Here is a 45000-nt window from a genome sequence, read left to right as displayed (position 1 = left end):
GCCTTAGTGCTCTTGCACCCGCCCACCTGTGTCGGTTTGCGGTACGGGTTCCCGTGGGTTGTGCTTAGAGGCTTTTCTCGGCTCCCTGGCTTCGGGGGGTTGTCACCCTCACGGGCTTCCCCACCACGCAGAGCACACGGGAGGCGGATTTGCCTACCTCCCACCCTGCGCTTCTGGCCGGGCTCGTCCATGGCTCCGGTCCCCCTAGCCTAGAGCGTCCCCCCATCGCACCCACGGGAAGGGCCGGAATATTAACCGGCTGCCCTTCGGCTACGCCTTTCGGCCTCACCTTAGGTCCCGCCTAACCCTACGCTGACGACCATTGCGTAGGAACCCTTGGGCTTACGGCGACAGGGATTCTCACCCTGTTTATCGTTACTCATGCCGGCATTCGCACTTCCCTTACCTCCAGCCGCCCTCGCGGGTCGGCCTTCATCGGCATCGGGAACGCTCCCCTACCGCCTAGGGCATGGGCCCTAGACCCGCAGCTTCGGCGCTGGGCTTAAGCCCCGATCATTTTCGGCGCAGCGTCGCTCGACCAGTGAGCTATTACGCACTCTTTAAAGGATGGCTGCTTCTAAGCCAACCTCCTGGCTGTCTTCGCGACGCCACATCCTTTCCCACTTAGCCCAGACTTCGGGACCTTAGCTGGCGGTCTCGGTTGTTCCCGCGCTCGGACGCGGACGTTATCGCTCGCGCCCTCACTCCCAGGCTCCACCTGGGACCCTTCGGAGTTTGACAGGGTTTGGTAGGCTGGTAGGCCCCCTAGCCCTATCAGTGCTCTACAGGCCCCAGTCAGCACCTGAGGCTGACCCTAAAGTCATTTCGGGGAGAACCAGCTATCTCCGGGTTCGGTTAGCTTTTCACTCCTAACCCCAGCTCATCCGAGGGGTTTGCATCCCCCACCGGTTCGGGCCTCCACTGGGTTTCACCCCAGCTTCACCCTGGCCAGGGCTAGCTCACCCGGTTTCGGGTCCACGGCCGCGGACTAAACGCCCTGTTCGGACTCGGTTTCCCTACGCCTCCGCCTCAACGGCTTAAGCTCGCCCACGACCGTGAGTCGCCGGCTCATGCTTCAATAGGCACGCCGCAACCCTCAACGGGCCGCGACTGCTTGTAAGCCCACGGTTTCAGGCTCTATTTCACTCCCCTCCCGGGGTTCTTTTCACCTTTCCCTCACGGTACTGGTGCACTATCGGTCACCCGGAGTACTTAGCCTTAGGCGGTGGTCCGCCCAGATTCCCCCATGGCTCCACGAACCACGGGGTACTCGGGTACCCTCACCTATCCCCTCGCCTTTCGCCTACAGGGCTTTCACCTTCTCTGGCGCTGCTTCCCAACAGCTTCGGCTAGGCTAGGGATTCGGTATCCGAGGGCCCCACTACCCCGCCCGGACAAGCCGGACGGTTTAGGCTAGTCCCCTTTCGCTCGCCGCTACTCAGGGAGTCGCTTTCGCTTTCCTCTCCTCTGGGTACTGAGATGTTTCAGTTCCCCAGGTTCCCCCCGCCAAAAAGGCGGTGACCCGTGTTCCCACGGGCCGGGTTCCCCCATTCGGAGATCCAGGGATCCACGCCCGCTACCGGCTCCCCCTGGCTTATCGCAGGTAGCCACGTCCTTCATCGGCTCGGGTGCCAAGGCATCCACCGTGGGCCCTTAGCATCTTGACCCTCAAAGGCCACGCTACCGCATGGCCTCCATTCCACATTCCAGCCACCCTAGCTTTCAAGATCCCCCGCCGCCTACCAGGCAGCGCAAAGAAAAGACTACCAGGACCCCCAGAACGTGTCAAGTACCCCCTAGCTCCTGGAGGAGAGTGGGCTCAAGGCCTGGGGTAGCAGGATACGGCCCCAAACCGGTAGCCTTGAGGCATGGTGCCCCGGTACCAGACCCCGGAGATGGCGGCGCTTTGGTCCGAGGAAAGCCGTTACCGCATGTGGGCCTTGGTGGAAGCCTACGCCCTCGAGGCCTGGGAGGCCCTGGGCCAGGTGCCTAGGGGCCTTGCGGCAAGGCTTCTCCGGACCCTGGAGGAAAAACCCCTCACCGAAGCCTTCGCCCGGCGGGTGGCGGAGATAGAGGAAACCACCCGCCACGACCTGGTGGCCTTCACCCGGGCCCTGGTGGAGTGGACCGGGGACGAGGAGGTGGGGCGCTACCTCCACCTGGGCCTCACCAGCTCGGACATCGTGGACACGGCGCAAAACGCCCTCCTGGTGCGGGCTTTGGACCTCATCCTGGAGGAGCTTAAAGGGGTAGAGGAGGCCCTCAAGGCCCTCGCCCTCCGCTACAAGCACACCCCCGCCATCGCCCGCACCCACGGGGTCCACGCCGAGCCCACGAGCTTCGGCCTCCGCTTCCTCTCCTTCTACGCCGCCTTCCTCCGGGACGAGGCAAGGGTAAAAAGGGCTAGGGAAACCATAGGCGTGGCCATGCTCTCGGGTTCCGTGGGCAACTACGCCCACGTCCCCCCCGAGGTGGAGGCCCACGTGGCGAGGCGGCTTGGCCTTCAAGCGGAGCCCATCTCCACCCAGGTGGTCCCCCGGGACCGGCATGCGGAGGTCCTCGCCGCTTTGGCTATCCTCGGGGGCAACCTGGAAAGGGTGGCGGTGGAGCTCAGGCACCTCCAGCGCACGGAGGTCCTCGAGGCCCAAGAACCCTTCCGCGAGGGCCAGACGGGAAGCTCCTCCATGCCCCACAAGAAAAACCCCGTGGGCCTGGAAAACCTCACGGGGATGGCCCGGCTCCTCCGGGGCTACCTCGGACCCGCCCTGGAGAACATCGCCCTCTGGCACGAGCGGGACATCTCCCACTCCTCCGTGGAAAGGGTCATCCTCCCCGACGCCACCACCGCCCTCCACTACGCCTTAAGGCGGCTTAAGGGCATCCTGGAAGGGCTTAGGGTCTTTGAGGAGAACCTCAAGCGGAACCTGGACCTCACCCGGGGCCTCGTCTACTCGCAGCAGGTCCTAAACGCCCTCATCGCCGAAGGCCTCCCCCGGGAAAAGGCCTACGCCCTGGTCCAGCGAAACGCCCTCAAGAGTTGGGAAGAAGGACAAAGCTTCCTAAAGCTTCTGGAAGCCGACCCGGAAAACCCCATCAAGGGGGAGAGGCTAAGGGCGCTTTTTGACCCTCAGGCCTTCCTCCGCCACGTGGACGCCATCTACGCCCGTTTTGGGCTTTAAAATGAGGAAAAGGGCCTTTCGGCCATAAGGAGGGGCATGGAGAAGCTTTACGAGGGCAAGGCCAAGGTCCTCTACCCGGAAGGGGAGGACACCCTAAGGGTCTACTTCAAGGACGAGGCCACCGCCTTTAATGCGCAGAAGCGGGGGGTCATCCCCGGCAAGGGGGTGGTGAACAACAAGGTTTCCGCCGCCCTCTTCCGCCTCTTGGAGGAAAAGGGCGTCAAGACCCACTTCGTGGAGGAGCTCTCGGAGCGGGAGATGCGGGTGAAGCGGGTGAGGATCCTCCCCTTGGAGGTGATCCTCCGCTACAAGGCGGCGGGGAGCTTCGCCAAGCGCTACGGGCTAAAGGAGGGCACGCCCCTTAAGGCCCCCTTGGTGGAGTTCTCCCTCAAGAACGATGCCCTGGGGGACCCCTTGATCTGCGAGGACGCCGTCCTCGCCCTAGACCTCGCCTCCCCCGAGGCCCTAAAGGAGGTGAAGGCCACCACCTTGCGGGTGGGGGAGATCCTGAAGGCGTTCTTCGCGGAAAGGGGCCTGGAACTGGTGGACTTCAAGCTGGAGTTTGGGGAAAGGGAGGGGGAAATCCTCCTCGCCGACGAGATTAGCCCCGACACCATGCGCCTTTGGGACATGGCCACGGGAAAGCCCATGGACAAGGACCGCTTCCGCAAGGACCTGGGGGGCGTGGAAGAGGCGTACCAGGAGGTCCTAAGGCGGGTTTTGGGAGGGTAGATGCCAAGGTACCAGGCCACGCTCCTCATAGAGCTCAAGGACGGCATCCTGGACCCGCAGGGCCGGGCGGTGGAAGGGGTCTTGCGGGACCTCGGCCACCCGGTGGAGTCCGTGCGGGTGGGGAAGGTTTTGGAGATCGTCTTCTCGGCGGAAAACTTCCTCCAGGCGGAGGAAAAGGCCAAGCTCCTGGGAAGCCTCCTCGCCAACCCGGTGATGGAGGTCTACACCCTCGAGGCCCTCAAGGAACTATGAGGTGGGCCATCGTCCGCTTTCCCGGTTCTAACTGCGACGAGGACGCCCGCTTCGCCCTGGAGAAGGCGGGCATGCGGGCGGAGTTCGTCTGGCACACGGAAAGGGACCTGAGGGGCTATGACGGGGTCTTCCTCCCCGGGGGCTTTAGCTACGGGGACTACCTGAGGGCGGGGGCCCTGGCCGCCAAAAGCCCGGTGATGGAGGCGGTGCGCCGCTTCGCCGAGGAGGGGCGGTATGTGATGGGCGTCTGCAACGGCTTCCAGATCCTCACCGAGGCGGGCATCCTCCCCGGGGCCCTCCTCGCCAACCTCAACCTCCACTTCACCTGCAAGGAGGTGGGGGTGCGGGTGGAAAGGACCGACCTCCCCTTCACCCGCCGCTACGCCCAAGGCCAAGTCCTCCGCCTGCCCATCGCCCACGCCGAGGGGCGCTACTACGCCGACCCCGAAACCCTAAGGCGGCTGGAGGGCGAGGGCCGGGTGGTCTTCCGCTACGCCCCCCTGGCCGGGGAGAGGGACTATAACCCCAACGGGAGCCTGAACGACATCGCCGGCATCGTGAACGAGCGGGGCAACGTCCTCGGCATGATGCCCCACCCCGAGCGGGCCGTGGACCCCATTCTGGGAGGGGAGGACGGGCTTCCCCTCTTCCTGGGGCTTTTGGAAAAGGAGGTTCAGCGATGAAACCCAAGGCCATCACCTTTGACTTCTGGGGCACCCTCTTCACCGAGGGGGAGGCGTTTTTGGAAAAGGTCATGCCCGCCCGGTACGAGATCCTCCTGGACGCCCTTTCCGAGGCAGGGCACCCGGCGGAGGAAAGCGAGGTGCGGGAGGCCTACCGGCAGGCGGCCCTGGCCTTTGAGGAGGCCTGGAAGGCGGGGGAACACATGTCCGTGTACGACCGGGTGGCCCGGATCTTCGCCCTCCTCGGGGCACCCCACGACCCCGGGCTCATCGCCCTCACCGCAAGGAGGCTGGAGGAAACCTCCTTGCTCGCCGACCTCAAGCCCCTGCCCGGGGTGGAGGTCCTCAAGGCCCTGGCGGGGAAGTACCCCCTGGCCATCGTTTCCGATACGGGCATGACCCCGGGCCGCCTCCTGAGGGAGCACCTCAAGCGGCAGGGCCTGGACGTCTTCCAGGCCTATAGCTTCTCCGACGAAACGGGGTTCGTGAAGCCCAAGCCCGAGGCGTTTCAGGTGGCCCTCGAGGCCCTGGGGGTGGCCCCCGAGGAGGCCCTCCACGTGGGGGACCTGCCCCACACGGACATCAAGGGGGCCTTCGGCGCCGGCTACCCCTGGGCGGTGCAGTACGTGGGCCTGAGGGAGATGAACGGGGAGGTGAAGCCCACGGCCAAGGTGAAGGACCACCGCGAGCTCCTCCCCCTCCTAGAGTGATGGAAGCCTTGGCCAAGGAAATCGGCATCCCGGAAGGGGAATACCGGGAGATCCTGAGGCGGCTTGGGCGGGAGCCCAACCGGGTGGAGCTCCTCCTTTTCAAGGTGATGTGGAGCGAGCACTGCGCCTACAAGAACTCCCGCCCCCTCCTGAAGGAACTGCCTAAGGAAGGGGAAGCGGTCCTGCAGGGCCCCGGGGAAAACGCCGGCGTGGTGCGCCTGGGGGAAGGGTGGGCGGTGGCCTTCAAGATAGAAAGCCACAACCACCCCTCCGCCGTGGAACCCTTCCAAGGGGCGGCCACCGGGGTGGGGGGGATCCTCCGGGACATCATGAGCATGGGGGCCCGGCCCATCGCCCTCCTGGACTCCCTGCGCTTTGGCCCCCCCGAGGGCCGTAGCCGCTACCTCTTCAAGGGGGTGGTTTCCGGCATCGCCTTCTACGGGAACGCCATCGGGGTCCCCACCGTGGGCGGGGACCTCTACTTCCACGAGGGCTACCGGGAAAACCCCCTGGTGAACGCCATGTGCCTGGGGCTTCTCAGGGAGGAGAACCTCAAGCGAAGCCGGGCCTCCCTGGGCCGGCCCCTCTACTACGCCGGGGCCAAGACGGGGCGGGACGGCATCGGGGGGGCGGCCTTCGCCAGCCGGGAGCTAAAGGAGGAGAAGGAGGAGGACCGCCCGGCGGTGCAGGTGGGGGACCCCTTCTTGGGGAAACTCCTCATGGAGGCCACCCTCGAGGCCATAGAGAAGGACCTGGTGGAAGGCGTCCAGGACATGGGGGCAGCGGGGCTCACCTCTAGCCTCGCCGAGCTCGCCCACAAGTCCGGCCTCGGGGTGGAGCTAGACCTAGACCTCGTCCCCACCCGGGAGGCGGGCATGGCCCCCGAGGAGCTCCTCCTTTCCGAAAGCCAAGAGCGCATGGTCCTGGTGCCCAAGGAGGGAAAAGAAAAGGAACTGGAGGAGGTCTTCCGCAGGTGGGGCCTGGACTGCGTGGCCGTGGCCCGGACCATCCCGGAAAGGGTCTTCCGGGTCCTCCATAGGGGAAAGGTGGTGGCGGAGGTGCCCACGGAGGCCCTGGCGGAAGCCCCCACCTACGTGCGCCTAGCCCAGGAAGACCCCGAGGTGCGGCGCCTCAGGGAAACCCCCATCCCCCCCCTCGAGGCGGACCCCAAGGAGGTCCTGGAAAGGCTCCTCGCCTCCCCCAACCTGGCGAGCCGGGAAGCGGTCTACGAGCGCTACGACCACCAGGTGGGCACCCGCACCGCCTTGGTGCCGGGCAAGGGGGACGCCGCCCTCCTCTGGATCAAGGGCACGCACCTGGGCATCGCCGCCAAGGTGGACCAAAACCCCCGGTATAGCCGCCTCCACCCCCGCCTCGGGGCCATGCACGCCCTGGCGGAGGCCTGCCGCAACGTTTCCGTGGTGGGGGCGAAGCCCCTCGCCTACACGGACGGCCTCAACCTGGGAAGCCCGGAAACCCCCGAGGGCTACTACGAGCTCAAGGAAACCATTGAAGGCCTAAAGGAGGCGAGCGCCGCCCTGGGTGTGCCCGTGGTGAGCGGCAACGTTTCCCTTTACAACGAGGCGGGCGGCAAACGCATCCCCCCCACGGCCATGGTGGGGGTGGTGGGGGTCTTGGACCTACGTCGCCGGGCGGAGATGGGCTTTAGGCGGCCCGGAGAGGTGGTGGTCCTCTTAGGGGAGGAAAGGGGGACGCTTGGGGCGAGCGAGGTCCTCTACCTCCTCACGGGCCTCGAGGCGGGCCACCCCCCCCTCCTGGACCTCGGGCGGGAGAAGGCCGTGCAGGAAGCCATCCGGGAGCTCATCGCCCTGGGCCTCACGGACACCGCCCACGACCTGGCGGAAGGGGGGCTCTTGGTGGCCCTGGCGGAGATGGCCTTCCCCTACGGCTTAGGGGCCACGGTGGAGGTGCGGGAAGCGGGCCTGGAGGCCCTCTTCGGCGAGGCGCCAAGCCGCATCCTCTTCACCGTGGCCAAGGACCGCCTTAAGGAGGCCACGGCCCGCCTGGAGGCCCAGGGCCTTCCCTACCGCATCCTGGGGGAAACCGGGGGGAAGACCCTCACGGTCCTCACCCCCAAGGGAGTGCTAGAGTGGGAGGTGGCCGAGCTTAAGGCCATCTGGCAACGCCCCTTGCGGGAGGTCCTGGATGGATAAGCCACGGGAGGAGTGCGGCGTCCTGGGCCTTTGGAGCGAAACCCCCCTGGACGTGGCGGGGCTTTTGCACCTGGGGCTCCTCGCCCTGCAGCATCGGGGCCAGGAGGCCGCCGGCATCGCCGTCACGGACGGGAAGGAGTTCTTGGTGGAAAAGGACCTGGGCCTCGTGAACCAGGTCTTCACCGAGGAGCGCCTGGGAAAGCTCCGCCTGCCCGGGGCCCGGCTCGGCCTCGCCCACACCCGCTACTCCACCACGGGCTCCAACCTCCGCTTCAACGCCCAACCCCTCACCGCCCGCACCGCCCACGGGGTCTTGGCCATCGCCCACAACGGCAACTTTGTAAACGCCAAGCCCCTCCGCGACCGCCTCCTCCAGGAGGGGGCCACCTTCCAGAGCACCTCGGACACCGAGGTCATGCTCCTCCTCCTGGCTAGGCTTTCCCACCTCTCCCTCCCCGAGGCGGCCCTCGAGGCCATGCGGCGCCTGGAAGGGGGGTACTCCATCCTCCTCATGGACCGCAAGACCCTCCTCGCCCTCAGGGACCCCCACGGGGTGCGGCCCCTCGCCATCGGCAAGGCCCCCTGGGGCTACGCCTTCGCCTCCGAGCCCCCGGCCCTCGCCCTCCTCGGGGCGGAGTACCTGCGGGACGTGCGGCCCGGGGAGGTGGTCTGGGTGGAGGAGGGGGAGCTAAGAAGCCTCCAAGGCCTTCCCCCAAACCCCACCCCTTGCGCCTTTGAATGGATCTACTTCGCCCGGCCCGATAGCCTCCTGGACGGCACCGAGGCCTACGCCGCCCGGGTGCGGATGGGCGAGGAGCTCTTCCGGGAAGCCCCGGCGGAGGCGGACATGGTGGTGCCCGTCCCCGACTCGGGGATTGGCGCCGCCATCGGCTACGCCCGGGCAAGCGGCCTCCCCCTGGAGTACGGGCTCTACAAGAACCCCTACGCCGGGCGCACCTTCATCCAGCCCACCCAGGAGCTTCGGGACCTAAAAACCCGGCTCAAGCTCTCCCCCACCTCGGCGGTGAAGGGCAAGCGGGTGGTGCTCATTGACGACTCCATCGTGCGGGGCACCACCAGCCGCCACATCGTGGCCCTCCTCAAGGAGGCGGGGGCCAAGGAGGTCCACTTCCGCGTCTCCAGCCCCCCCATCCGCTTCCCCTGCTACTACGGCATAGACACGGCGGCCCGCAAGGAGCTCATCGCCGCCCAGAAGAGCGTGGAGGAGATACGGGCCTACATCGGGGCCGACTCCCTGGCCTTCCTATCCGAGGAGGGGGTCAAGCGGGCCATCGGGGGGCCCGTCTGCCTCGCCTGCTTCAACGGCCGCTACCCGGCGGGCGTCCCCGAGGAGGGGGAAAAGCTCGCCTTGGAACTCCTCTAGCGCCGCCTCAGAAAGAAGCCCAGGAGGAAGCCCGAAACCAAGCCCACCAGCAAAAAGGCGAAGGCGAAGGCCCCGGTGGAGGCCAGGTGCCAGCCAAAAAACCAGTAACTGCACACGGCGTACCGCTCCACCTGGACCCGCACCAGCTCGGGCAGGTCGCGGCTCGTGGTGAAGTTGATGAGGAGGATGGTGAGGAGCAAGACGGCAAGGGCCAGGAGGGCCCCCCACTTCACGATGGTGAAGGCGTTCCCTTTCATGGCCTTAGCTTAGCAGGGAGGGAGGGCCTATAATCGCCCTATGGTGGGCACCAGCGTCCGCGACGAGACCCTCTTCCAGCTCATCGCCCTGGAGGAAAAAAGGCAGCGGGAGGGCCTAGAGCTCATCGCCAGCGAGAACTTCGTCTCCAAGCAGGTGCGGGAGGCGGTGGGAAGCGTCCTCACCAACAAGTACGCCGAGGGCTACCCCGGGGCCCGGTACTACGGGGGGTGCGAGGTCATTGACCAGGTGGAGTCCCTGGCCATAGAGCGGGCCAAGGCCCTCTTCGGGGCCCAATGGGCCAACGTCCAGCCCCACTCCGGCTCCCAGGCCAACATGGCGGTCTACATGGCCCTAATGGAGCCCGGGGACACCCTCTTGGGCATGGACCTGGCGGCCGGGGGGCACCTGACCCACGGGGCCAAGGTCAACTTCTCCGGAAGGCTCTACAAGGTGGTTTCCTACGGGGTGCGGCCCGACACCGAGCGCATAGACCTGGACGAGGTGCGCCGCCTGGCCCGGGAACACCGCCCCAAGGTGATCGTGGCTGGGGCCAGCGCCTACCCCCGCCTCTGGGACTTCCAGGCCTTCCGGGAAATCGCCGAGGAGGTGGGGGCCTACTTGGTGGTGGACATGGCCCACTTCGCCGGGCTGGTGGCGGCGGGGCTCCACCCCAACCCCGTCCCCTACGCCCACGTGGTGACCAGCACCACCCACAAGACCCTCCGGGGCCCTCGAGGGGGCCTGATCCTCTCCCAAGACCCCGAGTTGGGCAAAAAGATTGACAAGCTCATCTTCCCTGGGATCCAAGGAGGCCCCCTGGAGCACGTCATCGCCGGGAAGGCGGTGGCCTTCTTTGAGGCCATGCAGCCCGAGTTCAAGGAGTATAGCCGCCTCGTGGTGGAAAACGCCCAGCGCCTGGCGGCGGAGCTTGCCAAGAGGGGCTACCGCATCGTCACCGGGGGCACGGACAACCACCTCTTCCTGGTGGACCTCCGCCCCAAGGGCCTCACGGGCAAGGAGGCGGAGGAGCGCCTGGACGCCGTGGGCATCACCGTGAACAAGAACGCCATCCCCTTTGACCCCAAACCTCCCCGCATCACCTCGGGGATCCGCGTGGGCACCCCCGCCATCACCACCCGGGGCTTCACCCCGGAGGAGATGCCCCTGGTGGCAGAGCTCATGGACCGGGCCCTCACGGAAGGCCCCTCCGAAGCCCTTAGGGAGGCGGTGCGGGCCCTGGCCCTCGCCCACCCCATGCCCTGATGCTGGACCTCCTGGTGGTGGTCCCCCACCCCGACGACGAGAGCTTCGGGGCCGGGGGGGCGCTCCTTTTGGCCAAGGCGGCGGGGCTTCGGACGGGCATCCTCACCCTCACCCGGGGGGAGGCGGGGAGGACCTTAGGCCTCTGCCCCCCAGAGGCCCTTCCCCAGGTGCGCACGGAGGAGCTCTCCCGGGCGGCAAAGCTCCTCCGGGTGGACTTCCTCGAGGTCCTCTCCTTCCCCAACGGCCTGCCCCGGGAGGTGGGGGCGGGGGAGCGGGGGAAGGCCCAAGGGGAAGGCCTTTTGGACCACCCCGAGGCGGAGGAGGCCATCCGGAGCCGCCTCCAAACCCTAAGGCCCCGCTTCGTGGTCACCTTCCCCCCCGACGGCATCAACGGCCACCCCGACCACGTGGCGGCGAGCCGCTACGCCCAAGGGGCGGCCCAGGGCCTCGCCCGGGTGGTCTACATGGTGCGCCCGGAAGGGCCCTACCCCCCAACCCACCGCCTGCGCCTCCCCGAGTGGGCCCTAAAGGAAAAGCTCAGGGCCATCGCCCAGCACAGGACCCAGGCCCTATCCGTCCTCGCCTTCCTGGAGCGGCACCCGGAGAGGCTCTGGACGGAAACCTTCCACGTGGTGGGGGAAAAGGGCCTGGTGGAGGGGCCATGGTGGTGAGGCTTTTGGACCACACCGCCGACATCGGCTTTGAGGTGGAGGCGGAAAGCCTCGAGGGCCTCTTCCAAGCCGCCCTAAAAGGGCTTTTGGCGGTGATGTTCCAAAACCCGCCGGAAGGGGGCAAAAGGAGGCGGCGCCTTTCCCTTTGGGCGGAGGACCTGGACACCCTCCTGGTGCGCTACCTGAACGAGCTCATCTACCTCATCCAGACCAAGGGCTTCGTGCCCGGAAGGGCCCGGGTGCGGGTTCTCCCGGAGGAAGGGGGGTTTCGCCTCCTGGCAAGCCTCCAGGGCGAGCCCTTCCAGGAAGCCTTCGGCTTCCAAGGGGAGGTGAAGAGCGCCACCTTCCACGGCCTCCACGTGGGCCAGGAAGGGGGAAGGTGGCGGGCCCGGGTGATCCTAGACGTGTAGGGCGGCCAAAGCCTCCCGCACCCGCGCAAGAAGCCCCGCCTCCACCAGGGCCTTGGCCCTCAGGAGGGCGTTTTTCACCGCCAGGGCGTCCGCCGAGCCGTGGCCGATGAAGACCGCCCCCTCCACCCCGAGAAGGGGCATGGCCCCGTACTGGGAGGGGTCCACCCGCTCCTTCACCCGGCGCAAAGCGCCCCGGGCCAGGAGGGCCCCCAGCCTCGCCCAGGGGCTCGAGGCGAAGGCCTCCTTAATCCAGGTGAAGAGGACCTTGGCCTCCCCTTCCGCCAGCTTCAGGGCCACGTTGCCCGTGAAGCCGTCCGTGACCACCACCTCCGCCGTGCCCAAGAAGATGTCCCGCCCTTCCACGTTGCCGAAAAAGCGGGGACCCAGGGCTTCCTTGAGGAGGGGATAGGCCTCCTGGACCAAGGCGTTTCCCTTTCCCTCCTCTTCCCCGATGGAAAGGAGGCCCACCCGGGGGCTTGGCACGCCGCTCGCCTCGGCGTAGGCCAGGCCCATGGCGGCGAACTGCACCAGGAAGGGGGGGCGGCAGTCGGCGTTGGCCCCCCCGTCCAGGAGGAAGGTGCGCCCCTTTAGGCTCGGGAACTCCACGAGAAGGGCGGGCCGCTCCACTCCCTTCACCCGCCCCAGGACGAAGAGGGCCGCCGCCATGGTAGCCCCGGTGTGGCCCATGGAGACCACGGCCTCCACCTCGCCCCGCTTGAGGAGCTCCAGGGCCACCCAGATGGAGCTTTGCCGGCGCTTCCGCACCTCGGTGGCGTGCTCCTCCATGGGGATCCAGTCCGGGGCGTGGTATACGGGGAGGCGGCCCCCCAAGCGGGCAAGCTCGGCGTTAAGGCGCCCTTCCTCCCCCACCAAAAGGACCTCCACCCCCTCCTGGGCCGCCAAGAGGGCCCCTTGGACCGTGACCTCCGGGGCCCGGTCCCCCCCCATGGCGTCCAGGGCGATCCTCATGCCTGGGGCAGGTGCTTCTCTATCTTGGCCTGGAAGTTGCGCTTGGGCTGGGCCCCCACCAGGACCTCCACGGGCTGGCCGTTCTTGAAGAGGATCACCGTGGGGATGCTCATCACCCGAAAGCGCATGGCCGTCTTGGGGTTCTCGTCCACGTCCAGCTTGGCCACCACCAGCTTGCCCTCGTACTCCTGGGCCAGCTCTTCCAGGATGGGGGCGATCATGCGGCAAGGGGCGCACCACTCCGCCCAGAAGTCCACGAGGACCAAGGGGTGACCGCCTAAGAGCTCGTCAAAGTTCTGGTCGGTGACCTCGAGGGGCTTCGCCATACCCCCCTACTCTACGGCAAAGCCCCGGAGGGATAAACCCCCCGGGGCCCCGTTTGGGCGCTAACGCTTCTTGCGGCCGCCCTTCTTGCCCTTCCCGCCGCCGAACCCCCCGGTACCCCGGAGGAAGCTCTTGAGCTTGTTCTCAAACTCCGGGGACTGCTTTGGGAGCCGCCTGGGCCGGGGCGGGGGCGCCCCCTCGGGGGCCGGGGTCAGGTCCTTGATGGAAAGGTCCAGCCGCCCCTTGGCGTCCCGGCCCTTCACCATCACCTGCACGATGTCCCCCTCGTTGAGGAAATCCCGGACGTTCTTCACGAACTCGTGGGCGATCTGGGAGATGTGCACGAGCCCCTGCTCCCCGCCCGGCAGCTCCACAAAGGCGCCAAAATCCGTCACCCGCACCACGCGGCCTTCCACGATGCTTCCCGCTTCTATCTCCACTTTCCTTCTCCTCGCGCGGTCCTGCCCGCGATGCCCCCACTATAGCACAAGGGGCGAAACCCCGGAGGCGTCAAGGGCCGCCAAGAGCTCGGCGAAGCGTACCCCCAGCACCGGGTGCCGCCCCTCGGGGAGGAGGTCCAGAAGGGGCACCAAGACGAAGGCCCGCTCGTGGAGCCTCGGGTGAGGCACCTGAAGCCCTTCCTCCTCCAGGACCAGATCCCCGTAGAGGAGGAGGTCCAGGTCAATGGTCCTCGGGCCCCAGCGCTCCTTGCGCTCCCGGCCCAGGGCCCTTTCCACCTCCAGGAGGGCCTGGAGGAGCTCCCTGGGGTCCAAACCCGTGTCCAACTCCGCCACCAGGTTCAAATAGGGGGGTTGCGGGGGGCCCACGGGCGCCGTCTCGTACACGGGAGAAAGGCGGAGAAGACGGGTCTTGGGCAGGCGGGAGAGGAGGGACACGGCGGCCAAGAGGTAGCCCGCCCGGTCCCCCAGGTTGGAACCCAGCCCCACGTAGGCCAGCACGCCCCCAAGTCTATCCCGTTGACACCGGGGGGCAAGCCCCCTACCCTGGAAGAGAGATGGCCGCCCGGGGCAAAACCTAACGGGGCCTGGGAAGCCTGGCTTCCCGGGCCCGCCCCGGGAGCTTTTCTTTGCGGGGGGCACGTATGGTGAAAGAGGACTGGCAGGCGCTTCTGGAAGCCGAGCTCACCCTGGACACCGGGGTCTACACCAAGCACCGCCTCCTCCTGGTCCGGGGCCAGGGAGCCAAGGTGTGGGACGCCGAGGGCAACGCCTACATAGACTGCGTGGGCGGCTACGGGGTGGCCAACCTAGGCCACAGCAACCCCGAGGTGGTGGAGGCGGTGAAGCGGCAGGCGGAAACCCTCATGAGCATGCCCCAGACCCTCCCCACCCCCATGCGGGGGGAGTTCTACCGCACCCTGGTCGCCCTCCTCCCCCCTGAGCTCAACCGGGTCTTCCCGGTGAACTCCGGCACCGAGGCCAACGAGGCGGCCCTCAAGTTTGCCCGGGCCCACACGGGGCGGAAGAAGTTCGTGGCCGCCATGCGGGGCTTCTCCGGAAGGACCATGGGAAGCCTCTCCGTCACCTGGGAGCCCAAGTACCGGGAGCCCTTCCTGCCCCTGGTGGAGCCCGTGGCCTTCGTCCCCTACAACGACGTGGAGGCGCTTAGGCAGGCGGTGGACGAGGAAACGGCGGCGGTCATCCTCGAGCCCGTGCAAGGGGAAGGGGGAGTGCGCCCGGCCACGAGGGAGTTCCTCCAAGCGGCGCGGGAGATTACCCAGGAAAAGGGCGCCCTCCTCATCCTGGACGAGATCCAGACCGGCATGGGCCGCACGGGCAAGCGCTTCGCCTTTGAGCACTACGGGATCGTGCCCGACATCCTCACCCTGGCCAAGGCCATCGGGGGCGGGGTGCCCTTGGGCGTGGCGGTGATGCGGGAGGAGGTGGCGAAGAGCATGCCCAAGGGCGGCCACGGCACCACCTTTGGCGGCAACCCCCTGGCCATGGCCGCCGGGGTAGCGGCCCTGCGCTACCTGGAGCGCACGCGGCTTTGGGAGCGGGCGGCGGAGCTTGGCCCCTGGTTCATGGAAAAGCTTAGGGAGATCCCCTCCCCCAAGATCCGGGAGGTGCGGGGCCTGGGCCTCATGGTGGGCCTGGAGCTTAAGGAGAAGGCGGCCCCCTACATTGAGCGCCTGGAGAAGGAGCACCGCATCCTCACCCTCCAGGCAGGGCCCACGGTGATCCGCTTCCTGCCGCCCCTCGTCATTGAGAAGGAGGACCTGGAAAGGGTGGTGGAGGCGGTGCGCGAAGTCCTGGCATGATGGCCTTAGACCCCGTGGAGTTCCTCAAGGGGGCCCTGGAGATCCCCTCCCCCTCCGGCCAGGAGCGGTTGGTGGCGGAATACCTGGCGGAGGGGATGGAAAGGCTCGGGCTCAAGGGGTTCGTGGACGAGGCGGACAACGCCCGGGGCCAGATAGGGGAAGGCCCCGTCCAGGTGGTCCTCCTGGGGCACATTGACACCGTGCCCGGGGTGGTGCCCGTGCGGCTAGAGGGGGACAAGCTCTTCGGCCGCGGGGCGGTGGACGCCAAGGGCCCCTTCGTGGCCATGATCTTCGCCGCTGCGGGGCTTTCCGAGGAGGCGAGAAGGCGCCTCACCGTCCACCTGGTGGGGGCCACGGAGGAGGAGGCGCCGAGCTCCAAGGGTGCCCGCTTCGTGGCCCCGCGCCTCAAGCCGGACTACGTGGTTATCGGGGAGCCCTCGGGGTGGGAGGGCATCACCCTGGGGTACAAGGGAAGGCTCTTGGTGAAGGCGAGGCGGGAAAAGGACAACTTCCACTCCGCCCACCACGAGCCCAACGCCGCCGAGGAGCTCATCAGCTACTTCGTGGCCATCAAGGCCTGGGCCGAGGCCATGAACGTGGGCCAGCGCCCCTTTGACCAGGTGCAGTACACCCTCCGGGACTTCCGGATCCAGCCCGCCGAGCTCAAGCAGGTGGCGGAGATGTTCTTTGACCTACGCCTCCCCCCGAGGCTTCCCCCGGAGGAGGCCATCCGCCACCTCACGGCCTACGCCCCCCCCACCATTGAGCTAGAGTTCTTCGGGCGGGAGGTGCCCTACCTGGGCCCCAAGGACACCCCCCTGACCCGGGCCTTGCGCCAGGGCATCCGCAAGGCCGGGGGCAAGCCCGTCTTCAAGCTAAAGACGGGGACCAGCGACATGAACGTCCTGGCGCCCCACTGGAAGGTGCCCATGGTGGCCTACGGCCCCGGGGACTCCACCCTGGACCACACCCCTTACGAGCACGTGGAGGTCCCGGAGTTCTTGAAGGGCATTGAGGCCTTGCGTGAAGCGCTAGAGCATCTAGCGCTAACCCCGGGGGGTTAAACAACTGCCTCCTGCCGCCTCGAGGCGCAAAAGACCCCGGGCCAGGTTTAGCTGAGTCTTTCCCACGCCTCCAATACAAGCCTACGGGTGCGGTACTCCCCGTAGCGCTTTATCTCCTTTTCCCTGAGCACCCGGAAGGTTTCCCCGGGAAAACGGCTCCTTTCCCGCCGCTTGCGGTAAGCCGCTTCGTCCAGGGGGTCTTCCACTTCCTCGTAATCGGAAAGGATGTCCTTAAGCTCCCCTTCCGTGAGGTCCTGAGGGTCCAGGATGTAGCGGAGTTGCTTGCGGTTTAGGCCGTAAAGCCTGGCGTAGTAGGCGTCCAGTTCGGCCCGGAGCCTAGCCCGCCTCTCTTCGTCCCATTGGAAGGGCGGGAAGGGGTAGGGGCCCTCGAGCCACGCGGGGGGCTTGTCCAGGTGCGCCGGGGCTTCCTCTCGCCAGCGCCTGATGGCTTCCCGGAGGTCTTCGTCCGCCTCTTCCCAAACGTCCTGGGCTAAGGGGGCTAAGTCCCAGGCGGTGTAGACGAGCTCCAGGACCCGGGGGACGAGGAAGCGGAGGTCCTCTTCCGTGTAGCGGTCGGGGGGGAGGACGGGGAACTGCTTGAGGTAGTGGAAGCTCAAGTCCGTGGCGCCCACTTTTTGGCGGGCGGCATAGTCCAACACCAAACCATTCAGGTTTGCCAGGAGGGTGAGGATGCGGAAGCTTGGCTCGGAGGAAAGGAGCAAGGGGGCCTTTCCCCCCACCCCTAGGCGGGGAAGAACGGTGAAAATCACCGTGCGCTCATCGGTGGCGCGAGCCACGTTGCGAAAGGCGAGGAGCCACCGCCGCCTGGGAAAGCGAGCACCTTCCAGATGGGAAAGGCGCTCCTCCACAAAGCCTTCCGGGAGGTAGTAGGCCGGCGTGACCGAGTACGTAGGGTCAGAAAGGGCCGTAGGCGATAGGGGTTGGATCTCCCCCGAGGCGTAGTCCGCATAGCGATGGTTGTACTGGTGAAACATCTTCGCTTCCCAAAAGGGCACATAGGGTTCCCCTTCCAGGTCCAAGCGGTGACCAAACCGCTTTGCCCCCTTCAGGCTTTGCGGGGAGCGCAGGAAGGGAGAATTGTGTTCTAGAGGCATAAGCAACCCCAAACGAATCTTCCAGGGGTCTTCTTTAGGCGCCTCCTTATAGAAAACGCCAGCCACCCGGTAAAGGTGGCGGGCGAGTTCCGCATCCTGGGGGGTGCGGAAGAGGGGAAGCGTGCATGTGTTCGGGTTGAAAAGGGCAATATCCTCTGCGGATAGCGTCAAAGAACGCTTTTCATCCCGAGCTTCTTCGGGCTCCTTCAGGAAAAAGGCCATCCTGGCCCCTTTGCTTCTGGCGTTAGAGCTTTGCCCTCCCCCCTCAAAGGCCACCAGGGCAAACCGAAAACGGCTATCCACCTCCGGGAAAAACCCTTTTCGGTTTTCAAAGTCATAAACGGTTCGGAGCGTTCCCTTTAGCACCAGATCCCGAAAGAGGCTCAGGCTACCCGAGTCCGTGGCCAAACCGGTGGGCACCAAAAGCCCACAGAAGCCACCAGGACGGCATAAGGAACGAGCGAGCTCGGTAAAAAATTGGTAGGTGTTCGCCCCTTTACCCGTTAAGGGAAAACGGCCCGAAGCCCTGAGAAAGCGGGTCATGCCCTCCTCTTCTCGCAAGCGAGTCCAAGGCGGGTTCCCCAACACCACGTCAAACCCCCCTTGGGCGAAGACCTCGGGGAACTCCAGCCACCAGTGGAAGAAGCGGTGGCGCCTTGCAAGTTCCTCGGCGAGCTCGCTTAGGGCGGGGTCCACCCCATCCTCCAGGGCCCGCCACACCGCTTCCGTGGTGATGAAGGGGCCCTTGCCCTCAAGCCGTTGGAAGAAGGCCGCCGTCCAGAGGTCCGAGGCGAGCTTGAGCCTTCGCCAGGCATCCTTCTCCCTGAGCGCCTCGTAAAAACGAGCCTTGGCCACCACCTCCTGCGGGCAGTTCTCGGGGAGCTGGGCGAACTCTTGAAGGAGTTTGACAAGGTTTTCTCGCTCCTCTTTTAGAACGCTTTCCCTAGGGGGAGTAAAGAGGGTCTGCTCCCCCTCCCGCTGGCAGCGGTTCTCCTTCTTGAGGGAGGCCGCTACCTCCTTGGCGTCCCCTTTCTTGGGGGTAAAGGCTTCCTCGGGTATCCCCTCCGCCAGCACCTCGGGATCCAGAACGCCCACCAGGGAGTTGCCGCACTTCACGCGGTGGACCAGGAAGGTGAGGGGCTTACCTGGCACGTGGCTTTCCATCCAGAGGGCTACCCGGCAAAGCTCCACCGCCAGGGGGTTCAGGTCCACAGCGTAGAGGCAGTTCGCCACCACGTCCCGCACCGCCTGGCGGTACGCCTCGGGAGAGGGCTCCTCCTCCCCGGTGCGCACCTGGGCCAGGCGGCGGGCGAGCCTCCGGGCTACCCCCAGGAGGAAGTGCCCGCTCCCCGAAGCGGGGTCCAGGATCTTGAGGGAGAGGAGGGCTTCCTCACGGGCTTTGGGATCGTCCCCCGCCGCCTTCAGGCGCTCCTCCACCACGGGGTCCAAAGTCTCCCGGAGGACCAGGTCCACCAAGGCTTCCGGGGTGTAGTAGCTCCCCGTGCGCTTTCTCAGCGTACCCGACTGGAAGGCGAAGCGGCGCTCTTCCCCTCGTCCTTCCACCACCGGGGTGTGGTCCAGAAGGCTTTCGTACACCGAGCCCAGTTCCTCCACGTCCAAAGCGGCGTAGTTGATGCGCTTGAGCCCTTCCTTCCCATCCCGGAAGAAGACCAGATGGTGGAACGCCTGGAGGAGGTGGCGGTTGTCCACGGCATACGGGCCCTCCTCGAGGGGGATGGGCTCAAAAAGGTGGCCGTTCAGGACGTCCAAGCCCAGGATCTTGGCGGCGGGCTCGGTCCCCACGAGGAGTCCCGGCTCCCTCAGGAGCCGGAACAGGGTCTTGAGACCAAGCCAGAGGTCGTAATCCTCCGTGTAGGCCTCCTTGTCGGTGGAAAGGTCCAGGAGGCGGTGGGGGGAGAAGGATCGGCGGTAGAGTTCATTCCCTCCCAGGACCCCTCGTGCCTCCGCCACTAGGAGGAAAAGAATGCGGTAGGCGATGCGCAGGAGGTCGCGGTAAAGCGCCTCCGGGTCTTGGGCCAAAACCCTTCCGTCAGGACCCCGGAGGAAGCCCGTGCCGAGGTCTCCAACAAAGCCCTTTACAGCCGCAATCAGGTTTTCCTCACCCTGTTCAACGCAAAGGTCTCCCCCCACGGGTTTAGGCGGGGCCTTCGGGAACCCCAAGGGTACGAGCGCTTCGTGAGGAAGAACCTTCTGAACGGCTTCCACCAGGCCAAGATGAACCCATACCCCAGCATCCCTGCGGGACATCAGAGGACGCAAGTCAAGAATGTCCCCTTGACGGGCTACCAAAACCCAGTCCCGCCCCCTATAGCGGACGAAGGAACCCAGAGAAAGAACACTCACCTCGCCTCTCCGCCTACCCCTTTCCTCGCTTTCCCCTGCGCAAACAGACCAAACATTCTTCAAGCAAACGCGCGACGCCTTCCTAAAAGATACACCACCTTACCCGAAGGGCAGGATAAACTCGCCGGCGTAAAAAGGCAGCCACATACTGGCACTCGGGATGGAAGCCCCCGACAAGTACTTTGCCCCCACACCCCGGAAGCGGTATAGACCCCCGAAGAAGGAGATTGCGGGAACACCTTGTGCTTCTGCGCACAAGAGGCCCTCGAGGGGATGGAAGAAAGACTAAAAAGAGAGGCAACGGCTTTGGAAAGCGGGGTCGCGGACCCTGAGGGAAGCCCCGCCAACACCCCACCCAATAATGGATCCTACTATCGTCCGGGTATGCCTGGCGATGTGTTAGGGAAAGCCCGCAAGACAATGCTCTCTTAAGCGTGAGCAACGACATCTCTTCCAAGAGATGCAGAATGGATCTATAAAAGAAACTCCCCGTCCTACTATCAAGGCGGGGAGTTTTGGCTTTTTATGGTGGTGGGCGGCAGAGGATTTGAACCTCTGACCTCTCGCTTGTAAGGCGAGCGCTCTGACCAACTGAGCTAGCCGCCCGTGGTGACCCCAGGGGGAATCGAACCCCCGTTTCGGCCTTGAGAGGGCCGCGTCCTGACCGCTAGACGATGGGGCCCCAAAACGAGGGGCATCAGCCCCAGAGGTTCAGTCTACCCGCTCCCTCCAAAGCCTGCAACCACCCACGAGGAGGTCCAGCCCTTGCCAATTGCCAAGGGCGGATAACCGCTCCCAAGGGAACACCCGGGTTTAAACTGGGCTTGTGGCTTACTTGGGGTTGAGCCTTCTGCTTCTCGTTATCCTCGGTCTTTCGCCTCGCACTTCATTCTGGAGCGAACACACCCTCCTTCCCTGGGTAGGGTTAGCTGCTGGAGGATACCTTCTCACCCGTAGAAAGCCCTTTTGGGGTCTTAGCCTCCTCTTTTTTGGTTTCAGCGATGCGGTGGGAAGCCTGGAACTTTTCTTAGATAGTACGCAACGAGTTCTCTTAGAAACCCTTTTCGCTCTTCTGGGTTACGTTAGCCTAGCCCTAGGCATCCTACAAGTACCAGGCCACCCACCTCGCATAACCCTTTTTCTGCTTCCTCTAGGGCTTTTGGGAATAGAGGTTCTAGCGCAAGCGGGGCTTGGCTTGAATGCGCTTTACATTGCTTGGAACCTCGCGCTTCTCTTCCTGGTCCTTCCCAAATTAGAAACGCTTTTTCATACAGGACCCGATGACAGGTCTCTATGGGGCGTAGGGTTACTTTTCCTCCTCACCGAAGGTATGGCCTCCCCTTATACGCAAGGCCAAACCGGAGACCCCCTCCACCTTTTAAGAACCCTAGGTTACGTGTTCTTAGCGATTGGGATAGCTAGAACTCCCCAGGGAGAGCCTTCCTTCACCTACCAAGCTTTGGCCTTAAGCGGTTTGTTTGTGTATCCCATCCTCTTTTTCGTAGACAATTTTCCAATAGCCATGCGCATACTGGCCCTCTACGGGGGGATAGTGGGGTCTTTGGGTCTCCTTTATGCGCACCACCTGGAATGGAAGCGCACGGAAGAAAAGAACTTGCGCTGGATACGATTTCTGAGGGAGCTTGCTCGCCTTACTCCCCGGATCACCCAAACCCTTAGCCCCGAAGCAGTCCTAATAGGCGCATTGGAAGCCACCCGCACCTTGATCCCCGAAGCGGTGGGCCTCGAGGTCCTCAGCAGGCGAGGGCTTGTGGGGCTCCGCACCCCCTATAGCCTAAAGGTACCTATGAACGGGGAATCCGCCCACCTATACCTCCGAAAACCTCCTAAAGAACCTCTTCCCGAAGGCTTGCTCTCTCTCCTAGGCGAGCGGCTTCGCCAAGTGCTCAAGCAGGTGGAGTGGGGTACCTTGGCGCTGACCGATCCCCTCACCGGGCTTCTCAACCGCCGGGGCCTCGAGGTAGAGCTCCCCAAGCTCCTTTCCCTAACCAGGCGTTACCATAATCCCCTAAGCGTTGCCCTACTGGATATTGACCACTTCAAGCGCATCAACGACGCCTTCGGCCACGCTGTGGGAGACCAAGTGCTCAAGGCCCTAGGCCGCATCCTCCAAGGAAGCCTTCGCCGAGAAGACGTGGCGGTGCGCTATGGTGGCGAGGAATTTCTCCTGCTTCTCTACGGCGCAGACCAGCGGGCAGCCATGGAAGTGGTGGAGCGGATCCGATCCCGCTTCCGCGCCCAGAAGGTGGAACCTATCCCCTACCCTTTAACCCTTTCCGCAGGGATAGCAGGCGGCAAGACACCCAATGGGCTAGAGGAGGTGGAGGAGTGGGTGCTCAAAGCCGATTACGCCCTCCTCCGGGCCAAGGAAACGGGGCGCGACCGCATCACCCTAGCCTAGCACCCCCACGCCTTTACAATGGGAGAAGATGCTCGTCCGCCTCGAGGTGAAAAACCTCGCCGCCATCCGCGAGGCCACCCTGGAGCTCGCCCCCGGTCTCAACGTCCTCACCGGGGAAACGGGGGCCGGGAAAAGCCTCCTGGTGGACGCCTTGGCCCTCCTTTTGGGGGAGCGGGCCGAGGGGCTTATCGGGCCCTATGGGGATAGCCTCCTGGTCACCGCCTTCTTCCAGGGGGAAGGGGAGCGGGTGCTTTCCCGAAGGGTGGGGGTCCGCTCCACGCCCCGCATAGACGGGGAGGTGGTGAGCCTGAGGGAACTCCAGGAGGAGGCGGAACGCTGGCTCTCCCTCCATGCGCAACACGCCGCCTTGGCCCTGCTTTCCCCCAGGCGCCAGCGGGAGCTCCTGGACGCCCTCCTCCCCCCCGGCCACCTCCAGGCCTACCGGGAAGCCCACGCCCGCTACCAGGCTCTCCTTCAGGAAAAAGAGGCCCTGGAGGAGGCCCTGCGGGCCAAAAGCGAGCGGGAAGACCTCCTGCGCTTCCAACTCCGGGAAATCCAAGAGGCCAAGCCCCGTCCCGGGGAAGACCTAGAGCTGGAGGAGGAGGCCCGGCGCCTACGGCACCTGGAAACCTTGCGGGAACGGGCGGGGAAGGCCTATGCGCTCCTCACCGAAGAGGGGCTTTCCCCTTGGGAAAACGCCGTGCGGGAGCTTCGCCAGGGGGGGCGGTACGACCCCGCCCTGGAGGCCCTGGCCAAGGACCTGGAGGCCGCCCTGGAGGGGGCGGAGGCGGTGGCGCGGGAGCTAGAGGCGTACTTGGAGGGCCTCGAGGCCGACCCTGGCCGCCTGGCCCAACTGGAGGAACGCCTCGCCCTCCTGGAGCGCCTCAAGCGCAAGTACGGCCCCACCCTGGAGGAGGTCCTGGCCCACGGGGAGCGGGCCAAGGCGGAGCTTGCCGCCTTGGAAGGGGGTGAGGAACGCCTTTTTGAGGTGCGAAAGGACCTCCTGAAGGCAGAAGAAACGCTCCTCCGGCTAGGGGCGGAGCTAAGCCAGGCCCGGCAAGGGGCGGCCAAGAAGCTCGCCCGGGCCATGGAGGAGGAGCTCGCCGCCTTAGGCCTCCCCCAGGCCCGCTTCCAGGTGGCCCTCACCCCCTTGCCCGAGCCCGGGGCCTTTGGCCTGGAGGAGGTGGCCTTTCGCTTCGCCGCCCATCCCCGCCTACCCCTCTCCCCCCTCTCCGCCGCCAGCGGGGGGGAGCTTTCCCGCATCGCCCTCTCCCTCGCCCTCCTCACCGGGGCCGAGGCCCCCACGGTGGTCTTTGACGAGATGGACACCGGGGTGGGCGGGGAAACCGCCTGGAAGCTCGCCGAGCGCCTCGCCCGCCTGGGGGAAAAGCGCCAGGTCCTGGTGGTGACCCACCTGCCCCAGGTGGCCGCCCGGGCCCACCGCCACCTTAAGGTGGTGAAGGAAGAGGGGGAGGTGCGGGTGGAGGTGCTGGAGGGGGAGGAAAGGGTGCGGGAGCTCGCCCGCCTCCTCTCGGGCCAGTACACCGAGGCCGCCCTCTCCCACGCCAGGCTCCTCCTGGAGGCGCGATGAACCCCATGGAAGCCCCCTACCCGGTCTTCCACCTGCAGGAGGGGAGGGTGGAGCGGAACGCCCTGGCCCAAGACCTACCCCTACCCGAAGGGGACACCCTGGTCCATGGGGAGAGGAGCTACCGGGTAGCCCGCCTCCCGTCCCCCACGGGGACCTACCTCCTTCTCCTGGAAACCACGGACCTCTCGGTGCAGGCCCGGGCTTACAAGGGGCTTCTTAAGGTGTTGCGGGGGCTTTTGCAGCACGAGGAGCCCGAGGGGCTTTTGCAGGACCTGATCCGGGAAGCGGTGGCTGCGGTGCCCGGGGCGGAAGCGGGGAGCATTTTGCTTCGGGAAGGAGGGTACTTTTACCTGGTGGCCCAGGAGGGTTTCTCCGAAGCCCTCCTGGGGGCCCGCACCTCCTTGGAGGAGGAGCTCGCCTGGTACGGGCTTGGGGTGGACAACTGGCTCAGGGGCCGCCCCCGGGTGCTCAAAGGACCTGAGATCCGCCACCTCTCCAGCCTGAGCACCGTGGAGGCCCGGCCCGCCTTTTTTGAGCACGGCCGCCTCTTGGAAATCCAGGCCACCTTGGGCCTGCCCATCGTCCTCGAGGGCGAGGTGCTGGCGGCCATGAACCTGGACAACTTCCGCGACCCCGAGGCCTTTACCCCCCTTTCTCTAGAATTGGCCCAGGCCTTCGCCCTGGAAGCCGCCCTCCTCCTCAAGGCCTTGAAGGAGCGCCAGGCCCTGGAAAGGGCGGCCCGCACCGACCCCCTCACGGGCTTGGGAAACCGCCGGGCGCTAGAAGAAACCTTCCCCAAGCTCCGCGCCGAGGCCCAGGCCCTGGGAGAGCCCTTGGCCCTCATCTACTGGGACCTGAACGGCCTTAAGACCCTAAACGACCGGGAAGGGCACGCCGCCGGGGACCAGGCCTTGAAAGCCCTGGCCCAGGCCCTGAAAAACCTCTCCCGCCGCCGGGACCTGGCCTTCCGGGTGGGGGGGGACGAGTTCGTGAGCCTCCACCTGGGCCTTTCCCAGGAGGAAATCCCCGCCCTCATCGCCCGGCTGCGGCAAAGCCTCCCCTACGGGGTGGCGGCGGGCGGGGTGGAGGTGGAAGGCGAGGACCTGGAGGCCCTTTTGCGGGAGGCGGACCGCCGCATGTACCGGGCTAAAGGAGGCCCTTAACCCCGTCGGCCACGTACTGCACCGCAAGGGCAGCAAGCAGAAGGCCCAGCACCCGGGTCACCACGTTCACCCCCGTGCGCCCCAGGGCCCGGCGTATCCCGGAAGCGGCCCGTAAAAAGAGGTAGGCCAGAAGGAGCACCAGAAAGGCGCTAAAGAGGACCACCGCCCACCCCCCCACCACCATCCGGGCCTCCCCGCCCAGGATGAGAACGCTGGCCAAGGCCCCGGGCCCGGCGATAAGGGGGATGGCCAAGGGGAAGACGGAGATGTCCGCCCGGACCAGGGCCTCGTCCTTTTCCTCTTCGGTTTCCCGTTCGTGGTGGGCGAAGACCATTTCGGTGGCGATGCGGAAGAGGAGGATGCCCCCGGCGATGCGGAGGGCCTCGAGGCTAATCCCGAGATGCGCCAAAAGCCCCCTTCCGAAGAAGAAAAAGGCCACGAGAAGCCCCCCCGCCACCAGCACCGCCCTGGCGGCGATCTGGGCCTGCTTCTTCGGGGGGCGGTCCCCCGCCAAGGCCAAGAAGACGGGAACCAGCCCCACCGGGTCCATGACCACGAAGAGGGTGAGGAAAGACTTGAGAAAGAGTTCAACCACTTGGGACCTTGGGCCCTATGCCCCTCCCTTGAGGGCCCTGCCCGCCAAGAGCAACTCCCCGAGCTCCTCCTCCAAGGCCTTGGCCTCCGGCTCCGTACGGGCCACCACCAGGATGGTGTCCTCCCCCGCCAAGGTGCCCACGATCTCGTCCCGCTTCAGGCGGTCTAGGAGGAGGGCGATCCCCGAGGCGTGCCCCTCGGCGGTCTTCACCACCAGGATGTTCCCACCCCGGTCCACGTCCTTGACGAAAAGGCCGAACTGCCGTTTGAGCTCCTCGTAAACGTCCTCGGGAAGCTCCACGGAAGGTAGGGCGTACTTGTGCCGCCCCTTGCCCAAGGCGATGCGGGCCAGGCGGAGCTCGGCGATATCCCGGCTCACCGTGGCCTGGGTCACCTCAAAGCCTAGCTGCCGCAGGCGCTCCACCAACTCCTTCTGGGTGCCGATCTCCTCCCGGCTCACGATCTCCTGTATCGCGCGGTGCCGCTCGGCCTTGCTGCGCATACTCACCCCGTTAGGCTTTCCAAAACTCTTTGACGAAATCCAGTATACGGTGGGCCACCTGGCGCTTGGGCATCCGGGGAAGCTCTATGACCCGCCCGTCCCTCAGGAGGAGGACCACCTCGTTTTCCAGGCTCCCAAACCCCACCCCCTCCCGGTTTACCCAGTTCAGGACGATGAGGTCCAGGTTCTTGCGGACAAGCTTCCCCCGGGCCCTTTCCAACCCCTCCCGGGTTTCCATGGCGAAGCCCACCAAGACCCTGTCCCCTTTCCTTTCCCCGAGCTCCTTGAGGATGTCGGGGTTGGGCACCAGGCGAAGGACCCGTTCCGCCTCCACCTTGGGCTCCTTGTCGGCCAGGGTGGTCTCGGGGCGGTAGTCGGCCACCGCCGCCGCCATGACCACTGCCTCGGCCCAAGGGTAGTGGGCCAGGATGGCCTCCCGCATCTCCAAGGCGCTTTCCACCCGCACCACCTTGACCCCCCAAGGGTCGGGGAGAGCGGTGGGCCCCGCCACCAGGACCACCTCCGCCCCCCTATCCCGGGCCGCCTCGGCCACGGCGTATCCCATGCGCCCCGAGGAAGGGTTGGAGAGGAAACGCACGGGGTCCAAATACTCCCGGGTGGGCCCGGCGGAAACCACGAGCCTAAGGCCCTGGAGGTCCTTGGGGGTGAGCAGGGCCTCCAAGCGCTCCAAAAGCGCTTCCGGCTCCAGCATCCGCCCCCACCCCTCCCCTTCCCCCACCGCGGCCAGGGGGCCGTGGGCGGGGCCGAAGAAGGCGTGGCCCAAGGCCTTGAGCCGCTCTACGTGGCCTTGGGTCTGGGGAGCGAGCCACATGGCCTCGTTCATGGCCGGGGCCCAGGCCACCCGCTTGGCCCCGGCGAGGAGGGTGGCGGAAAGAAGGTCATCCGCCAGGCCCAGGGCCGCCTTGGCCAGGGCGTCGGCGGTGGCGGGGGCCACCAGGACCACCTCGGCCCAGCGGGCGAGCTCTATGTGGAGGGCCCGGCCGTGGGGTTGGAACCAAGCCTCCTCCGTGGCCACCTCCCCCCCGGCGGCCACCGCCAGGGAAAGGGGGGTGACAAAGGCCAAGGCCCGGGGGGTGGCGAGGACCCGCACCTCGTGCCCCGCCTGGCGGAGGAGGCGGAGGAGGTGGGGCACCTTGATGGCCGCCACCCCTCCGCTCGCCGCCACCAGGACCCGGGCCACCTAGCCCTCCTCTTCCACGGGGTAAAGCTTTTCCATCTCCTTCTGCAGCCGGTCCTCGGGGACCAGGTTCTCCCCGAAGACCAGCCGGCCGGTGTGGAGCTCCTTCATGGCCCAGGTCACGGGGTTAGGGTCGTCAAAGAGACCCTCGAGGGTCCGCATCTTGGGCCTCTCCTCCGGTTCCAACACCGTGTTCTTGAAGCGGTGGCGCAAAAGCTGTTGCGCCCGCTTGGCCACCACCACGGTGAGGCGGTACTTGGAATCCACCATACCGAAAAGCTTGTCAATGCCCGGTTCCGCCATGGTTCCTCCTTAGAATCTCGTCCAGTTCGCTTTCCAGGTCCGGGTCCCGCTCCAAAGCCTTCTGGAGGGCCCAGGCCATCCGAGGGGTGCGCCGCCTTTCGGCGGTGAGGATGGCCAAGAAGTCCGCCACCGCCTCCTCCAGGACATCGTTCACCACCACGTAGTCAAAGAGGTGGGCGTTTTGGATCTCCCACTCCGCCTGCGCCAAGCGCTTGGCGATCTTCTCCGGGCTATCCTTTCCCCGGTAGACCAGGCGGCGCTTGAGCTCGGAGAGGGACGGGGGAAGCAGGAAGATGAGGACCGCCTCCGGCACCTTCTTGCGCACCTGCAAGGCCCCTTGCACCTCAATCTCCAAGAGGACGTCCTCCCCCCGGGCCAGGGCCCGCTCCACCGGGGCCCTGGGGGTGCCGTAGAGGTGGCCCACGTACTCGGCGTACTCCAGAAAGCCGTCCTGGGCAAGGAGGGCCTCAAAGGTGGGGCGGTCCACGAAGTAGTAGTCCACCCCGTCCCGCTCCCCGGGCCTTGGGGAACGGGTGGTCATGGAGATGGAGTAGAAGAGGCGGGTGCGCTCCAACACCTTGGCCCGCACCGTACCCTTCCCCACCCCGCTGGCCCCGGTCATGACGAAAAGGCGGCCCCGCATGGCCTTCACCCCGGGAGGATACCAGAACCCTTGGCCCAGGGCAAGGATCTTTGTGATCTAGGAACCTTTCTTCCGTGGTACACTTGGGCCCGTGGCCTGGTACGAGGGTGCCTTCTTCTATCAAATCTTTCCCGACCGCTTCTTCCGGGCAGGTCCGCCCGGCAAGCCTGCCCCCACAGGGCCCCTAGAGCCCTGGGAAGCCCCGCCCACCCTGAGGGGCTTCAAGGGGGGGACGCTATGGGGGGTGGCGGAAAAGATCCCCTACTTGGCGGAGCTAGGGGTAGAGGCCCTCTACCTAAACCCCATCTTCGCCTCCACCGCCAACCACCGCTACCACACGGTGGACTACTTCCAGGTAGACCCCCTCCTGGGCGGGAACGCCGCCCTGCGCCACCTCCTCGAGGTGGCCCACGCCCACGGGATGAGGGTGATCCTGGACGGGGTCTTCAACCACACGGGCCGGGGCTTCTTCGCCTTCCAGCACCTTTTGGAAAACGGGGAGCATAGCCCCTACCGGGACTGGTACTACGTAAAGGGGTTTCCCCTAAACGCCTATAGCCAAAACCCCAACTACGAGGCCTGGTGGGGAAACCCCGAGCTTCCCAAGCTCAAGGTGGAAACCCCAGCGGTGCGGGAGTACCTCCTCGCCGTGGCCGAGTACTGGATCCGCTTCGGGGCCGATGGCTGGCGGCTGGACGTGCCCAACGAGATCCCAGACCCCGAGTTCTGGCGGGCCTTCCGCAGGCGGGTCAAGGGGGCCAACCCCGAGGCCTACATCGTGGGGGAGATCTGGGAGGAGGCGGACTTCTGGCTCCAGGGGGACATGTTTGACGCCACCATGAACTACCCCTTGGCCCGGGCCATCCTAGGCTTCGTGGGGGGGGAGGCGCTGGACCAGGAGCTTGCGGGAAGGTGCGGCCTAGGCCGGATAGAACCCCTCTTGGCCCTGGCCTTTAGCCACCGCCTGGAAAACCTCTTCGCCCGCTACCGCCCGGAGGTGGTGCGGGCCCAGATGAACCTCCTCACCTCCCACGACACCCCCCGCCTCCTCACCCTCCTCAAGGGAAGCCTGGAGCGGGCCAGGCTCGCCCTCTCCCTCCTCTTCCTCCTCCCGGGAAGCCCCACGGTCTACTACGGGGAGGAGGTGGGCATGGAAGGGGGGCTGGACCCGGATAACCGGGGCGGCATGGTGTGGGCCGAGGAAAGGTGGCGAAGGGAGCTTTGGGAAGCGGTGCGGCGGCTTGCCCGCCTGCGCAAGGAGCACCCCGAACTCCGCACCGCCCCCTACAGCAGGGTCTACGCCGTGGACGGGCACCTGGCCTTCACCCGGGGGCCCTACCTGGTGGTGGTGAACGCCACCCCCGAGCCCTTCCCCCAGGACATCCCCCTGCACGGGGCCCTGCCCCGGGGAGCCCAGGCGGTGGACCTCCTCTCGGGTGCCCTCTGCACCCCCAAAGGGGGGAGGCTTTGCGGCCCCGAGCTTCCCCCCTTCTCCGTGGCGGTCTGGACCGAAGTCTAAAGGGCCCCCTCAAAGCGAAGGAGCCAGAGCTTCAGCCCCTCCTGGCCGGCGAAGCCCCCAAGCCGCCCGTCCTGGTGGATGACCCGGTGGGCGGGGACCAGGAGGAAGTAGGGGGAAGCCCTGAGGGCCGCCCCCACCGCCCGGGGGGAAAGCCCCAGCTCCCGGGCGAGCGCCCCGTAGCTCGTGGTCTTCCCGTAGGGGATGCGGCGAACCCGCTCGTAAAGGCCTACGCGGGCCGGGGAAAGGCCGGTGTAGTCCAGGGGGATGTCCAGAAAATCCGGGCGCTCCCCGGCGAAATAGGCCTCAAGGCTTTCCCGCACCCGCTCCGCCAAGGGGCCCGTTGCCTCCGGCCCCCGGGGGAAGAGGGCGGGCTCGAGGCGGACCACCCCCAAGGGGGAAACGGCAAGCCAAAGGGGGCCTAGGGGGGTGGCGAGGAGCACCTAGGGCACCCCGGCCAAGAGGAGCTCGGAGAGGAAGGTGCCGGGGAAGTAGTGGCCCAGGATCTCCCGGTGGCCAAAGCCCGCCTCCGCCATCCCCTTGGCCCCCCACTGGGAAAGCCCCACCCCGTGCCCCGCCCCCCGGCCCACCGCCTCAAAGCCCTGGAACTCGGCCAAGGCCGAAGGGAGGCCCATGAGGCGGAGAAGCCGCCCCGCCTCGGGGCCCTGGACCTCCACCCCCAGAAGGCGCACCCGCCAGGCCCGGCCCGAGGGGCTACGCTCCAGGACCTGGGGGGCCTCCTCCCCCCTAGGGGCGTAGCCCAGGGAGCGAAGGGCCTTCTCCGCCCTCTCCTTGGAAACCGTCATCCGCCAGGCGCTCTTGGGACCCTTGGCGTAGGGGTCGGGCCGGGGGCGGAGGTAGGGGAGGGCCTTTTGGAACACCTCCTCGCTCCCCGCGGTCATGCCCCCGGAGTCGGCGTGGTAAAGGGCGGAGATGGCCTTACCCCCGTAGCTCAAAACCTGGCCCCGGGTGGCGGCCACCGCCTGGGCGTACTTGGGCTTCTCGGCGGCGAAGCCCAGATAGACCTGGCAAAGCTCGCTGGCGCAGAGGTCGTAGGGGGCCTTGGGGTTCAGGCGGTTCACGGCGAAGGTGCGGGCCAGGACCGCCTGGGCCTTCAGGGCCTCCAAGGGGAAGCCCTCCGGCATCTCCCCGGGCAGGACCCCGAGGAGGTAGTCCTCCAGGAGGACCAGGTTGACCACGAGGAGCCTCCCCCCCTGGGCGAGGAGCCGCACCCCACCCCGGTAAGGGCGGCCCTCGAGGGCGAAGTAGGGCACGTCCAGGTCAAAGAAGGGCTGGAGGCGCCCGTCCAACACCACCCCCTCCCCCGTGGCCGAGGCGCGCACCTCCCCGGAGGGGAGGCTTAGGCGCACCGCCTGGCCCTGGGGTACCTCTTGGAGGAGCACCCGGAGGAGGAGGTCCTTCCCTTGCCCCCGGGCGGGGAAGAAGGCGAGAAGGGGTAGAAGGAGGAAGAGGATAAAGGGACCCAACCGCGCCATAGCCTTTCCCCCTATCCTACCCCAAGACCAGGGTGGCCTTGCCCTGGGGCGGGGCCTCCTTCAGCCGGTCCAGGGCCTCCGGGTGCCGCAGGGCGTACATGGCGAAGGGATAGACCCGCTCCTGGGGCAACCCGAGGGGCAGAAGGTGGCGCTTGAGCCTTTCAAGGTGGCCCATGAGCACCGCATCCCTCCCCATGCGGGCCCTAAGGAGCTTGCGCAAGAGCCTATCCCCCTCCCCCGCAAGCCGCACCCGGAAGCGGCGGAAGGGGCGCTCCAGGGTGGGCTCCAAGGCCCTGGCCTGGGCCTCCAACGCCTCCAAGCGGGCGAGAAGCCCCCGAAGCTCCTCCTCCAAGGAGCGGTAGCCCTCCAAACCGCCCCGCACCGCCTCCAAGAAGGCCTCCTCCCCCTTCTCCAAAAAGGCCCAAGGAGAAAGGTGGTGTTTTTCCAGAATACGCCGGATGGGGGGTTCTAGGACCACCGCCTGAAGCCTCAGGAAAAGGGCGGGCATGGGGAGGCCATAGAGGGCGTAGACCCGGGAAAGCTCCGCCACGTAGCGGAACTCGTTGGGCCCCACCACGAACCCCGCCGTGGGCAGGACCAGGTCCTGGAAGACGGGCCTTAGGCCTGCGGCCGGGGTCAGGCGGGAGGGGTCCTGCCGGGCGATCTCCCCAAGCTCCTTGGCCGTGTAGCGCCGCACCCCATCGGTAAAGGCCCCGCCTTCGTAGAAGAGGAGGCGGCGGGCGTCGGTTTCCAGGAAGAGGTTGGTGGCCCCAGGCTTCCGCCGCAAGGGGGGCTTCCCCCCCAGGGCCCGGATCCTCTCCGCCTCCTCGTTGATGGCCTGGGCGCTGGCCAAGGGTTCGGCCAGCTCCCGCTCTAGGGCCTCGAGGAAAAGGGGAGCGAGCTCCTCCGCCATGGGGTCAAAGGGGACGAGGCCCCTCGCGCCCAGGAAGGCGAGGAGGGTGCGGGCGAAGAACTCGGAAAGCGTCCGCCCTTCCAGGGCGTAGGCCACCCGTTCGTCCCTGGCCCAAGGCCCGAGAAAGGCCTTTAGGGCCTCCAGGTAAGGGGCCAAGGGGATGCGCCCGGCGGGAAGAGGGGGCAAAGGGAGGGAAAGGGTACGCACCTCCTCGTCCCAAAGAAGGTGCAGGTGGCGCACCTCCTCCACGTCGTGGTCCTGGGAGGCCACCCAGAAGACCGCCACCCCCCCTACCCCCTCGGCCAGACGCAAAGCGGTGTGGGCCTTGTAGAAGGTGAGGGCGGGGCCTCCCAGAAGCCCCGCCTGCTGCCCCGTAACCACCGCCCCCCGGGCAAGCCCTTCCACGGCGGCCAAGGCTTCCTGGGGCGCTCCGAGGCGCTTCAGGTAAGCCCTGAGGGCCCCGGCGAGCCCCGGGTGGCCCGCCCGGCCGAGGCGCGCCTTAAGGGCCTCCTCCCCTTGGGGCAGGCCCAGGAGGCGGGCCAAAAGGGCGGTTTCCATAGCTTTAAAGCCTATAGCGCCTCGGCCAAACGGGCAAGGGCCTCCGGGTCCCGGAGCTCCACCCGCCGGTAGCCCAGGTCCACCAGGCCCTTCAAGGCCCACTCCCCCAGGAGCTTGGTCACGGTTTCCCGGGTGGCCCCCACCATGTGGGCCAGGTCCTGGTGGGAGAGGGCCACCTCCCCTTCCCGGGCCAGGGTGAGGAGGAGGCGGGCCAGGCGCTGGGCCACGGAGAGGTGGCGGGCCGCCCAAAGGGCCTCCTCCGCGGCCTTAAGCCTCCCGTAGAGGGCCTTGAGGAAAAAGGTTTCCACTTCCGGGGCACGCCTTAGGGCGGCGAGCTCCTCCGTCTTGGCGAAGAGGAGCTCGGCGTAGGTGAGGGCCGTGGCCCCGGCGGTGCGCCGCCTCTCCCCCACCAGGGCCTCCTCCCCCAAAAGCCCCCCCGGCCCCACCACCCCCAGGCTCACCGCCTCTCCCGTGGCCGAACGGGGGCCCTCCAGCCAGAAAAGCCCTTCCCGCACCAAATAGACCCCATCCACCCCGTCCCCTAGGGCGTACAGGCTCGCCCCCCGCCGCACCCTTAGGGGCAGGAAGATGCGGGCCAGCTCCCGCCGGGCCTCGAGGGGAAGTTCCTGGAACATGCCCCGAGTCTACCGGAAAAGGGGGGAGGTGGAGGGCGGCAAAAGCCCCTTGGCCTCCGCCAGGGCGAAGAGCGTTTCCACCGCCTTCTCCCCCTCCTCCCCCACGTCCAGGCTAAAGGGGTTCACGTAGGTGCGCACGTGGGCCCAGATGACCTCCTCGGAAAGCTCCTGGGCGTGGGCCTTGAGGTAGGGCAGGGTCTTCTCGGGGTGGGCGAAGGCGTATTCCAGGCTCCTCCGCACCGCCTCGTCCAGGGCCCGGATGAGGTCCTCCCCCAGGTCCCGCCGGGCCAGGATGGCCCCCAGGGGCAGGGGCAGGCCCGTCTCCCCTTCCCACCACTCCCCCAGGTCCAAAAGCTTCACCAGGCCGTTCTGGGGGTAGGTGAAGCGGCTTTCGTGGATGATGAGCCCTGCGTCCACCTCGCCTTGGGCCACCAGGGGCATGATCCGGTCGTAGCGCACCTCCACCGGGTGGAAGCCCTCGGCGTAAAGGGAAAGGAGCAAAAAGGCCGTGGTGTTCCGCCCGGGGATGGCCACCCGCGCTCCCTCCAACCGCTTGAGGGGCCTCTTGGCCACCAAAAGGGGCCCCACCCCCCGGCCCAAGGCCCCCCCGCTCCTCAGGGCCACGTACCGGTCCCGCACCCGGCCGTAGGCGGCGTAGGAGAGCTTGGTGAGGGGAAGCCGCCCCTCTAGGGCAAAGCGGTTTAGGGTTTCCACGTCCTCCAAGACCGCCTCCACGGGCACGGGGCTTGGCACCTCGCCGTGCACCAGGGCGTAGAAGATGAAGGTGTCGTTGGGGCAAGGGGAGTAGCCGAGCTTTAAGGCCTCCATGCCCCTACTGTACCCCCTTGAGGGCCCGCTTGAAGAGCTCGGGGGCAAAGCCCTTCAGGGCCCGGAGGAAGCCCGTGGCCCCCCGGGCCCGCCCGGGGATGATGTGGACCGGGATGCCCAGGCGTTCGGCCTCGAGGCGCACCGGCTCGGAAAGGTCGTGGCCCACGTAGCTGGAGACGATCATGAGGCCGTGGGCCCGCTCCAGGCGGTTCAGGATGCGCTTCAAAGCCTCCTTCCCCACCCCGGCGCTATCGGCGTCAAACCAGTCCACCTTAAGCCCCCGCTCCTCCAGGAAGGGCACGAGGCGGCTTCGGAGTTGCGTGTGCCCCCCCACCACCAGGAGGTGCTCCCCGTGGAAGCGGGGCAGGGCCTCCTCCAGAAGCTCCTCCGGGGTTTCCGATAGGGGCTTGGCCTCCTCCCCCAGGGCCTTAAGCCCCCGGGCCACGGCCTTGAGCTCCTCCAGGTAGAGGAGGAGGCTCTCGTCGTGGGGCCTTAGGAAGAGGAGGTTACGGAGAAGCTCCCGGGCAAGCTCCAAGTCCTTCTCCCGGTAGAGGGCCACCTCCAGGGCCTTTTGCCAGTACTCCGCCGCCTTCCGCCAGTTCCCCTTGGCCTCCTCGTGCTCCGCCAGGTCAAAGAGGACCTCGAGGGCCTGGGGGTCTTGCGCAAGCTCCGCCTTCAGAAGGGCCTCCGCCTCCGCCACCTGCCCCGAGGCGTAGAGGGCCGCCAGATACTGCCCCCGCACCGCCTCCGCCTCCGGGCTTTCCCGGAAGGAGCGGGAAAGGCGGTAGGCCAGGGCCAAAAGCTCTAAAGGGGGCTCGGGGGTGCGGCCCAAGGCCTGATAGAGGACGTGGAAGGCGGCCCAGGGGCCTTCTAGCCTCTCTAGGAGGGAAAGAAGCCCCCTTAGGTCCTCCTCCGCCACCTCGCTGAGGCCGGCGTCCCGGGCCCGGGAGAGGAGCTCCCGGGCCAAGACCTCCTCCCCCCCCGCCAGGGCCTCCTGGGCCAGGCGGAAGAGGTAGGGGGCGGGGTAGGCCTTTAGGGCGTGGGCCCGCTTGTGGTCCCCCAGGACCTCCTTCAAGGGGCGCCTCAGGGCCCGCTTCACCTCCGCCAGGTGGTGGTACGCAAGCCCCGCCACCTCCCCTTCTCCCCGCTGGGCCGCCCGCTCCAGGAGGTAAAGGGCTTCGCGGTGGCGCCCTTCCCGCTCCCGCAGGACCCCGAGGAGCAAAAGGGCCTCGGGGATCTCCGCCCGGGCCAAGGCCTCGGTGAGGAAAGGCTCCACCCCCTTAAGGTCCTCCCCCCGGTAGTCCAAGGGCGTGCGCAGGCGCAAGGCGGCCAGGGCCAGGCCCAAGAAGCCCTCGGCCTCGTCCAGGTCGGCAAGCCGGCGGGCGTAGCGCTCCGCCCGGGCGAAAAGCCCCTGGAGAAGGGCCGCCTTTAGGCCCAGCCTTAGCATCTCCCGGGTGAGGAGGCTTGGGGAGAGGTCCTCCACGAACTCCGCCCGGCGGCTCACCTCCGCCCACTCCCCTTCCCGGGCGAAGCGGCGCATGCGCTCGGCGATGCGCTCCAGGGCCTCCCGCACGTAAAGCTCCGCCTCGGGAAGCCCCGACTCCACGAACTGCCTTAGGGCGTCGGCGTACCGCCCCTGGGCCAGGTAGACCCGCCCCAAGGCCAGGCGGTACCGCCCGCCCCGCACCGCCAGGGCCTCGAGGCGCCCCTGGGCCCGGGCGTACTCCCCGAGCTCCACCAGCACCAGGGCCCTAAGGTCCTCCGCCTCCTCGGAAAGGGCCCGCCTTAAGGCTTCCTCCGCCTCGGCGAAGCGGGAAAGGGCGAAAAGGGCCCTCCCCCGTAAGTAGGCCGCCTCCCCCTCCGCCCCTTCGGGCAGAAGGGCGAGCACCTCGGCGTACTGCCCCGCCTCCAAGAGGGCCCGCACCCGGCTCAGGTCCGGCCCCTCCGCCAAGACCGCCACGGGCTCTAAGGCGGGCTCTTCCCAAAGGGCCTCCTCCGCCCGCACCTCCGCCAAGGCCTCGGGCCTGCGGGCGAGGACCAGAAAGTACTCCCCTTCCCCCACCCGCTCCACCTCCCGGAAGCCAAGCCGCCTAAAGCCCTCCTCCACCCCCTCGGGGCTTTTCCCGAGGAAGGGCCCGTGGCCATAGATGAGGAGCCCCCCCGGCTTTAGGAGCCGGGCGAAAAGGGGCAGGCGCTCAAAGAAGGCGAAGCGCTTCCAAAAGGCCTCGGGCTCCAGGCGGCTTTCCAGGTCCTGGTCCACGAGCCCCTCGGGGAAGACGGAGAGGAGAAGCAGGGTATCAAAGGGGGGAAGGTCCACCTCCTCGGCCCAGCCCTGGTGCCAAGCCACCTCCGGCACCCGCTTCCTCCCCAAGGCCACCGCCTCCTCCACCCCGTCCAAGGCGTGCCAGGAAAGCTCGGGCCGCCTCCTCTGCAGGTACCCCACCAGGGCCCCCGTGAAGGCCCCCACCTCCAGGACCTGCCCCTCCACCCGGGGAGGCACCTCCTTGGCGTAGAACTCCAAAAAGGGAAGGTGCATGCCGTAGACCAAGGCCTCCCCCTTGGGCACCTTGAGCACCTCCCGGTAGAAACTTCGCACCGCCTCCCTTCCCCCGCCCGCCAGGTAGGCCCGCCAGGCCTTGAGGAGGGGCTCCCGCCGGGCCGGGCTTCCCACGCGCTTGGCCAGTTCCGCCTCAAAGCGCCCCGGGGAAACGGGCCCCTGAACGGCAAAACGCTCCTTTAGGTAGAGCCTTAGCTCGTCGGGCATTTGCCGGGAGTGTACCAAAAAGGCGGGGGGGTGGTAAAGCCACCCCCTTTAAGGTGCCCAAGGGCCTAAGCGGGCACCTCCCTACGGAAAAGGTCGGCGTAGCGGCGCTTGGCCCGCATGGGGGCCCGGTGGTAGACGTAGGAGGCGAGGAGGGGGAAGGCCAAGGTGGCCTCGGCAAAGACCATCTGGGAGAGGGCGGCGTCCACCTTGCCCCAGCTTTGCGCCTCGGAAAGGGTGGAGCCGGAAAGCCCCCCGTCCCGCTCGTCCGCCACGGTGATCTGGATGGCGTACTTGTGCATCTCCACCTGGTGGCCCAGAACCTCCGCCACCACCACGATGTCCTGGGCGAAGTTCTTGGGCACCCCACCCCCGAGCATCACGAGCCCGGTGGTCCCCGCCTTGAGCTTGATCTCCGTGAGCTCGCGGAAGTCCGCCACCGAGTCAATGGTCACGTGGGCCTTGGGGTTTTTCACCTGGTGGTAGACGAGGCCGAAGCCTGCGGAGGAGTCGGAGAAAGCGGGGACGAAGATGGGTACCCCTTCCTCGTACGCTGCCCGCACGATGCTTCTCTCCCCTAAGCCCCTTTCCGCCAGGTACCGGCCCATGTGCCAGATGAACTCCCGGCTGGAGTAGGGACGGGGCTCTAGACTGTCGGCGATTTCGGCGATGGTGTAGTCCGTGTGGCGGAGCTCTTCCTCGTCAATGTAGGTGTCGTAGATGCGGTCAATCCAGAGGCGGCGGAGGGTTTCGTCGTCCGCCTTGGGGTCTCCCTGGTAGTGGCGGTGGCCCAGGGCCTCAAAGAAGTCCTGGTCCACGATGTTGGCCCCCGTGGCCACAATGACATCCACCAGCCCTTTGCGGATCAGGTCGTGGATGATGAGGCCTTGGCCGGCGGAAACCAGGCTCCCCGCCAGGGTGAGGATGACGGTAGCGTCGTCCTCCAGCATCCGGAGGTAGATCTCCGCCGCCCTGTGGAGGTTTCTCGCCTGGAAGGCGGTCCTGCCCATGGCCTCGAGGATGGGCCCGGCGTCAAAGGCCTTGATGTCAATGGGGACCACGGGCGTAGAGAGGAGTTCCTTCTTCTCCATGCTTCTCCTTTCTACGCGGGGTGGGCGTTGGGCGGCTCCCCCCTTCCTGCGCCCCCTGCCTCCTTGGGGCAGGACCCTAAGTATACCACCCCCCGGCGATAGGGGGGTAGACCTCCAGGGGACCCTCCACCTCCTCCTCGAGGCCCACCACCCTGTCCCCCACCGCCAGAAGCCACACCTCGTCCAGGGGGATGCCCAGCTTCTCCAGGGCCTCCTTCGGGGTTTTGGCCTCCACCTCCAGCCGCTCCCCTAAGCGGCGCAGGTCCCCGTGGAGGATGACCACCATCAGTACCCCTCCCGCACCACGTTTAGAAGGGGTTCCCCCCGGAGGTACCGCCCCACCTGCTCCGCCAGGAAGCGGGCCGCCCGCCGGTGAAACCCCTCGGAAAGCCCCGCCACGTGGGGGGTGAGGACCACGCCTTTTGCCCGCCAAAGGGGGTGGTCTTCCGGCAGGGGCTCGGGCTCGGTCACGTCCAAGAAGGCCCGCACCCTCCCCGCCTCCAGGGCCTCAAGAAGCGCCTCCGTGTGCACCAAAGCCCCCCGGCCGGCGTTCACCAAAAGGGCCCCCGGCTTCATCCGGGCGAGGAAGTCCCGGTCCACCATCCCCCGGGTTTCCGGGGTTAGGGGCAGGAGGAGGACCACGGCGTCCGCCTGGGGCAGGAGATGGGGAAGGTCCTGGGGCGTGTACACCCCAGGGCGGGCGTGGCGGGCCACGGGGAGAAGCTCCACCCCAAAGGGCCTAAGCCTTTCCGCCACCGCCCGGCCGATGGCCCCGTAGCCCAGGAGGAGGACGGCCTTGCCCTCCAGGTCCAGAAGCCGCTTGGGGGCCCAGCGCCTTTCCTTCTGCGCCTCGAGGAAGCCCGGCAGGTCCTTGAGGAGGGCGAGGAGGGCCATCACCACCCACTCCGCCACGGGGACGTCGTGGATGCCCGAGCCGTCGCAGAGCGCCACGCCTTCGGGAACCAGGGGGAGAACCCAGTCCACCCCGGCGGAGAGGGTCTGGACCACCTTGACCTCCACCTCCGCCAACACCTTGCGCACCACCTCCTCCTGGCCAAAGGGGGGATGAAGATGTCCGCCGCCTTCGGCCAAGGCTCGTCCAGAAAGCGCACCTCCACCCCCTCGGGCAGGAGGGCGAAGACCTCTTCCCTAAGCCTCGGGGCCAAAATCCTCACGGCGCACCTCCATGTACACGTCCTCCTTGCCCTTGGGCCCGGGGCCCAGGCCCACCTCGCGGAAGCCCGCCTTCTGGAAGGCCCGCCGGGCCCGGAGGTTGTGGGCATAGGTGCGGAGCTTCACCCGCTTTAGGCCCAAGACGTCAAAGGCGTAGGCCAAGGCCGCCCGCACCGCCTCCGTGCCGTAGCCCTGGCCCCAGCGTTCCTTTTTGCCGATGAGAATGCCCAAGGTGGCCTCCTCCGGGGTGAGGTCGTAAAGCTCCAGGGTGCCCAGATACTCCCCCGCTTCGTCCAGGATGGCGAAGGCCAGGCGGTCCTTCCGCCGCATCTCCGCCTGGACAAAGCGCTTGAAGAGCCAGAAAGGGGTACGCAAGGGGCTAGAGCCGTTCCACTCCGCCACCTCGGGGTCGCGGAAGGTCTCGTAGAGGCCCTTCCACTCCGCCTCGCTCAGCCCCGCACCGAAGGGCTTCAGGGTCACGCGGCCAAAGCGGGGCCAGTCCACAAGGGATAGCCTAGCGTAACGCCCTAGGGGTAGAGCCCCCTCAGGGCCCGGGCCTCGAGGACCCTCGTGGCGGCCACCACGTAGGCGGCGGTGCGCAAGGGGATCCGCTTCTCCTGGCTCACCTGCCAGACCGCCTCAAAGGCACCCCGCAAAACCCTCTCCAACCTCCGGTTGATCTCCTCCTCCGTCCAGAAGTAGGAGTTAAAGTCCTGCACCCATTCAAAGTAGCTCACCGTGACGCCCCCGGCGTTGGCGATCACGTCCGGCACCACCAGTACGCCCTTCTCCTGCAGGATGTCGTCCGCGGCGGGGGTGGTGGGGCCGTTGGCCCCCTCGGCGATGATCTTGGCCTGGATGCGCCAGGCATTCTGCTCGGTGATCTGCTTCTCCAAGGCGGCGGGGATGAGAAAGTCCGTGGGCACCGCCCAGAACTCCGGGTTGGGCAGGGGCTCCGCCTTGGGGTAGCCCCGCACCCCCCCGTACTCCGCCACGTGGCGGAGGAGGTCGTAAGGGTCAATCCCCGCCTCGTTGTAGATGGTCCCCGTGTGGTCCTGCACGGCGATGATCCGGGCCCCGTGGTCGTGGAAGATGCGGGCGGCGGCGTTCCCCACGTTGCCAAAGCCCTGGAGCGTGACCCGGCTCCCTTCAATGGGAAGCCCAATCTTCTCCGCCGCCGCCGCCGCGGTGACGAAGACCCCCCGACCCGTGGCGTCCCGCCGCCCCAAGGAGCCCCCTAGGGCGATGGGCTTCCCCGTCACCACCCCGGGCACGGTGCGGCCCACGTTCATGGAGTAGGTGTCCATCATCCAGGCCATCTCCCGCTCCCCGGTGTTCACGTCGGGGGCCGGGATGTCCCGGTCCGGGCCCAAGAGGATGCCGATCTCCGAGGTATAGCGGCGGGTAAGGCGCTCTAGCTCGTGGGGGGAAAGCTTCTTGGGGTCTACCCTAATGCCCCCTTTGCCCCCGCCGTAGGGCAGGCCCACGGCGGCGTTCTTGATGGTCATCCAGGCCGCCAGGGCCATAACCTCCGAGAGGGTGACCTCGGGGTGGTAGCGCACCCCGCCCTTGGCGGGGCCGCGGGCGGTGTTATGGTGGACGCGGTAGCCCTCAAAGTGGGCCACGGTGCCGTCGTCCAGGTGGATGGGCACGTCCACGATCAGGACCCGCTTGGGCCGCTTGAGGCTTTCCGCCAAGGGGGCGTAGCGCCCCAGGTAGGGGACCACCCGGTCCACCTGCTCGGTAAAAATCTCCCAAGGACCGCCGTCTTTGCCCAGGTAGGAAAGGGGTTCGCTCTTCATAGCCGCCTCTTCTCTAGGGGTACACGCCGCGAAGCCGCGTGGCCTCGTTCACCCGCTCCAGGGCGAGGGCCAGGGCCCCGGTGCGCAGGTCCGAGCCCAAAGCCTCCGCCTTGGCGCACACCTCGCCCACCGCCTTGGCCACGCTCTTGGCAAAGCTCTCCTGCACCTCCTCCGCACTCCAGAAGAACATGTTGAGGTCCTGCACCCACTCCAGGTAACTCGCCAAAAGCCCGCCGCCCCCGGTGAGGAGGTCGGGCACCACCAAGACCCCCTTGCCCAGGAGGTACGCCTCGGCCTCGGGGGTGAGGCCAAAGTTGGCCGCCTCCAAGACCGCCTGGGCCTTTACCCCCTTGGCCCCTTCCCCGTCCAAAGCCCCTTCCAAAGCGGCCAGGACCAGGTAGTCCACAGGAAGGGCAAAGAGCTCCTCGGGGGCCAGGTTGTACTCGGGAAGCTCCCCCGTGGCCTCGTGGTGGGCGAGGAGCTCCTTCACGGGAAGCCCCTCCTCCCGGTAAAGGGCCCCCCGGCTCGTGGAAACCGCCACCACCTTCAGGCCCAAGCGCTCGGCGTGGAGGGCGAAGTTCCCCCCCACCTGGCCGAAGCCCTGGACCGCCACCTTGGCCCCCTTTAGGGGTAGGCCCCGCCTCCTGGCGAGCTCCGCCAAGACCAGGGCCACCCCAAGCCCGGCGGCATCGTCCCGCCCCTCGGTGCCCCCCAAGGCGTGGGGCTTCCCCGTCACCACCCCGGGCACGGTGGAGCCCACGGTCATGGAGTAGGTGTCCATGATCCAGGCCATCACCTGTTGGTCCGTGCCCACGTCGGGGCCCAGGATATCCATGTCCGGGCCGATGAGGGTGACGAGCTCGGCGGTGTAGCGGCGCACCAGGCGCTCAAGCTCCCTTCGGGAGAGGAGCTTGGGGTCCACCGCCACCCCTCCCGCCGCCCCGCCAAAGGGCAGGTCGTAAACCGCCGCCTTCAGGGTCATCCAGGCGGCGAGGCCAGCGGTCTGGCCCAGGGTCACCTTGGGGTGGAGGCGCACCCCGCCCTTGGCGGGCCCCCGGGCGATGTCGTGGACTACCCGGTAGCCCTGGAACACCCGCACCTTGCCGTCGTCCATCACCACGGGCAGGGAAACCGTGACGAGCCTTTTGGGGTGGGCCAGGTACTCCACCGTGGTGGGGTGGATGGCCGCCACCTTCAGGGTCTTCTCCAACCGCTCCAAAAAGGCCTCCCAGAGGCCGGGGTCCTCGGGAGGGCGGTAGGCGGGCAGGCTCATAGCATCACCTGGGGGGATTATACCCCGGCCCCTCGGGGACAAACCGCCCCCTAGGAAAGCCGCTTCGCTTCCTCGAGGGCCAGGGCCTTCAGGGCCTCCTTATAGGGGCTATCGGGCAAGGGCGAGAGGGCCCTGGCCGCCGCCTCAGCCCGCTGGCGGATTCTTTCCTCCACCTCCTCGGCCACCCCGCTCTCAAGGGCCAAGGCCCTGAGCCGCTCCAGGTCCCCCGCTTCCCGCCCCTTGCGCCTAAGGATTTCCCGCACCTCGGGGAAGCGTTCCATGAGGAGGAGGGTGAGGAGGGTGGCCTTCCCCTCCCGCACATCCCCCCCCACGGGCTTGCCCAGGGCCTCGGGGGTACCCATGAGGTCCAGGTAGTCGTCCCGCATCTGGAAGGCCTGGCCGTAGAGGAGGCCAAAGCGGCGGAGGGCTTCCCGCACCTCCTCGGCCTCGCCCTTTAAGAGGGCCGGCCCCTCGGTGCAAAGGGCCATGAGGGCAGCGGTCTTGGCGGTGATGATGCGCTCGTAGTTCTCCAGGGAGTAGTCCTCCAGGGCCGCCACCTGGAACTGGAGCACCTCCCCTTCGGACAAGGTCTTGGCCACCTCGGCAAAGCGCTCCACCAAGTCCATGCGCCCGGTCTTGGCGATGACGAAGAGGAGCCGGGAAAGGAGGAAGTCCCCGGAAAGCACGGAGACGGCGTTGCCGTACTTGCGGAAGGCGGCCTCCTTGCCCCGGCGCGTTTCCGCATCGTCAATGAGGTCGTCGTGGAGGAGGGTGGCGGAGTGGAGGAGCTCCACGGCCAAGGCGAGCTCCAGGTCAAAGGGCGCGCCGCCCAAGGCCCTCGAGGCCAAGAACACCAGCCGGGGGCGGATGCGCTTGCCCCCGGCGGTCACCAGGTCCTGGTGGATGAGGCGGACGAAGAGGACCTCGGATTGGACCAGCTCGGAAAGGGCTTCCTCAAAGCGCAGGAGGGGGGCCTCGAGGACCTCGTGGACCGTCACGCCCCCCAGTATAGCCCCAAATCAGTAGAGCTCTATAGGAGCCGGCAGGGACACCACCTTGGACTGCCCGTTGGCGGAAACCGTGCGGTACTTCACCGCTTGCACGGGCGCAAGGGGAGCGAACGCTTTTTTCTCGTACGTGCGCGCGTAGGGGCCACAAGGATCAGCGCTAGAGGGCGGGCAGGCCTGGGGAATGAGGAAGGGAGCGTCTAAGGGGTTGTCGGAAGCGTCCAAGAGGATCACGCTCCCCGCCCCAGAACCGGGTAGAGCGTAGAGAACGATCTCATAGCGATAGGTGTAGATGGTGTTGTCGTTTTGGTCCGTTTCCGTGGAAAAGGAAAAGTTCTCCCGCGCCACGAGCACCGTGGGCCCGCCAAAGATCACTCCGCCTTCAAAAAAGGTGCTACAGCCCGCCACCCCCAAAAGCAGGGCAACCCATAACTACCGGAATAATGCCTTTCCCATCACCCCATCATCTCCTCTCGCCACTTGGGGTTTAGTATAGAGAAAGTCAGCCTGGCAAGTCCGGCCAAGAAGTCCACGTTTTCCACCGCCACCTCCTTGGGCACCTCGAGGACGGCGGGGGCGAAGTTCAGGATGCCCTTGATCCCGGCCGCCACCAGGCGGTCGGCGGCTTCCTGGGCCGCCTCCCGGGGCACGGTGAGGAGGGCGATCTCTATGCGCCCGGGAACCCGCTCGGGGAGCCGGTCTATGTGCTCCACCACCCCCTTGCCCACGGGCCGCCCTATCTTCTCGGGGTCCACGTCAAAGAAGCCCCGGAGCTCAAAGCTCTCCCCAAAGCCCGGGTAATCGGCGAGGGCGCTCCCCAAGCGGCCCATGCCCACGATGCAAAGCCCCCAGCGGCGGTTCAGGCCCAGGATGTGCCTGAGCTCCCGCTTGAGCACCGGGACCGTGTACCCCACGCCCCGGGTGCCGTAGGAGCCGAAATAGGAGAGGTCCTTGCGCACCTGGAAGGCAGTCACCTGGGCGAGCTCGGCCAGTTGCTCCGAGCTCGTGCGGTGAACCCCCTTGGCCTCCAATTCCTCCAGGATGCGCAGGTAGGTGACCAAGCGGATAATGGCGGCGCTCGGAACCTTCATCGCACCTCCAAGGCCGTTAGGCCCAAGGCCTCCACCTTCGCCTTCATGGCTTCCTTCTCCCCTTCCGCCACCGGCCCCACCCGTACCCGGTACACCCCGTCCTTCACCAGGACCACCGGTAGCCCCATCTCCTTAAGCTTCCCCACCAGGGCCAAGGCGTTTTCCTCCTTTTGGAAAGCCCCCACCTGGAGGTAGACCTGGCCCTCGGCCGGGGGAAGGGCCCCCTGGCCCCGGTAGACCCGCGCCCCGTAAGCGGCCAAGGCCTGGGCCACCTGGGAGGCTTCCCGCTCCGTGGCGTAGGGCCCCACCACCACCCGGGTGAGGCTTCCTGCGGCCTCGAGGCGGGCCGGGTACCCCTTGGCCTTAAGCTCCCGCTCTAGCCTCAGGGCGTTCTCCGGGTTGGCGAAAGCGCCCACCACCACCCGGTAGGCGCCCGTGGGCGTGGGGGCAGGCGCCGGGGAAGCCGCCCTGGGCTTTTCCTCTTGGCGCGGCTTCTCCTCGGGTGCGGCCCTTTCCGTGGCCGAAGCCTCGGGCGCCTTGGGAAGGGGAATCACGGTGACCACGGGCTCGGCGGGGGTGGAGGGAGGGGTAGAGGTAGGGCTAGGGG

General features: G+C 66.9%; 41 protein-coding genes, 2 tRNA genes, 1 rRNA gene and 2 pseudogenes (1 of these 46 only partly in view). 16 read left to right on the top strand and 30 right to left on the bottom strand.

Going from position 1 to position 45000, the window contains the following annotated elements; all coding sequences use genetic code 11:
• Positions 1-1667: ribosomal RNA gene (locus L0C60_RS10820) — 23S ribosomal RNA — on the bottom strand; it reaches 1229 nt to the left of the window's first position.
• Positions 1668-1868: 201 nt separating this feature from the next.
• Here L0C60_RS10820 and purB point away from each other — a divergent pair.
• The 7 genes from purB to purF are packed head-to-tail and all read left to right on the top strand — an operon-like array spanning position 1869 to position 9114.
• Positions 1869-3179: an adenylosuccinate lyase gene (gene purB / locus L0C60_RS10815; RefSeq protein ID WP_234507061.1), complete on the top strand. Its 1311-nt coding sequence runs from the start codon at positions 1869-1871 to the stop codon at positions 3177-3179.
• Positions 3180-3215: 36 nt separating this feature from the next.
• Complete coding sequence (purC, locus tag L0C60_RS10810) at positions 3216-3911, top strand: phosphoribosylaminoimidazolesuccinocarboxamide synthase (RefSeq protein ID WP_234507064.1); 696 nt, start codon at positions 3216-3218, stop codon at positions 3909-3911.
• Positions 3912-4163, top strand: coding sequence for a phosphoribosylformylglycinamidine synthase subunit PurS (purS, locus tag L0C60_RS10805; protein WP_234507066.1), 252 nt, complete (start codon positions 3912-3914; stop codon positions 4161-4163).
• A complete protein-coding gene (purQ, locus tag L0C60_RS10800; protein ID WP_234507068.1) occupies positions 4160-4846 on the top strand; it encodes a phosphoribosylformylglycinamidine synthase subunit PurQ in 687 nt (228 codons plus the stop codon). The genes purS and purQ overlap by 4 nt, the downstream gene beginning before the upstream one ends.
• Positions 4843-5556 (top strand): HAD family hydrolase, encoded by a 714-nt coding sequence (locus L0C60_RS10795; RefSeq protein WP_243092748.1) that lies wholly within the window; start codon positions 4843-4845, stop codon positions 5554-5556. Before purQ ends, L0C60_RS10795 begins: the two co-directional genes overlap by 4 nt.
• Positions 5556-7730, top strand: a complete 2175-nt coding sequence (gene purL / locus L0C60_RS10790) for a phosphoribosylformylglycinamidine synthase subunit PurL (RefSeq protein WP_234507072.1) — start codon at positions 5556-5558, stop codon at positions 7728-7730. The genes L0C60_RS10795 and purL overlap by 1 nt, the downstream gene beginning before the upstream one ends.
• A complete protein-coding gene (purF, locus tag L0C60_RS10785) occupies positions 7723-9114 on the top strand; it encodes an amidophosphoribosyltransferase (RefSeq protein ID WP_234507074.1) in 1392 nt (463 codons plus the stop codon). Before purL ends, purF begins: the two co-directional genes overlap by 8 nt.
• On the opposite strand, the gene L0C60_RS10780 is transcribed toward purF, so the two are convergent.
• A complete protein-coding gene (locus L0C60_RS10780) occupies positions 9111-9371 on the bottom strand; it encodes a hypothetical protein (protein WP_234507077.1) in 261 nt (86 codons plus the stop codon). The two genes, purF and L0C60_RS10780, sit on opposite strands and share 4 nt — an antisense overlap.
• Before the next feature lie 40 nt (positions 9372-9411).
• On the opposite strand from L0C60_RS10780, the gene glyA reads away from it, so the two are divergent.
• The 3 genes from glyA to L0C60_RS10765 are packed head-to-tail and all read left to right on the top strand — an operon-like array spanning position 9412 to position 11716.
• Positions 9412-10635, top strand: coding sequence for a serine hydroxymethyltransferase (gene glyA / locus L0C60_RS10775; RefSeq protein ID WP_234507078.1), 1224 nt, complete (start codon positions 9412-9414; stop codon positions 10633-10635).
• A 2-nt stretch (positions 10636-10637) separates the two neighbouring features.
• The gene (locus L0C60_RS10770; protein WP_234507185.1) at positions 10638-11306 is read left to right on the top strand and encodes a PIG-L deacetylase family protein; all 669 of its coding nucleotides are present in this window, start codon (positions 10638-10640) and stop codon (positions 11304-11306) included.
• Complete coding sequence (locus L0C60_RS10765) at positions 11297-11716, top strand: archease (RefSeq protein ID WP_234507080.1); 420 nt, start codon at positions 11297-11299, stop codon at positions 11714-11716. The genes L0C60_RS10770 and L0C60_RS10765 overlap by 10 nt, the downstream gene beginning before the upstream one ends.
• On the opposite strand, the gene plsX is transcribed toward L0C60_RS10765, so the two are convergent.
• The 4 genes from plsX to folK are packed head-to-tail and all read right to left on the bottom strand — an operon-like array spanning position 11705 to position 13968.
• A complete protein-coding gene (gene plsX, locus L0C60_RS10760; RefSeq protein ID WP_234507082.1) occupies positions 11705-12685 on the bottom strand; it encodes a phosphate acyltransferase PlsX in 981 nt (326 codons plus the stop codon). The two genes, L0C60_RS10765 and plsX, sit on opposite strands and share 12 nt — an antisense overlap.
• On the bottom strand, positions 12682-13011 hold the full coding sequence (gene trxA, locus L0C60_RS10755) for a thioredoxin (RefSeq protein ID WP_039458248.1): 330 nt from the start codon (positions 13009-13011) through the stop codon (positions 12682-12684). The genes plsX and trxA overlap by 4 nt, the downstream gene beginning before the upstream one ends.
• 60 nt (positions 13012-13071) lie before the next feature.
• Positions 13072-13449 carry a S1 RNA-binding domain-containing protein gene (locus L0C60_RS10750; RefSeq protein ID WP_234507084.1) on the bottom strand — a complete coding sequence of 126 codons (378 nt, stop codon included), beginning with the start codon at positions 13447-13449 and terminating at the stop codon, positions 13072-13074.
• Positions 13450-13488: 39 nt separating this feature from the next.
• A complete protein-coding gene (gene folK / locus L0C60_RS10745; RefSeq protein ID WP_234507086.1) occupies positions 13489-13968 on the bottom strand; it encodes a 2-amino-4-hydroxy-6-hydroxymethyldihydropteridine diphosphokinase in 480 nt (159 codons plus the stop codon).
• A gap of 143 nt (positions 13969-14111) precedes the next feature.
• Here folK and lysJ point away from each other — a divergent pair, with 143 nt between their 5' ends.
• Together lysJ and L0C60_RS10735 are read left to right on the top strand one after the other, a co-directional pair.
• A complete protein-coding gene (gene lysJ, locus L0C60_RS10740) occupies positions 14112-15290 on the top strand; it encodes a [LysW]-aminoadipate semialdehyde transaminase LysJ (RefSeq protein WP_234507088.1) in 1179 nt (392 codons plus the stop codon).
• Positions 15287-16354, top strand: a complete 1068-nt coding sequence (locus tag L0C60_RS10735; protein WP_234507090.1) for a [LysW]-lysine hydrolase — start codon at positions 15287-15289, stop codon at positions 16352-16354. Before lysJ ends, L0C60_RS10735 begins: the two co-directional genes overlap by 4 nt.
• Positions 16355-16401: 47 nt before the next feature.
• Here L0C60_RS10735 and L0C60_RS10730 read toward each other — a convergent pair whose 3' ends face one another.
• The 3 genes from L0C60_RS10730 to L0C60_RS10720 form a co-directional block, all read right to left on the bottom strand.
• Entirely contained in the window at positions 16402-19509 is a 3108-nt protein-coding gene (locus L0C60_RS10730) for an Eco57I restriction-modification methylase domain-containing protein (RefSeq protein WP_243092747.1), read from the bottom strand.
• 853 nt (positions 19510-20362) lie between these two features.
• Positions 20363-20439 (bottom strand) — tRNA-Val (locus L0C60_RS10725).
• Position 20440: 1 nt separating this feature from the next.
• Positions 20441-20515 (bottom strand) — tRNA-Glu (locus tag L0C60_RS10720).
• A gap of 840 nt (positions 20516-21355) precedes the next feature.
• Here L0C60_RS10720 and L0C60_RS12925 point away from each other — a divergent pair.
• The 3 genes from L0C60_RS12925 to L0C60_RS10705 are packed head-to-tail and all read left to right on the top strand — an operon-like array spanning position 21356 to position 25009.
• Positions 21356-22255, top strand: coding sequence for a GGDEF domain-containing protein (locus L0C60_RS12925; RefSeq protein ID WP_326491133.1), 900 nt, complete (start codon positions 21356-21358; stop codon positions 22253-22255).
• Between the two features lie 28 nt (positions 22256-22283).
• Complete coding sequence (locus L0C60_RS10710) at positions 22284-23846, top strand: DNA repair protein RecN (protein ID WP_234507096.1); 1563 nt, start codon at positions 22284-22286, stop codon at positions 23844-23846.
• Positions 23843-25009 (top strand): GGDEF domain-containing protein, encoded by a 1167-nt coding sequence (locus L0C60_RS10705; RefSeq protein WP_234507098.1) that lies wholly within the window; start codon positions 23843-23845, stop codon positions 25007-25009. Before L0C60_RS10710 ends, L0C60_RS10705 begins: the two co-directional genes overlap by 4 nt.
• Here the strand turns inward: L0C60_RS10705 and L0C60_RS10700 are convergent.
• The 5 genes from L0C60_RS10700 to gmk are packed head-to-tail and all read right to left on the bottom strand — an operon-like array spanning position 24993 to position 28249.
• On the bottom strand, positions 24993-25604 hold the full coding sequence (locus tag L0C60_RS10700) for a MarC family protein (RefSeq protein ID WP_234507099.1): 612 nt from the start codon (positions 25602-25604) through the stop codon (positions 24993-24995). The two genes, L0C60_RS10705 and L0C60_RS10700, sit on opposite strands and share 17 nt — an antisense overlap.
• A 15-nt stretch (positions 25605-25619) precedes the next feature.
• Entirely contained in the window at positions 25620-26105 is a 486-nt protein-coding gene (gene argR, locus L0C60_RS10695; protein WP_234507101.1) for an arginine repressor, read from the bottom strand.
• Between the two features lie 10 nt (positions 26106-26115).
• Positions 26116-27306, bottom strand: coding sequence for a bifunctional phosphopantothenoylcysteine decarboxylase/phosphopantothenate--cysteine ligase CoaBC (gene coaBC, locus L0C60_RS10690; RefSeq protein ID WP_234507103.1), 1191 nt, complete (start codon positions 27304-27306; stop codon positions 26116-26118).
• Positions 27307-27606 (bottom strand): DNA-directed RNA polymerase subunit omega, encoded by a 300-nt coding sequence (gene rpoZ, locus L0C60_RS10685; protein ID WP_234507105.1) that lies wholly within the window; start codon positions 27604-27606, stop codon positions 27307-27309.
• Positions 27587-28249 (bottom strand): guanylate kinase, encoded by a 663-nt coding sequence (gmk, locus tag L0C60_RS10680; RefSeq protein WP_234507187.1) that lies wholly within the window; start codon positions 28247-28249, stop codon positions 27587-27589. Before gmk ends, rpoZ begins: the two co-directional genes overlap by 20 nt.
• A 91-nt stretch (positions 28250-28340) precedes the next feature.
• Between gmk and L0C60_RS10675 the strand changes: the two genes are divergently transcribed.
• Positions 28341-29768: an alpha-amylase family glycosyl hydrolase gene (locus tag L0C60_RS10675; protein ID WP_234507107.1), complete on the top strand. Its 1428-nt coding sequence runs from the start codon at positions 28341-28343 to the stop codon at positions 29766-29768.
• Here the strand turns inward: L0C60_RS10675 and L0C60_RS10670 are convergent.
• From L0C60_RS10670 to L0C60_RS10595, 16 genes and pseudogenes are all read right to left on the bottom strand, one after another.
• Positions 29765-30208, bottom strand: a complete 444-nt coding sequence (locus L0C60_RS10670; RefSeq protein WP_234507109.1) for a methylated-DNA--[protein]-cysteine S-methyltransferase — start codon at positions 30206-30208, stop codon at positions 29765-29767. The two genes, L0C60_RS10675 and L0C60_RS10670, sit on opposite strands and share 4 nt — an antisense overlap.
• The gene (locus L0C60_RS10665) at positions 30209-31261 is read right to left on the bottom strand and encodes a SpoIID/LytB domain-containing protein (RefSeq protein WP_234507111.1); all 1053 of its coding nucleotides are present in this window, start codon (positions 31259-31261) and stop codon (positions 30209-30211) included. It lies immediately after the preceding gene.
• 16 nt (positions 31262-31277) lie between these two features.
• Positions 31278-32732 carry a bacillithiol biosynthesis cysteine-adding enzyme BshC gene (gene bshC, locus L0C60_RS10660; protein WP_234507113.1) on the bottom strand — a complete coding sequence of 485 codons (1455 nt, stop codon included), beginning with the start codon at positions 32730-32732 and terminating at the stop codon, positions 31278-31280.
• 11 nt (positions 32733-32743) lie between these two features.
• Positions 32744-33367: a Crp/Fnr family transcriptional regulator gene (locus L0C60_RS10655; protein ID WP_234507116.1), complete on the bottom strand. Its 624-nt coding sequence runs from the start codon at positions 33365-33367 to the stop codon at positions 32744-32746.
• Between the two features lie 9 nt (positions 33368-33376).
• Positions 33377-34195, bottom strand: a complete 819-nt coding sequence (locus L0C60_RS10650) for a menaquinone biosynthesis family protein (protein WP_234507118.1) — start codon at positions 34193-34195, stop codon at positions 33377-33379.
• Positions 34196-34199: 4 nt separating this feature from the next.
• A complete protein-coding gene (locus L0C60_RS10645; RefSeq protein ID WP_243092746.1) occupies positions 34200-36959 on the bottom strand; it encodes a tetratricopeptide repeat protein in 2760 nt (919 codons plus the stop codon).
• Positions 36960-37024: 65 nt separating this feature from the next.
• Complete coding sequence (locus L0C60_RS10640) at positions 37025-38047, bottom strand: 1,9-bis(guanidino)-5-aza-nonane synthase (protein WP_243092745.1); 1023 nt, start codon at positions 38045-38047, stop codon at positions 37025-37027.
• Between the two features lie 66 nt (positions 38048-38113).
• Positions 38114-38333, bottom strand: a pseudogene (locus L0C60_RS10635) (hypothetical protein); the annotation flags it as partial.
• A pseudogene (locus L0C60_RS10630) lies at positions 38333-39222 on the bottom strand (2-hydroxyacid dehydrogenase). The pseudogenes L0C60_RS10630 and L0C60_RS10635, both read right to left, overlap by 1 nt.
• Positions 39197-39724, bottom strand: coding sequence for a GNAT family N-acetyltransferase (locus L0C60_RS10625; protein WP_234507126.1), 528 nt, complete (start codon positions 39722-39724; stop codon positions 39197-39199). Before L0C60_RS10625 ends, L0C60_RS10630 begins: the two are co-directional and overlap by 26 nt.
• 23 nt (positions 39725-39747) lie before the next feature.
• Positions 39748-41022, bottom strand: a complete 1275-nt coding sequence (locus tag L0C60_RS10620) for a Glu/Leu/Phe/Val family dehydrogenase (protein ID WP_234507128.1) — start codon at positions 41020-41022, stop codon at positions 39748-39750.
• Positions 41023-41035: 13 nt separating this feature from the next.
• The gene (locus tag L0C60_RS10615) at positions 41036-42295 is read right to left on the bottom strand and encodes a Glu/Leu/Phe/Val family dehydrogenase (RefSeq protein ID WP_243092744.1); all 1260 of its coding nucleotides are present in this window, start codon (positions 42293-42295) and stop codon (positions 41036-41038) included.
• A gap of 50 nt (positions 42296-42345) precedes the next feature.
• Positions 42346-43293, bottom strand: coding sequence for a polyprenyl synthetase family protein (locus L0C60_RS10610; RefSeq protein WP_243092743.1), 948 nt, complete (start codon positions 43291-43293; stop codon positions 42346-42348).
• 21 nt (positions 43294-43314) lie between these two features.
• Entirely contained in the window at positions 43315-43677 is a 363-nt protein-coding gene (locus tag L0C60_RS10605) for a hypothetical protein (protein WP_243092742.1), read from the bottom strand.
• Positions 43678-43757: 80 nt separating this feature from the next.
• Entirely contained in the window at positions 43758-44393 is a 636-nt protein-coding gene (locus L0C60_RS10600; RefSeq protein ID WP_243092741.1) for a redox-sensing transcriptional repressor Rex, read from the bottom strand.
• The coding region (locus L0C60_RS10595; protein WP_243092740.1) for an SPOR domain-containing protein at positions 44390-45000 on the bottom strand (611 nt) is incomplete at its 5' end. The genes L0C60_RS10600 and L0C60_RS10595, both read right to left, overlap by 4 nt.

Origin of the sequence: Thermus hydrothermalis, assembly GCF_022760925.1 — a bacterium.
GTDB lineage: Bacteria > Deinococcota > Deinococci > Deinococcales > Thermaceae > Thermus > Thermus hydrothermalis.
Note: the sequence above shows the minus strand (reverse complement) of the source record. Positions and strands in the feature narration are given on the sequence as shown.

Coding starts and splice junctions, on each gene's coding strand:
- gmk (WP_234507187.1), bottom strand. CDS start 28,249: ATGCGGGGCCGCCTTTTCGTCATGACCGGGGCCAGCGGGGTGGGGAAG.
- L0C60_RS10600 (WP_243092741.1), bottom strand. CDS start 44,393: ATGAAGGTTCCGAGCGCCGCCATTATCCGCTTGGTCACCTACCTGCGC.
- L0C60_RS10795 (WP_243092748.1), top strand. CDS start 4,843: ATGAAACCCAAGGCCATCACCTTTGACTTCTGGGGCACCCTCTTCACC.
- L0C60_RS10640 (WP_243092745.1), bottom strand. CDS start 38,047: ATGGAGAAGAAGGAACTCCTCTCTACGCCCGTGGTCCCCATTGACATC.
- purL (WP_234507072.1), top strand. CDS start 5,556: ATGGAAGCCTTGGCCAAGGAAATCGGCATCCCGGAAGGGGAATACCGG.
- argR (WP_234507101.1), bottom strand. CDS start 26,105: ATGCGCAGCAAGGCCGAGCGGCACCGCGCGATACAGGAGATCGTGAGC.
- L0C60_RS10615 (WP_243092744.1), bottom strand. CDS start 42,295: ATGAGCCTGCCCGCCTACCGCCCTCCCGAGGACCCCGGCCTCTGGGAG.
- L0C60_RS10650 (WP_234507118.1), bottom strand. CDS start 34,195: ATGGAGGCCTTAAAGCTCGGCTACTCCCCTTGCCCCAACGACACCTTC.
- L0C60_RS10665 (WP_234507111.1), bottom strand. CDS start 31,261: ATGGCGCGGTTGGGTCCCTTTATCCTCTTCCTCCTTCTACCCCTTCTC.
- plsX (WP_234507082.1), bottom strand. CDS start 12,685: ATGAGGATCGCCCTGGACGCCATGGGGGGGGACCGGGCCCCGGAGGTC.
- L0C60_RS10765 (WP_234507080.1), top strand. CDS start 11,297: ATGGTGGTGAGGCTTTTGGACCACACCGCCGACATCGGCTTTGAGGTG.
- purQ (WP_234507068.1), top strand. CDS start 4,160: ATGAGGTGGGCCATCGTCCGCTTTCCCGGTTCTAACTGCGACGAGGAC.
- trxA (WP_039458248.1), bottom strand. CDS start 13,011: ATGGCGAAGCCCCTCGAGGTCACCGACCAGAACTTTGACGAGCTCTTA.
- rpoZ (WP_234507105.1), bottom strand. CDS start 27,606: ATGGCGGAACCGGGCATTGACAAGCTTTTCGGTATGGTGGATTCCAAG.
- glyA (WP_234507078.1), top strand. CDS start 9,412: ATGGTGGGCACCAGCGTCCGCGACGAGACCCTCTTCCAGCTCATCGCC.
- L0C60_RS10620 (WP_234507128.1), bottom strand. CDS start 41,022: ATGAAGAGCGAACCCCTTTCCTACCTGGGCAAAGACGGCGGTCCTTGG.
- lysJ (WP_234507088.1), top strand. CDS start 14,112: ATGGTGAAAGAGGACTGGCAGGCGCTTCTGGAAGCCGAGCTCACCCTG.
- L0C60_RS10655 (WP_234507116.1), bottom strand. CDS start 33,367: ATGTTCCAGGAACTTCCCCTCGAGGCCCGGCGGGAGCTGGCCCGCATC.
- purC (WP_234507064.1), top strand. CDS start 3,216: ATGGAGAAGCTTTACGAGGGCAAGGCCAAGGTCCTCTACCCGGAAGGG.
- L0C60_RS10710 (WP_234507096.1), top strand. CDS start 22,284: ATGCTCGTCCGCCTCGAGGTGAAAAACCTCGCCGCCATCCGCGAGGCC.
- bshC (WP_234507113.1), bottom strand. CDS start 32,732: ATGGAAACCGCCCTTTTGGCCCGCCTCCTGGGCCTGCCCCAAGGGGAG.
- L0C60_RS10645 (WP_243092746.1), bottom strand. CDS start 36,959: ATGCCCGACGAGCTAAGGCTCTACCTAAAGGAGCGTTTTGCCGTTCAG.
- L0C60_RS10705 (WP_234507098.1), top strand. CDS start 23,843: ATGAACCCCATGGAAGCCCCCTACCCGGTCTTCCACCTGCAGGAGGGG.
- L0C60_RS12925 (WP_326491133.1), top strand. CDS start 21,356: ATGCGCATACTGGCCCTCTACGGGGGGATAGTGGGGTCTTTGGGTCTC.
- purB (WP_234507061.1), top strand. CDS start 1,869: ATGGTGCCCCGGTACCAGACCCCGGAGATGGCGGCGCTTTGGTCCGAG.
- L0C60_RS10735 (WP_234507090.1), top strand. CDS start 15,287: ATGATGGCCTTAGACCCCGTGGAGTTCCTCAAGGGGGCCCTGGAGATC.
- purS (WP_234507066.1), top strand. CDS start 3,912: ATGCCAAGGTACCAGGCCACGCTCCTCATAGAGCTCAAGGACGGCATC.
- purF (WP_234507074.1), top strand. CDS start 7,723: ATGGATAAGCCACGGGAGGAGTGCGGCGTCCTGGGCCTTTGGAGCGAA.
- L0C60_RS10780 (WP_234507077.1), bottom strand. CDS start 9,371: ATGAAAGGGAACGCCTTCACCATCGTGAAGTGGGGGGCCCTCCTGGCC.